This window comes from Bacillota bacterium, assembly GCA_012518215.1.
Classification (GTDB): domain Bacteria; phylum Bacillota; class Dethiobacteria; order DTU022; family PWGO01; genus JAAYSV01.
Genome location: JAAYSV010000054.1, coordinates 1 through 53,765, shown reverse-complemented (window position 1 = coordinate 53,765; position 53,765 = coordinate 1). Strand labels below are relative to the sequence as shown.

50 protein-coding genes, 1 tRNA gene and 1 pseudogene are annotated in these 53,765 nt (G+C 49.5%); 42 read left to right on the top strand and 10 right to left on the bottom strand.

Translation table 11 applies throughout. The features are described 5' to 3' along the window. Positions 1-329 precede the first annotated feature (329 nt). From GX364_09200 to GX364_09145, 12 genes and pseudogenes are all read left to right on the top strand, one after another. Positions 330-866 (top strand): annotated as a pseudogene (locus GX364_09200) (translation initiation factor IF-3). 15 nt (positions 867-881) lie between these two features. After that, positions 882-1,076 (top strand): 50S ribosomal protein L35, encoded by a 195-nt coding sequence (gene rpmI / locus GX364_09195; GenBank protein ID NLI71024.1) that lies wholly within the window; start codon positions 882-884, stop codon positions 1,074-1,076. A gap of 42 nt (positions 1,077-1,118) precedes the next feature. After that, positions 1,119-1,475 (top strand): 50S ribosomal protein L20, encoded by a 357-nt coding sequence (gene rplT, locus GX364_09190; GenBank protein NLI71023.1) that lies wholly within the window; start codon positions 1,119-1,121, stop codon positions 1,473-1,475. 80 nt (positions 1,476-1,555) lie between these two features. After that, positions 1,556-2,359, top strand: coding sequence for an RNA methyltransferase (locus GX364_09185; protein ID NLI71022.1), 804 nt, complete (start codon positions 1,556-1,558; stop codon positions 2,357-2,359). A 160-nt stretch (positions 2,360-2,519) separates the two neighbouring features. Further along, complete coding sequence (locus GX364_09180; protein NLI71021.1) at positions 2,520-2,609, top strand: YqzL family protein; 90 nt, start codon at positions 2,520-2,522, stop codon at positions 2,607-2,609. 171 nt (positions 2,610-2,780) lie between these two features. Then, complete coding sequence (pheS, locus tag GX364_09175) at positions 2,781-3,803, top strand: phenylalanine--tRNA ligase subunit alpha (protein NLI71020.1); 1,023 nt, start codon at positions 2,781-2,783, stop codon at positions 3,801-3,803. A 58-nt stretch (positions 3,804-3,861) separates the two neighbouring features. Beyond that, positions 3,862-6,288: a phenylalanine--tRNA ligase subunit beta gene (locus tag GX364_09170; protein ID NLI71019.1), complete on the top strand. Its 2,427-nt coding sequence runs from the start codon at positions 3,862-3,864 to the stop codon at positions 6,286-6,288. A 96-nt stretch (positions 6,289-6,384) separates the two neighbouring features. Then, on the top strand, positions 6,385-6,696 hold the full coding sequence (locus GX364_09165) for a cell division protein ZapA (GenBank protein ID NLI71018.1): 312 nt from the start codon (positions 6,385-6,387) through the stop codon (positions 6,694-6,696). Further along, positions 6,683-7,270, top strand: a complete 588-nt coding sequence (locus GX364_09160) for a CvpA family protein (protein ID NLI71017.1) — start codon at positions 6,683-6,685, stop codon at positions 7,268-7,270. Before GX364_09165 ends, GX364_09160 begins: the two co-directional genes overlap by 14 nt. 55 nt (positions 7,271-7,325) lie before the next feature. Further along, entirely contained in the window at positions 7,326-9,032 is a 1,707-nt protein-coding gene (gene polX, locus GX364_09155) for a DNA polymerase/3'-5' exonuclease PolX (protein ID NLI71016.1), read from the top strand. Further along, positions 9,033-9,638: a DNA-3-methyladenine glycosylase gene (locus GX364_09150; protein ID NLI71015.1), complete on the top strand. Its 606-nt coding sequence runs from the start codon at positions 9,033-9,035 to the stop codon at positions 9,636-9,638. It abuts the gene before it with no gap. A 2-nt stretch (positions 9,639-9,640) separates the two neighbouring features. Beyond that, entirely contained in the window at positions 9,641-12,031 is a 2,391-nt protein-coding gene (locus GX364_09145) for an endonuclease MutS2 (GenBank protein NLI71014.1), read from the top strand. On the opposite strand, the gene GX364_09140 is transcribed toward GX364_09145, so the two are convergent. Together GX364_09140 and GX364_09135 are read right to left on the bottom strand one after the other, a co-directional pair. Then, on the bottom strand, positions 11,983-15,006 hold the full coding sequence (locus GX364_09140; GenBank protein ID NLI71013.1) for a PBP1A family penicillin-binding protein: 3,024 nt from the start codon (positions 15,004-15,006) through the stop codon (positions 11,983-11,985). The two genes, GX364_09145 and GX364_09140, sit on opposite strands and share 49 nt — an antisense overlap. Positions 15,007-15,105: 99 nt before the next feature. Further along, the gene (locus tag GX364_09135; protein ID NLI71012.1) at positions 15,106-15,378 is read right to left on the bottom strand and encodes a hypothetical protein; all 273 of its coding nucleotides are present in this window, start codon (positions 15,376-15,378) and stop codon (positions 15,106-15,108) included. Positions 15,379-15,612: 234 nt separating this feature from the next. On the opposite strand from GX364_09135, the gene GX364_09130 reads away from it, so the two are divergent. From GX364_09130 to GX364_09120, 3 genes are all read left to right on the top strand, one after another. Next, complete coding sequence (locus GX364_09130) at positions 15,613-17,769, top strand: acetate--CoA ligase family protein (protein NLI71011.1); 2,157 nt, start codon at positions 15,613-15,615, stop codon at positions 17,767-17,769. Positions 17,770-18,076: 307 nt separating this feature from the next. After that, positions 18,077-18,856: an enoyl-CoA hydratase/isomerase family protein gene (locus tag GX364_09125; protein NLI71010.1), complete on the top strand. Its 780-nt coding sequence runs from the start codon at positions 18,077-18,079 to the stop codon at positions 18,854-18,856. Positions 18,857-18,909: 53 nt separating this feature from the next. After that, on the top strand, positions 18,910-20,061 hold the full coding sequence (locus tag GX364_09120) for a 3-hydroxyacyl-CoA dehydrogenase family protein (GenBank protein ID NLI71009.1): 1,152 nt from the start codon (positions 18,910-18,912) through the stop codon (positions 20,059-20,061). Positions 20,062-20,213: 152 nt separating this feature from the next. On the opposite strand, the gene GX364_09115 is transcribed toward GX364_09120, so the two are convergent. From GX364_09115 to GX364_09090, 6 genes are all read right to left on the bottom strand, one after another. Then, the gene (locus tag GX364_09115) at positions 20,214-20,924 is read right to left on the bottom strand and encodes a TVP38/TMEM64 family protein (protein NLI71008.1); all 711 of its coding nucleotides are present in this window, start codon (positions 20,922-20,924) and stop codon (positions 20,214-20,216) included. Positions 20,925-21,003: 79 nt separating this feature from the next. Further along, positions 21,004-21,591 carry an indolepyruvate oxidoreductase subunit beta gene (locus GX364_09110; GenBank protein NLI71007.1) on the bottom strand — a complete coding sequence of 196 codons (588 nt, stop codon included), beginning with the start codon at positions 21,589-21,591 and terminating at the stop codon, positions 21,004-21,006. Then, the gene (gene iorA, locus GX364_09105) at positions 21,578-23,356 is read right to left on the bottom strand and encodes an indolepyruvate ferredoxin oxidoreductase subunit alpha (GenBank protein NLI71006.1); all 1,779 of its coding nucleotides are present in this window, start codon (positions 23,354-23,356) and stop codon (positions 21,578-21,580) included. Before iorA ends, GX364_09110 begins: the two co-directional genes overlap by 14 nt. Continuing rightward, entirely contained in the window at positions 23,353-24,663 is a 1,311-nt protein-coding gene (locus GX364_09100; protein NLI71005.1) for a phenylacetate--CoA ligase, read from the bottom strand. The genes iorA and GX364_09100 overlap by 4 nt, the downstream gene beginning before the upstream one ends. Positions 24,664-24,703: 40 nt before the next feature. Continuing rightward, positions 24,704-25,132, bottom strand: a complete 429-nt coding sequence (locus GX364_09095) for an ACT domain-containing protein (GenBank protein NLI71004.1) — start codon at positions 25,130-25,132, stop codon at positions 24,704-24,706. Positions 25,133-25,174: 42 nt separating this feature from the next. Next, positions 25,175-26,473, bottom strand: coding sequence for a phenylacetate--CoA ligase (locus tag GX364_09090; protein NLI71003.1), 1,299 nt, complete (start codon positions 26,471-26,473; stop codon positions 25,175-25,177). 156 nt (positions 26,474-26,629) lie between these two features. Here GX364_09090 and GX364_09085 point away from each other — a divergent pair, with 156 nt between their 5' ends. Next, entirely contained in the window at positions 26,630-27,043 is a 414-nt protein-coding gene (locus GX364_09085) for a NusG domain II-containing protein (protein ID NLI71002.1), read from the top strand. A 43-nt stretch (positions 27,044-27,086) separates the two neighbouring features. Here the strand turns inward: GX364_09085 and GX364_09080 are convergent, their stop codons facing one another. Then, positions 27,087-30,227: a mannose-1-phosphate guanylyltransferase/mannose-6-phosphate isomerase gene (locus GX364_09080; protein ID NLI71001.1), complete on the bottom strand. Its 3,141-nt coding sequence runs from the start codon at positions 30,225-30,227 to the stop codon at positions 27,087-27,089. Between the two features lie 445 nt (positions 30,228-30,672). Between GX364_09080 and GX364_09075 the strand changes: the two genes are divergently transcribed. The 26 genes from GX364_09075 (at position 30,673) to GX364_08950 (ending at position 53,285) form a co-directional block, all read left to right on the top strand. After that, a complete protein-coding gene (locus GX364_09075; protein NLI71000.1) occupies positions 30,673-31,218 on the top strand; it encodes a DUF177 domain-containing protein in 546 nt (181 codons plus the stop codon). Between the two features lie 10 nt (positions 31,219-31,228). Further along, on the top strand, positions 31,229-31,408 hold the full coding sequence (rpmF, locus tag GX364_09070) for a 50S ribosomal protein L32 (protein ID NLI70999.1): 180 nt from the start codon (positions 31,229-31,231) through the stop codon (positions 31,406-31,408). Between the two features lie 153 nt (positions 31,409-31,561). After that, on the top strand, positions 31,562-32,560 hold the full coding sequence (gene plsX / locus GX364_09065; GenBank protein NLI70998.1) for a phosphate acyltransferase PlsX: 999 nt from the start codon (positions 31,562-31,564) through the stop codon (positions 32,558-32,560). A 2-nt stretch (positions 32,561-32,562) separates the two neighbouring features. After that, entirely contained in the window at positions 32,563-33,552 is a 990-nt protein-coding gene (locus tag GX364_09060; protein ID NLI70997.1) for a ketoacyl-ACP synthase III, read from the top strand. Positions 33,553-33,641: 89 nt separating this feature from the next. Next, the gene (fabD, locus tag GX364_09055; protein NLI70996.1) at positions 33,642-34,598 is read left to right on the top strand and encodes an ACP S-malonyltransferase; all 957 of its coding nucleotides are present in this window, start codon (positions 33,642-33,644) and stop codon (positions 34,596-34,598) included. Continuing rightward, positions 34,591-35,337 (top strand): 3-oxoacyl-[acyl-carrier-protein] reductase, encoded by a 747-nt coding sequence (gene fabG, locus GX364_09050; protein NLI70995.1) that lies wholly within the window; start codon positions 34,591-34,593, stop codon positions 35,335-35,337. Before fabD ends, fabG begins: the two co-directional genes overlap by 8 nt. A gap of 9 nt (positions 35,338-35,346) precedes the next feature. Further along, positions 35,347-35,598 carry an acyl carrier protein gene (gene acpP / locus GX364_09045; GenBank protein ID NLI70994.1) on the top strand — a complete coding sequence of 84 codons (252 nt, stop codon included), beginning with the start codon at positions 35,347-35,349 and terminating at the stop codon, positions 35,596-35,598. A gap of 103 nt (positions 35,599-35,701) precedes the next feature. Continuing rightward, positions 35,702-36,949, top strand: coding sequence for a beta-ketoacyl-ACP synthase II (gene fabF, locus GX364_09040; GenBank protein ID NLI70993.1), 1,248 nt, complete (start codon positions 35,702-35,704; stop codon positions 36,947-36,949). Between the two features lie 23 nt (positions 36,950-36,972). Then, entirely contained in the window at positions 36,973-37,668 is a 696-nt protein-coding gene (gene rnc, locus GX364_09035; protein ID NLI70992.1) for a ribonuclease III, read from the top strand. Positions 37,669-37,841: 173 nt separating this feature from the next. Further along, positions 37,842-41,396 (top strand): chromosome segregation protein SMC, encoded by a 3,555-nt coding sequence (gene smc, locus GX364_09030; protein NLI70991.1) that lies wholly within the window; start codon positions 37,842-37,844, stop codon positions 41,394-41,396. Positions 41,397-41,418: 22 nt separating this feature from the next. Further along, positions 41,419-42,330, top strand: coding sequence for a signal recognition particle-docking protein FtsY (gene ftsY, locus GX364_09025; protein ID NLI70990.1), 912 nt, complete (start codon positions 41,419-41,421; stop codon positions 42,328-42,330). Between the two features lie 198 nt (positions 42,331-42,528). After that, positions 42,529-42,882: an RNA polymerase subunit sigma-70 gene (locus GX364_09020; protein ID NLI70989.1), complete on the top strand. Its 354-nt coding sequence runs from the start codon at positions 42,529-42,531 to the stop codon at positions 42,880-42,882. Positions 42,883-42,916: 34 nt separating this feature from the next. Then, positions 42,917-44,269, top strand: coding sequence for a signal recognition particle protein (gene ffh / locus GX364_09015; GenBank protein ID NLI70988.1), 1,353 nt, complete (start codon positions 42,917-42,919; stop codon positions 44,267-44,269). A 29-nt stretch (positions 44,270-44,298) separates the two neighbouring features. Beyond that, positions 44,299-44,541, top strand: coding sequence for a 30S ribosomal protein S16 (rpsP, locus tag GX364_09010; GenBank protein ID NLI70987.1), 243 nt, complete (start codon positions 44,299-44,301; stop codon positions 44,539-44,541). Positions 44,542-44,557: 16 nt separating this feature from the next. Next, on the top strand, positions 44,558-44,788 hold the full coding sequence (locus tag GX364_09005) for a KH domain-containing protein (GenBank protein ID NLI70986.1): 231 nt from the start codon (positions 44,558-44,560) through the stop codon (positions 44,786-44,788). Between the two features lie 28 nt (positions 44,789-44,816). Further along, positions 44,817-45,332 (top strand): 16S rRNA processing protein RimM, encoded by a 516-nt coding sequence (gene rimM / locus GX364_09000; GenBank protein NLI70985.1) that lies wholly within the window; start codon positions 44,817-44,819, stop codon positions 45,330-45,332. A 17-nt stretch (positions 45,333-45,349) separates the two neighbouring features. Further along, positions 45,350-46,066, top strand: a complete 717-nt coding sequence (gene trmD, locus GX364_08995; protein ID NLI70984.1) for a tRNA (guanosine(37)-N1)-methyltransferase TrmD — start codon at positions 45,350-45,352, stop codon at positions 46,064-46,066. A gap of 115 nt (positions 46,067-46,181) precedes the next feature. Further along, positions 46,182-46,523, top strand: a complete 342-nt coding sequence (rplS, locus tag GX364_08990) for a 50S ribosomal protein L19 (GenBank protein ID NLI70983.1) — start codon at positions 46,182-46,184, stop codon at positions 46,521-46,523. Between the two features lie 82 nt (positions 46,524-46,605). After that, positions 46,606-47,112 carry a signal peptidase I gene (lepB, locus tag GX364_08985; GenBank protein ID NLI70982.1) on the top strand — a complete coding sequence of 169 codons (507 nt, stop codon included), beginning with the start codon at positions 46,606-46,608 and terminating at the stop codon, positions 47,110-47,112. Positions 47,113-47,124: 12 nt separating this feature from the next. After that, positions 47,125-47,961, top strand: coding sequence for a ribosome biogenesis GTPase YlqF (gene ylqF / locus GX364_08980; GenBank protein NLI70981.1), 837 nt, complete (start codon positions 47,125-47,127; stop codon positions 47,959-47,961). A gap of 20 nt (positions 47,962-47,981) precedes the next feature. After that, on the top strand, positions 47,982-48,737 hold the full coding sequence (locus tag GX364_08975) for a ribonuclease HII (protein ID NLI70980.1): 756 nt from the start codon (positions 47,982-47,984) through the stop codon (positions 48,735-48,737). Positions 48,738-48,790: 53 nt separating this feature from the next. Beyond that, positions 48,791-49,150, top strand: a complete 360-nt coding sequence (locus GX364_08970) for a YraN family protein (GenBank protein ID NLI70979.1) — start codon at positions 48,791-48,793, stop codon at positions 49,148-49,150. Between the two features lie 70 nt (positions 49,151-49,220). Beyond that, positions 49,221-49,748 carry a TIGR00725 family protein gene (locus tag GX364_08965; protein ID NLI70978.1) on the top strand — a complete coding sequence of 176 codons (528 nt, stop codon included), beginning with the start codon at positions 49,221-49,223 and terminating at the stop codon, positions 49,746-49,748. Positions 49,749-49,766: 18 nt separating this feature from the next. Then, positions 49,767-51,008, top strand: coding sequence for a cofactor-independent phosphoglycerate mutase (locus GX364_08960; protein NLI70977.1), 1,242 nt, complete (start codon positions 49,767-49,769; stop codon positions 51,006-51,008). A gap of 260 nt (positions 51,009-51,268) precedes the next feature. Continuing rightward, complete coding sequence (locus GX364_08955; GenBank protein NLI70976.1) at positions 51,269-52,087, top strand: DUF3825 domain-containing protein; 819 nt, start codon at positions 51,269-51,271, stop codon at positions 52,085-52,087. A gap of 406 nt (positions 52,088-52,493) precedes the next feature. After that, positions 52,494-53,285, top strand: a complete 792-nt coding sequence (locus GX364_08950) for an alpha/beta fold hydrolase (protein NLI70975.1) — start codon at positions 52,494-52,496, stop codon at positions 53,283-53,285. Between the two features lie 212 nt (positions 53,286-53,497). Here GX364_08950 and GX364_08945 read toward each other — a convergent pair. Beyond that, a tRNA-Trp gene (locus GX364_08945) sits at positions 53,498-53,573 on the bottom strand. Positions 53,574-53,765 lie beyond the last annotated feature (192 nt).

The following is a 53,765-nucleotide window of genomic DNA, read 5'->3' as shown; positions in this document are numbered from 1 at the left end:
TCATATTTAGCTCAACCTTTCTCATCAGATTCACCTCGTTTTAATAAAATCAATACGAGGTAACTTTCTAAAAACCGGGACATTTTCCCTTGTCTTCTAATGGGACATTATCGCATGTGAATCACTCCGGGTTATGAGAGGCAGCGGATAGTGTTGACAACAAAGTCCTTATCTGGTAAGATTACTTTACCAAAAGAGCATATTGAAAAGTAGAAGCCCTGCTTCTCACCTTGGGACGTGCGTCGCGGCACAGTTGCCAGGGTAAAGGATGCCAGATTGTTTGGTAAAATTTGAAGAGCAGAGGTAGACACTGCTCTTATTTATTTTTAATGCCATGGAGGTGAGAGGTAATTAGCAGGAATCTGTTGGTTAATGAACAGATTAGGGCCAAAGAGGTTCGATTGATTGGAGTTGATGGAGAGCAGCTGGGAATAATGGATGTCGGGGAAGCTCTCAGGATCGCCATGCAGAAAAACCTTGATCTGGTGAATGTTTCCCCTCATTCAAAACCACCTGTATGTCGTATCATGGATTTCGGCAAGTACAAATACGAACAGAGCAAGCGTGAGAAGGAAGCGCGCAAGAACACGAAGGTAATTGTCGTCAAAGAAATCAAATTCAGGCCGGGGATCGACAAACATGATTTTGAAGTCAAGACAAGGAATGCCATCCGTTTTTTGAAAAACAACAACAAGGTCAAGGTAACGGTCATGTTTCGTGGTCGGGAGATCACCCACAAGGAATTTGGAAGGGATCTCTGCCGGAAGTTGGCCGCGGAGGTAGCTGAATATGGAACGGTGGAAAAAGAACCGCGCGTGGAAGGCCGAAATATGATCATGATCATTGCACCAAATAAAGCAAAATAAAGGGGGTAAGAAACGGTGCCCAAGATGAAAACTCATCGCGGAGCGGCGAAGAGATTTGCCCGAACAGGAAAAGGGAAAATCAAAAGGTTTCGCGCTTTCACCAGCCATATCATGGAAAAAAAGGGAACGAGGAGGAAACGCCGCCTGCGTCAGTCAACCACATTTGGCAAGGCTGATCGCAAGCGTTTCAACAAGCTTCTTCCCTATTAAAATATTGTCAGACAGTTTTGTGATCAAGGAGGTTTGATGGTTATGTCTCGAGTCAAGAGAGGAAACGTGGCCCGGAAAAGGCGTAAAAAGGTACTGAAGTTGGCCAAGGGGTATTACGGTTCAAAAAGCAAGCTGTACAGGGTGGCCAACCAGCAAGTGATGAAATCCTTGCATTATGCTTATCGTGACCGCCGGCAACGCAAAAGGGATTTCAGGAAATTGTGGATAACCAGGATCAATGCGGCTGCACGTGGCAACGGTTTGTCATATAGCAGATTTATCAATGGATTGAAGAAATCGGGTATAGAGATCAACCGCAAGATGCTGGCTGATCTGGCAGTAAGGGATAAAGATGGTTTTGACCAGTTGGTCAAGTTGGCCAAAGAAAAACTGTCATAACAGGGAAATACATGATGAACCCCTTCTGATGCATTCCGCCCTGTCGATATGGGCGGGAACAGGGAACAGGGAGAATATTTTTGAATCAAATAGCCAGCGCACGAAATCCACTGATCAAAAATTTCATGAAGGTTGTCGAGGGGAAGGGGCCAAAGGAAGCGGCCGAACTTCCCCTTGAGGGTGTTCACCTGATCCGGGAGGCCATCAACAGTGGTGTGTTTGTTGAACAATTCTTTTATGCCCCCGAAATAGTCAACCCCGAAATGTTGACGTCATTACTACACAGTCTTCCCGCGGATACCATGAAGATAGCTGTATCCAAAAAAATTTTCAAAGTGATTGCACAAACAGAGAATCCCCAGGGGGTGGCGGCTCTTGTTTCCTACCCCACGTTTGAACTGGAAAAGATTATCGCCAGGCCCAATCTATTGGGCCTGGTTGCTGATACGGTCCAGGATCCCGGCAATCTCGGGACCATGATCAGGTCGTCTGCAGCGGCGGGTCTCGATGCTGTATTTCTTACGCCGGGAACGGTGAGGTTGAGCAATCCCAAGATGCTGCGTTCGACGGCAGGCGCCTTGTTTCATGTACCGGTTCTTTTTACCGGAGATATCCATGCATTCTGGGTGCAGGTCAGGGCCCGGGATATTGCCGTGATCGGGGCTCATCCCCGCGCGGAACGGTATTATTTCGAGGAAGATTTTTGTCGGCCGTCGCTGATCGTTATCGGTAACGAGAACAGGGGGATTTCCAGGTCGGCACATCCCGTGGACAGCATGGTTAGAATACCTCTGGTTCCGGAAATGGAATCCATCAACGCTTCGGTGGCCGCGGGGATTATAATATATGAAGCATGGAGACAGAGAGCCGGTCAGGGCAGGTAGGACTGGTGTTACATGCTGTTTTGCACGGTTGTTTCCATGATCCTGAAAAAGAGTGGGTGTGATCCCGTCAGGGGAAGGTTGTTTTTCTGTTGCTTTTCTCTGTTCCGATATGATATAATCCAGAAGCAAGTATTAAAAGCCGAAGGGAAGTGGCTTAGCTTTGCTAAGCGCTAACTTGTTCTGGAGATTGTTTGAAAGAACCGGTTCCATCGTTGCCTATCTTATGTACAAAAAGCTTGCTGCTCATTAGGGGATATGGCTGGTCAACAAACCGGTTCGTGTCATCTGTTTCTCCGGTTTAGACAAGCCTCTTGGTATAAAATTGGTTAGCGGTCATATTATTTTCAAGTTTAACTTTCGCCCCGAGAGCGAAGGTTTTTTATTTTAACAGGAATTTTCACAGGAGGGGGTCAAGCTGTCTATACTGGATAAAATCGAAGAACTCAAAAACAATGCGCGTAAAGCGGTAAAGGAAACGGGGGATATCAAATCTCTCGAGGAACTGAAGATAAAATATCTGGGGAAGAAAGGTGAAATCACGGCGATTCTCAGGGCCATGAAGGGCCAACGGGAAGAGGTCAGGCCTTTGATCGGGAAAAAGGCCAATGAATTGCGGCGTGAGCTGGAAAAGCTGTTCGGTGAGAAGATCGAGGAACTCGATAACATAAAACGGGAGCAACGGTGGGAAGCGGAGAAGATCGATGTCACCTTGCCGGGAAATCGCATGAACAACGGCAAGAAACATCCGATAACGGTTATCATGGAAGAGGTAAAGGATATTTTTACATCGATGGGTTTTCAGGTTGCCGAGGGGCCTGAAGTGGAATCGGATTATTACAATTTCGAGGCGTTGAATTTCCCTCCGGGCCACCCGGCACGAGATATGCAAGATTCTTTTTTTATCACCTCCAGTATATTGCTGCGGACCCATACTTCCCCGGTACAGATCAGAGTGATGGAAGAAAGGAAGCCGGATATTCCGGTCAGGATCATTGCACCGGGCAAGGTTTTCCGGCGTGACGATGATATCAGCCATTCGCCGATGTTCCACCAGGTGGAAGGTCTGGCCGTCGACCGCGGCATAACTTTTGCCAATTTGAAAGGTGTCCTCCTTGCTTTTGCCCGGGAGATGTTCGGCCGGGAGCAGCAGATTCGCCTTCGCCCCAGTTTTTTCCCCTTCACGGAGCCGAGTGCGGAGGTGGATATCCTGTGTATTATCTGCGGGGGGGAAGGATGCCGGGTATGTGGCCAATCAGGTTGGCTGGAAGTGCTCGGCGCGGGAATGGTGCATCCCGATGTATTGAAAATATCCGGATACAATCCACGGGAGGTAACAGGTTTTGCATTTGGCATGGGTATCGAACGTATCGCCATGTTGAAATATGGCATCGATGATATCCGTTTATTCTATGTCAATGATCTTCGTATGCTCAAACAGTTGTAGAACAAGATGGTTGCAAGCATTACCGAAACGGTGAGAGAATCTGACGAGGAGGGCCGATATGAGAGTTCCGTATTTGTGGCTGAAAGATTACCTGCATGATCTGAATGTTACCCCCGAGGAGATCGCCAGAAGGCTGACGCTTGCCGGTGTGGAGGCAGAGACCGTTGATGACTTCAATCCGGGGATAAGGGGCGTGGTTGCTGGGGTAATAGAAAATATAAAAGCATTTCCCGGAAAGGATAATTTAACCATACTTTCCGTCAATGCCGGTGAACATAGTTCTCGACAGATTGTCTGCGGCGCGCCAAATGTAAAGATAGGCCAGCGGGTTTTTCTCGCCCTGCCGGGCAGCACCCTGCCCGGTGGCAGGCGTATCGAAGAAATTGAATTCCAGGGAGTCGTCTCCGAGGGGATGCTCTGTTCGGCAGAAGAACTGGGGTTGGATCTGGTTCAGGAAGATGATGGGATTCTGACCATGGACGAATATGTCCCGGCAGGGACCGACATGGTTGAATATCTGGAGATAGATGACCGGATAATCGTGCTGGATCTTACCCCCAACCGGGCGGACTGTCTTGGACTTATCGGCGTTGCCCACGAACTGGCGGCATTGCTTGGGGGTCGTGTCAGGATGCCCTCCGAACGTCCTTCCGAAAGCGATGAAAGAATTGAAGATATTGTTTCGGTGGAAATCAAGGATGAAATTCTCTGCCCGCGATATACGGCCAGGGTGATCCGTGATATAAAGATCAGGCCTTCGCCGTTGTGGTTGCAGGTTAGATTGCTTAAAGCCGGTATCAGGCCGATCAGCAATATTGTGGATGTCACCAATTATGTGATGTGGGAATACGGGCAGCCACTGCACGCATTTGATTATCAACTGGTCGATAACGGTACAATCATCGTGCGCCGGGCAGAAGAGGGCGAATCCCTGATAACGATCGATGGCGTGGAAAGAAAACTGGATACGGACAAACTGGTTATTGCTGACAGCGATAAACCCATAGCCCTGGCCGGGGTCATGGGCGGAGAAAATACGGAGATCTCCTTGCAGACGGAAGATGTATTGCTGGAGGCGGCCTATTTTGACCCCATTACCACACGGAAAACGGCGCGTAACCTTGGTTTGATATCCGAGGCCTCCCTGCGTTTCGAAAAAGGCGTGAACCCGGAAAGGATAGTGGGCGCCCTTGACAGGGCCGCGGGCATGATGTCGGAGTTGGCCGGGGGGAAAGTGACCGGAGGGATTGCCGATTGTTACCCCCGCACATTCGTTCAGGATGTTGTTGAGGTATCGCCTGAACGTGTGGAGCATATATTGGGTATCGGGATTCCCGCGGAACGGATGGCCGGCATACTGGAAGGATTGGGCTTCACGGTAAAGATGCCGGATATCGATAAACGGTGGATGGTCACCGTTCCATTTGGAAGGGCAGATGTAAAAATCGAGGAAGACATTGTCGAGGAGATAGCCAGACATTTCGGTTACGAGAATATCCCTGCCGAAATGCCGGAAGGCAAACTCATGGCCGGGCGGGAGACCCCGGAAAACAGAATTATCCATATCATCCAGGACACCATGCTGGGATGCGGTTTCTATGAAGCGATCACTTATTCATTCATGAGTGCGGATAACCTTGACAAGCTGGGTCTGGAGGCGGAAGATCCATGGAGAAATTGCATCCGGATATCCAACCCCATTACCGAGGAACAGGGAGTGATGAGGACGACATTGATCCCCGGGCTTCTGGAGGTATTGAAATATAATTGTGACCGCAAGGAAAAATCATCAATATTTTTCGAGATAGGATCGATTTTCAATGCCGATGAATTGCCCTTGAAAGACCTGCCGGGGGAAGAGCCCGTTCTTGCCATCATGGGCACGGGAAAGATCTCGGAGAAAAGCTGGAATACGCCCGATGAAGAAATAGATTTCTTTTTTATCAAGGGTGCCATCGAAGCAATATTTGACCGCCTCGGCGTGAAGGAATTTTCTTTTGTGAAGAGCAAGCTTCCGTTTCTGCAACCCGGAAGGGCGGCGGATATATTGATCGGCGATATAAAAGCGGGCATTCTGGGTATACTTCATCCCGATGTCGGTCGGAAGTTCGGCCTGAAACAGGACGTGGCGTTGGCGGAAATACTTCTGGAACCGCTTATCAGCGGGGCCAGATTGTTTAAAACTTTTGAATCACTGCCCAGGTATCCGGCCTCATTGCGCGATCTGGCAGTAGTTGTTCCCGGCGGGGTTGCCGCGCGAGAGGTGGAAGATTGTATAAGGGAAACCGGTGAAGGCATAGTGGAGAGCGTGGTGCTTTTCGATGTTTACGAAGGTGATCCCATACCATCGGGACATCGCAGCCTGGCCTATTCTATTGTTTACCGATCCAGGGAACGCACGTTGACCGATGAAGATGTGTCCACGATCCATACCCGGATCGAGAAAGAGCTGGGGAGGCGACTCCGCGTTTATCCGAGAGAATGAGGGGCAGGTAACGAAATTGCTGTTACTGTAGCTTGCAGGATATATTCATGTTTTAACGAATACTGTAAATATTATCTCAAGGCAGGTGTGCCCACCTTGGCTCAAGAGGAGAAAAAAAGGGTAACCATAAAGATCGTTGGTGACGAGTATACCATAAGAGGCACCGCTTCGGTCGAGCATCTCATGAAGGTTGCGGAATACGTCAACGAAATGATGTTAAAACTGGCTGATAACAATCCTTATATGAGCAAGCATATGTTGGCTACCCTGTGTTCAATCAATCTGGCCGATGAATTGTTAAGGCTGAAAGATGAATTTGATAAAAAAGAATTCATGCAACAACTGCAGATAGAACAAGCGAAATATTACTTTCAGGATGAAGAACTGGAAAGGGATGATCAAGGTTAACACGCTGGATTATATTATTATTCTGGTAATGGGTCTGTATTTGATCAGCGGTCTTCTTGACGGGTTGTTGAAACAGGTGGCCGGGGTTGTCGGATATGCAGTTTCTTTCCTGGGGGCACTGTACGGGAGCAAACCTCTGGGAATTTTGCTTACCGATATGCTCTCCTCCGGGGGTGCCTTTATCGAGGATTCCTCGCTGGGTGTGATTGATGAAGGAATTCCCGGTTTCGATTTCATTCCGGGGATGAGCACCATTGTCAGTGCGGTTTCTTTTGTCCTGCTGTTTATCGTCCTGCAGATCCTGATCGGTATTATCGTCAGGAAAATGAAATCATTCAACCGGGTGCCCCTGATCGGGCCGTTGAACAGGTTGGGCGGCATGGGCATCGGTGCCTTGAAGGGATTGCTTTTCGTCTTCATCGTACTGGCCGTCGTCTCCCTGTTACCCCTTGAATACCTGGGGGATCTTGTTGCCGGTTCGAAATTGGCTACGGCGATCAACCAGGTCATGCCCGGTCTATTCGAGAGAGCAAGGATTTTCTTTCTGGAACATTATCATGTCGTCATCAAATGACGGTGCATGAGTGTTTTCGTTGACCCCCAAATAATTTTCAAGGAGTTTTAAACCCGTGAAGAACAGGGAAGTTGCCGCTTATCTACAGCATATAGCGGAGCTTTTGATTTTAAGAGGAGAAAACCGGTACAAGGTTCAGGCGTTTCTACAGGCAGCCAGAACGATATCCCATCTCGAGGAAAGGGTGGAAGACCTGGTTGCAGAACGCCGCATACTGGAAGTAAAGGGCATCGGAAAAACTCTGTCCGGGATAATCGAGGAAATCGTCATCGATGGTGGGAGCAAATACCTGGCGGAACTGGAGGCGGAGGCGCCGGTCGAACTTCTGCCTCTCTTCAGCATGTCCGGCCTGGGGCCCAGGAACATATCATTGTTGATGGAAAGCCTGGATGTGAAAAACTTTGACGATCTTGAAGCTGCGGCGGAAAGAGGGGATATCGGGAGGATACCCCGTGTGGGAGCTTCTCTGGAAAGAAGTATTTTGAATCACCTGGAAAGGAAAGAGAGATTTGGCAGCAGGATCTTGCTCAACATGGCCACGGACCTGGTTCTGGAATTGCAAGCCAGGATCGGGAGGGTAGATGGAGTTACTTTCTTTTCGGCCACGGGCGAGACGCGGAGGGGGCACGAGGGTGTCAGTGAAGTTGGTATTTTGCTGGGTACCGATGGACAATTTGCCCCGGAAAGGTTGGAAGAGGTATTGAGGCCATATCCCCTGCTCAGGGAGATGGAACGGGTGGGGGGAAAGATAAAGATAAATTCTATTTACAATGTGCCGGTGACCATCAAATATGTTCCGGCAGAGCGGTACTTTGCCCGCCTTGTTCTTGAAACAGGTTCCGGAGAGCACATCCGGTACCTGCAGAAGAGGGCACGTGATCTGGGGTTTGATTGGGATGAAAAGGGGTTTTCACCCGGGAACGGGTATCCGGCTATCAGGTCCGAAGAGGAGATATATCGCATTCTGGATATGCCTTTCATACCTCCGGAGTTACGCGAAGACAATTCCCTGTTCGAGGCAGATGTGCTGGAGTTGCCATCATTGGTTGAAATCGAAGATATCAAGGGCGATCTCCACCTGCACAGTGACTGGAGCGATGGCCGCAACACCATTCCTGAACTGGTCGAGCGTGCCATCAGAAAGGGATATGAATATGTGGCCATCACCGATCATTCCCGATCCTTGAAGATAGCCGGCGGTTTGACAGAGGAAAAGCTCCGGGAGCAGGTGTCTTACATAGAGGAACTTCGTGGCATAGTCAACGGTTTGCATATTTTTACGGGGATCGAGGTTGACATTCTGGGGGACGGGACACTCGACTTTCCGGATCAGGTTCTGAAAGAATTGGATGTGGTAATCGCTTCCATCCATAGCGGATTCAAGCAGAGCAGGGAGGAACTGACCGGGAGGATAATGTCGGCGATGGAAAATCCTTACGTGGATATTATCGGGCATCCTACCGGCCGGCTGATCAACAGGAGGGATCCATACAGGATCGATATTGAACAGGTTCTGGATCATGCCATCAGGACGAATACAGCACTGGAGATAAATAGTTCCCCTGATCGTCTTGACCTCAAGGATGAACACATCAGGGAAGCGGTGTCCAGGGGGGTCCGGCTTGTCATCAACACCGATGCACACGGGATAAACGCCATGGACGACATGGTGTACGGGGTTATCACAGCACGCAGGGGCATGGCCGGCAGGGATGATATTCTCAATACACGCCATGCGAAATTCTGGAGAGGAAGTTTGTAAATGCCGTGGAGTGGAGCGAACCCCCTGAAGATCAATTTTTACGACAGGGATACGGTGGCGGTAGCCAGGGAATTATTGGGCAAGGTCCTGGTACACGACTCCCCGGACGGGGTAACAGCGGGCATTATCGTCGAGACCGAGGCATATCTGCATGATGATCCGGCATCACATACTTACAGGGGCCGTACGAAAAGAAATGCGGTGATGTTCGGCCCTCCGGGACGGGCATATGTTTATTTGATCTACGGAATTCATTATTGTTTCAACGCTGTCTGCCGGGAAGAAGGCTGCGGCGAGGCGGTACTGGTGAGATCCGTTCTGCCGTTTGAAGGACTGCTCCTGATGCAAAAAAGAAGGGGAAAGCAAGATCGGCTTTCAATAGCAAACGGCCCCGGAAACCTTTGCAAGGCGATGGGTATTGAAGGTATGCACAACGGAATTTCACTGGTGGAGCCCCCGTTGTATATTGTGGATGGGGACATGAATATTCCCGGGGAGGAAATTGTTGCCACCGGGCGGGTAGGCATTACCAGGGGTACAGAAAAGAAATTGCGTTTCCTTTACGTGGGCGATGAAGATCGTTTCCGGAAAGGAAGGGTCCTGTAAAAATGACAGTGCTGACAGAAAGAGAAATAAGATTGCTCGAATTTGATCAGATCAGGATGATGCTGGCTTCATTGACTGTCACCGCCATGGGAAATGAAGTGGCACGAACTCTCCTGCCGGAATCAGACCTGTACAGGATAAATAAAAAATACAGGGAGACAACGGAAGCTTGCGCCCTCCTGGTAAAAGATTTTTTGAAGATAAAGCCTGCGCCCGATATCCGGCTTGCCACAAGGAAAGCCGAAAAAAACGGTATGTTGACCGCTCCCGAGTTGTTGAAAGTAAAAATTTTCTTACGATCATGCCGTCATCTGCAAAACCGTTTGAAAAGGGAAGAAATCATGGAAATGGCTCCCACCATCGCTTCATTTTCTTTCCGCATTGACGGCTGTCCCGCCCTGTACCGGAAATTGGAATCCTGTGTCGATGATGGCGGTGAAATCCGTGATTCAGCCTCGCCCCTGTTGAGTGAAATAAGACATGTTCGGCTAGATTTGAGCCGCAGAATACAGGACAAATTGGAGGAATGTACAAGAAATCCCGGCTTGCGTCGATATCTGCAGGAACCGTTGATCACGATCCGCAATGACCGTTATGTTCTTCCTGTCAAACAGGAGTACAGGGCGCAGTTTCAGGGAATTTTCCATGACCAATCTTCCAGTGGGGCGACCCTTTACATTGAACCGATTTCCACCATGGAATTGCAGAACAAGTTTCAACAATATAAAAATATGGAGAAGAAGGAGATAGAAAAGATCCTGAAGGAATCGAGTATGCTGGTAGGCAGCAATGCCGGTTCACTTCGCAATGATCTGGCGTTGTATGGCTACCTCGACTTCGCAATGGCCAAGGGGAAATTGAGTTTTTCCATGGAAGGAATCGAGCCAAGGCTTGCAAGGGAACGACTTGTAGATCTGAGAGGTTCCAGACATCCACTTCTGAAAGAAAAAGCAGTGCCCATTGATTTCAAACTTGGGGGGGAAAATCGTATCATGGTCGTTACCGGCCCGAACACAGGCGGGAAGACAGTCACGCTGAAGACCGTCGGGCTGTTCGTGGCCATGGCTCAATCAGGACTGCATCTGCCTGTACGTGCTGGAACCGAAATAGGGGTGTTCGAGAAGATAAGGGTCGATATCGGCGATGAACAAAGCCTTGAACAGTCACTGAGCACTTTTTCGGCACATCTCAAAAATATCATCTCCATACTGGAGGAAGCAGGTCCACGATCACTGATCTTGCTCGATGAACTGGGGGCGGGCACGGATCCCTCGGAGGGGGCGGCGCTGGCCAGGGCAATACTGGCCAACCTCTATCGTAAGGGTTCCCTGGTGGTTACCACCACGCATATCAATGACCTGAAGATGTTTGCTCATCTCCAGGAAGGTATCCAGAATGCTTCCCTGGAATTTGATGTGGAAACACTGTCGCCAACTTTCCGCCTGCTGATGGGGGTACCCGGGAGCAGCAATGCCTTGATTGTTGCGGGCAAACTGGGATTGCCCCCGGCCATTATTGATGAGGCCAGAGGTTATCTGTCCCGTGAACATGAAGAGATAGAGGCGATTATCAACGACCTCAACATCGAGCAGAAGCGTTCCAGGCAGGAAGCAGAACAGGCGGAAGGTGAACGCAGGCAGGCGGAAACAATACGCCAACAGCTGGAAGAAGAAATGGAAAAGACAAGGGCCATGCAGGAAGAAGTTTTCGGAGAAGCCAGGAATGAAGCTGCAAGGATAGTAAAAGAAGCCAGGCAGAAGGCCAATGAATTGATCGGTGATCTTCAGCGGATTGTCTCCGATTCAAGGGCAGAAAAAGAAACAGGATCATTGAAAGATGCCGAAAAAATAAGAAGGTCGTTGCACGCTGCCATGGAGGATGTATTCGACACCGAAAGCGATCTTTCGGATATCGGTACAATATCAGGGGACGGGATCCGCTGTGGAGATAAAATTTACATCAAGAGCTTGAAACGGGAGGGGATAGTGGAATATTTGGACCTGCAGAAAGAGAGTTTGCAGGTACGGGTAGAAGACAAGATGATCGAAACTGTTTTCGGGGACATCAGACCAATGGAGCCTGGCAAGCATGAAACGGGGCAAAAAAGTTCGAATTTGCCGGGCTACATGCTTGACAGGGGATACGAAACGGTAGGCGACAGTATCGATTTGCACGGGTTTACCCTCGAGGAAGCCAGGGAGAAACTTGAAAAATATCTGGACAACGCTATTCTCAACAATTACAGGCAGGTGTTTGTAGTCCACGGGCGGGGTACAGGCCGACTCAGAAAGGGGCTGCAAGCTTTTCTAAAGGAACATCACCTGGTGCGGGGTTTCCGCGATGGCTACCCGGAAGAGGGCGATATCGGTGTTACCGTGGTAACACTCAAATGATGGGGCCGGGTATAGGGCGGATAAATTTTCCAGGGCATTGCCAGAAAATGAGTTTTGATAACAAAACGATTGTAAAGGCTCAACTCGGAAGGTGAGATCTGTTTGGTTTTGAAAGATCTGACAGATGACCATTGACTCGATCCGTTTTCGTCGTTTGATTTTACTCTCCAGCAATATATTTTGCCTTCTTCCAGCGGCGGGGTAACGGTTATCATCGTTATTTTAACTGTACCGTTGAAGACAATATTGCTGAAGTTCTCATCGCTGGCCACCTCCACGGTGTAAGATGTTGCTCCAGGCGATCCTCGCCACAACAACACGGGTGACAAGGCAACTTCCTTTTCTTTGCTGTTTTCAGGAAGAGAGAGGGTGGGAGGTGAAAGGGAGAGTTCCGCCGAAGGAACCTTGGCCCTGGCCGTGGCAGGTTCGGATTGGTTGTTCTGTTTATCCACCATGTACAGGAAATAAGTATATTCCGTATCATTTTTCAAATCACGCGCATCGGTGTAATGCAGGGTCCGGGCATCGACGGTGGCCAGCAAGGTGGATTTCTCGCTACTTGACCCCCTGTAAATTTTGAATTCTTTGATGTTCGTGGAAGAAGAAACCGACCAGGAAAGCGTTACCGATCTGGAAACGGGATTCCATATGGCCGCAAACGATGTTACTTTTTCGGATGGCCCGGTGTGGACGTTGCATTTTTCCTTGGGAGGTTTGTCTTCCGAATGTTTTCCAATATAAAAATATTCCTTTGTTACATCTTCATCCGGGCAGTAGGGTCCTTTAAGGAGGCCCGAGGCCTGGCATATTTCCACCTCGACGTGGTCACTGCATGTTTCCTTGGGAGCGGTCTGCGGTGTGAAAATTTCCTTGACCACGGTGTTTGCATCACGGCATACCTGTGTTGGTTTCAATCCGGACAATTTGCATATTTCCATGGTAACCAGGCCCGATGGGCGCCTGCTTTCGAAACTGATTTTTTCCAAACCCTCGAATGCTTTCCTGAAGACATCCCTGGTGATCGAGGTGGTAAGCCCATGTCCACCCCTGATCCGTCCCATGTCCTTGAAGTCATACCCCATCCATAGATATGAAATAAGATTGGGCGTAAAGGCAGCCAGCAGGGTATCGCGGTCATCATTCGTGGTGCCCGTTTTGGCGGCCACGGGGCGGTCAATGTACAGACGGTTACCGGTGAAAGTGGTGCGGTGGGTTTCCTCCAGTATGTTTGTTATCATGTAAGCTGTTTGCGGGCTCAACACTGCTTCTCCGGCAGCATTCTGTTCAAAGATAATTTCCCCGTTTCGGTCCTCGATACGGGAGACGGTGTGCAGTGGCTTTTTAACCCCCTCGTTGGCTATGGTTGCAAAAGCCTGGCACATATCCATGACGGAAATCCCGCTTACCCCACCCAGGGCCACGGATAGAGCACCGCGATCATCTTCCGAAAAGGAAGAGATGCCCATTCTTTCGGCATATTCCGTGCCTTTGCCCGGAGAAACCATGTGTAGAACGGAGACGGCGGGGATATTGCGCGACCACTTGATGGCCTCTCTTACGGTGATGGGCCCCCAGTACCTGCCATCCCAGCTCCGCGGTGCATAGTTCCCGATCTTTATTGGTACGTCGTATACGATACTTCCCGGTGCCAGAATCTTTTCTTCGAAAGCCGGGGCATAGGAAACTACCGGCTTGATGGATGACCCGGGTTGCCGCTTGCTGACAAAACGGAGAACTTCATCCTTGTTTTTACGATATTCACGCCCTCCTCCGAGGGCCCTGATAGCACCTGTTTGCGGGTTGGCGATGACCATTGCCGCCTGGGGCTGTGGAACGCCATTCTCTTCATCGATATAAGCCTTGGGGTAATCTTTGGGCAGTTTGTTGCCCGCTTCCTTGTAGGCGGCCTTGAACTTGTCCATATCGATGTATATCGTGGTCGGATATTTGTCCTTGCGTCTCAGGGTTTCTTCGACATGGGCTTGCAACTCTGTATCGAGAGTAGTGTAGATCTTGAGCCCCTGGGTGTAAATTGCATGATACGCTGCCTCCTTGTCGCCCAGGAGCGCAGTTTCGGAGAGGATCTTGATCAATTCATGATGGACAACATAATCGATAAAATAGGGATATGGGTATTCCCGGGTCTTCAATTCCCCGTACTTCAATTCTTCTTCGCGGGCAGACTTGGCTTCATCGGCGCCGATGTAACCCAAAGAACTCATCTTGCGCAGAACGGTTTTTTTGCGGTTTTGCGCTTTTTCTTCATTGATGAAAGGATTGAATGAGTTGGGAGCGCAAACAAAACCTGCCAGCATGGATCCTTCGGCAAGAGAAAGATCGGAAGAACTTTTGTTGAAATAGGTTTCTGCTGCTGCTTCTATGCCATATGCCCCGTTGCCGAAATAAATGGTGTTCAAATACATTTCAAGTATTTCCGGTTTTGAAAACTCCCGTTCCAGCTGGATGGAGAGCCATGCTTCCTGAATTTTTCGTTTCAATGTTTTTTCGGGAGTCAAAAAAGCGTTGCGGATGAGTTGTTGGGTTATGGTGCTTGCCCCCTGGGAGACCAGGTCTTTTTTGGTAATATTGACAACCAGGGCACGCGTTATCCCGATGACATCGACACCAAAATGTTTTTCGAAGCGTTCATCCTCGATGGCGACAAAGGCTTTGGGTACATACTCGGGAAGACTGCTGATGGGAACCACTGTACGGTTCTGTTCCTGATAAAGACGGGTTATTTCATTCCCTTTATTATCATAGAGATAGGATGTTTCCGCCGGTTTGAGCATCCGGGGATCAAAAGTAGGGGCATCCTTGACATAGGCGACCAACATGGCAGTGCCTGTACCAAAACCAAGAATAATCAAGAATGCAAGAACGGTAAAAATGACCTTCAGCGTTTTGTTGAATGATTTTTTCTGGGGAGATTTTTCTGCAGAAGTTGCATTTGATGCGCCTTTTTTCATTTTCAACTGCATCCTCCTTTTACAGAAAAAATGGTTGTCCTCCTCGTATGGCCATCACGATAAAAATTATAACACAATTGTTGGGAAGCACAACCTGAAAATATGTCAAGACAATATATCCATCTCGTGCCGTTCCAGGGTCCAGGCGTCTCCGCGACAGGCGGTTCTCTTGTCCCGGACAAAGAGAGGATAGATCTCGTTTTCGGAGAGGCGGAAACGTACGGAAGCCCCGATCCCTTGTTGTGTGTGTATCTCCTGTACCGCAAGTGTTTCCTTGCCCACGGAATCAAGGGCCAGCCGTGAATAAGCATCCATGGAAGGAATATATATTTCCAATCCATTCTTTTTTTGCAAAAGATGAGAAACCATATCAACCATATCACAAATGAACTCCTGAATGTTCGTAGTTTGAAACTTTATCCGGCATTTCTTTGCCATCAGGTCAATATCCTTTTTTAAAAAGCAAAATCTTGATGGGAGTTAATTATTATTAATAAATCCGATATAAGATACCAAAAATATGATTTATCAGTTAAAATATTATAGGGCGAGGCAACAATATCTCCTGCATGCGACACAGATAATTTCGAAGCCCGATCAAGGAGGGATATCATGGCTACCGATAAGAACAATGATCTCGCTACACTGGATCCCTTTTTTAACCCGCGTTCAATAGCTGTGGTCGGAGCTGGGAGGAATCCCAAGAAACCGAATGGTTTGACCATGGTCATGCTGGGTGTTTTCAATTATGAAGGGAAAATCTATCCGGTAAACCCGAAGTACGACGAGGTTTACGGGAAAAAATGTTATGCCAGTCTTGTGGAAATCGAAGAAGATGTTGATCTGGCCATCATTGCCGTTCGTGCAGAACTGGTGATGGGAGTGCTTGAGGATTGCGCCCGGAAAAAGGTCAAGGCGGTTGTAATCTTTACTTCCGGTTTTGCGGAGATAGGTAGCAGGGGGAAAGAAGAGCAGGAAAAAATAAGTGCATTCGCCCGGGAAAACGGTATCCGTATCCTGGGGCCGAATTGTCTCGGTATCAACAATTATTACAACGGGAGCATGGCCAGTTTTTTCTACAACATGCCCCAGGATTTTGTTTTTCCCCATTTGTTTTCTTTTATTTCCCAGAGTGGTGGGGTGGGTTGGATCGTTTACCAGGCCATCATTCAACTGGGGGTGGGATTCAATTATTTCATCAGCAGCGGAAATGAAGCTGACATCTCTTTTGCAGAGTTATTGAATTATCTGGTCAACAGGGATGAGGTGTCCATTGTTGGCGGATATCTGGAGGGGCTTTATCGCGAGGGGCCGTTGTTTATTGAAGCTTGCGAGCGAGCCATGCTTGATAAAAAATTGATTGCCATGTTGAAAGTGGGAAGAACACCGGAAGGGGCCCAGGCTGCTTCCTCTCACACCGGCGCGTTGGCCGGTGAAGACCGGGTTTATGATGCAGTTTTCAAGCAGAAGGGGGTAGTACGCACCGATACGTTCGAGGAGATGAGTGCGCTGCTGTCAATCTATGCTGCGGGAAGAATACCCCGGGGGAACAGGATCGGCATCATCACCGTTTCCGGAGGAGGGGGGGTCATACTGGCCGACAAATGCCCGGCATACGGATTGGACGTCGTTTCTCTCAGCGAGGAAACCCAGCAGGGGCTGCGCGAATATTTTCCCACTTACGGGTCATTCCGGAATCCGGTCGATCTGACCTCTCATATAACGATGATACCGGACCTTTTCCAGAAAACGATAAAACAGGTCCTGGAAGATCCTCTGGTGGATGTGGGTGTCTTCTTTTACAACATCGATATCCCCAATCCGGAGTCAAATAAAAAAATAATAGATGTTTACAGGCAGACGCGGAAACCTCTGGTAATAATGACTTTCCCCACACAGGATGATTATGGGCTGGCGATGATAGACGAACTGATCAAAGCGGGTATTCCGGTACTGCAACATATCCCCAGCGGCCTTCAAGCGATTGCCGATCTTGGCAAATGGTATGCACGCACCAATGAATTTGCTTCAACCCACAAGGAATTGCAATCTTACCGCCAGGCCTGCAAGTTGAAAGAAAAAAAGGAAATTTTCCCGCCGGGAAGGAAGGTTCTGACCGAGTCATTGGCCAAGCGCATCCTGGCCGGGTACGGCATTCCGGTTACAAGGGAGGTCCTGGTTGCAACGCCCGAAGAAGCGGTAAAAGCCGCTGAAAACATCGGATATCCCGTCGCTTTGAAGATTGAATCTCCCGACATTCTCCATAAATCGGATGCCGGGGGGGTATTGCTGAACATGAATGATGCGGAAGAAATTGAAAAAGGCTTTGCGAAGATAATGGAGCGGGCACGTCGCTACAGGGAGGATGCCTCGATCGACGGGGTCCTTGTTCAGGAAATGCTGAACCCCGGAATGGAAGTGATCGTTGGTTTAAAAAAGGATCCGGTTTTCGGGCCGATGATTTTATTTGGCCTTGGCGGGGTTTTTGTGGAGATCCTGGAGGATGTGTCCATGAAAGTTGCACCCCTTTCCATGAAAGACGCGCAGGAGATGATCGAGGAAATCAGGGGTTTTCGTTTGCTGAAGGGGGCCAGGGGGCAGCCCCCGCGTGATCTCGAAGCATTGACGGAGATATTGATGGGGTTGTCCGCATTGGCTCTCGATCATGCGGATGATCTGGAAGAACTGGATATAAACCCCCTGATCGTTTATGAAGAAGGACAGGGAGCTGTGGCTGCGGACGCGCTTATCGTTTTGAAAAAAGGGTGAGTCTGGCCCTGACCAATTTCATCTTCCAGAATGATTTCGTTCTCCATTCTGAAAAATGGCGAGCCAGAATGCCCCGTATCGGCAAGTAATCCGTTTGACAGGAAAAGGGGTGTCTCGAATTTCAACATCGAGGCATCCCCTTTCTGTTTTATCTGCGTCTCTCCGATCCCGGCCGGGTTATCTCCATTATAATGGCAAATCCTGAACATCTGCACCATTTCCCAGCTTTTGTTTTCAAATGGAAGGATATCAGTGATAATTGTAGAATATATTAAATAATCAAATAATAAAAGCAGGTGATATGTGTATGGGTTTTGAAACAATTATTGTCGAGAAGTCGGGTTATGTTGCCAAAATCATCTTGAACCGTCCTCATAGATTCAATGCTATCAACTCTACATTGGGTCTGGAAGTGAAGCAGGTTCTTGAAGAGATTGCCGAGGATGATGAGATAAGGGTATTGGTTATAACCGGCAACCCACGCATCAGGGAGAAAGATGGCAAGGAGGAAATCAGGTACTGTTTCTCTGCAGGATGGGATCTCTCGGAAACCTCCCCCGTCGAACCCATCGTGGAAATGCTGGCCAGTTATGAGAAGCCCGTCATTGCCATGGTAAACGGGGTTGCCCTGGGTGGTGGTTGCGAGGTCACGCTGGCCTGTGATTTTATTTTCGCTTCCGAGAACTCCGAGCTTGGCCTGCCCGAAATCAACCGGGGCCTGCTCCCCGGGTGGGGTGGCACCCAGCGACTCCCACGGAGGATCGGCCTGCCTCTGGCCAAGAAGATGATCTTGACAGGGGATACGGTGAATGGCAAGGAGGCCAAGGAAATCGGCCTGGCTGATGAGGTTTTGCCCATGGAAGAACTTGATGGCGCGGTAATGGCGTTTGCCGAAAAATTGGCTTCAAAGGCTCCACTGGGGCTGCGCAAGATCAAGTCAGTTGTGAACAAAGGGATGGATACAGATCTGGAATCCGGCCTGAAGCTGGAACAGGAAGCACTGGGTTTCTTGATGCAGACCGAGGATTTCCAGGAAGGGATAGCCGCTTTCATGGAAAAACGGGAACCCCAATGGAAAGGGCGCTAGCGGGGAGGATACAGTAATCCTGTTTAAAAAAATAAAAAGGAAAGGGATGTACAATGAAAGCTGAGGATGTAAAGAAAATTGCTGTAATTGGTGCCGGCGCGATGGGGCATGGTATCACGGCTGCCTTTTTAAGGGGTGGCTATGCGGTAACCATGCGTGATATAGAGCAGGAATTCGTGGATAAAGGTGTGGCCGGGATCAAGGACAGTTTCAACAGATTCAAGGATAGGGGTAGAATGTCAGAGGAGGAATACGAAAAGGCACTATCATCTCTGTCAACTACCGTCAGTATTGAAGAAGCAGTGAAGGATGCGGATTTCGTGATCGAGGCTGTTCCGGAAAAACTGGATCTCAAGCAAAGTGTTTTTACGGATCTTGACAAGTTTGCTCCCGAACAGGCTATCCTGGCTTCCAACACTTCCTATATCAAAATCACGGATATTGCCAAAGCGACCAACAGGCCGGAGAAGGTGATCGGATATCACTTTTTCAACCCGGCAGTGCTGATGAGACTGGTAGAAGTCGTCCGCGGCGAAAAATCATCCGATGAATCTATCCAGGTCGCCTATGATCTGGCAGAAAGCATCAAGAAGGTTCCCGTGATCGTGAAGAAGGATTCACCCGGCTTTATTTTCAACCGTGTCAATGAGCCGACCCTTCTGCTGCTTTCCAAGATTCTGGAAAAAGGTTCGCCTTCACCGGAAGAATTTGACGCAGCCTTCAAGGCCATGATGCCCATGGCTCCGTTCGAATTGATGGACTTTGCGGGTATCGATATCGCTGTGAACGGCATGATCTATTTTGCCAAGGAAATTTCCAAGGACTACGAGCCTTCCGAGGCGCTCATGGCCTATGTGAAAGCCGGTAACCTTGGAAAGAAAACCGGTAAAGGAATCTACGACTGGTCTACCGGTCGGCCTGAAATAGATCTTGACAAGGCCACATCACAGTACGATGCCAACCACCTGGTGGCCCTTCAGGTCAATGAAGCTACCAAACTCCTGGAGGAGGGTGTGGCTGACACCCCGCAGGAAATCGACCTGGCCATGGCCAACGGTGGGGGGACACCCATAGGGCCTTTCGCCATCGCTTCGGGGGTAGGTTACCCGGCACTTCTGGAGAAGCTTGAAGAGCTTTACAAGGAGTTCCCCATAGATGTTTTCAAGCCTACCGAGACGATGAAAAAGGGAGATATCCAGGTATAGCCTGTGTAACAGCAAGGGATGTTATTGCCCGGCATCATGCGGTGTCTGTGACCGATGATGCCGGGTTTTTGTATTCATGCGGAAGTGCATTTTCCGGGATGGTTGTTGAAAAAGCAGTGAATTGAACAGGGTATGAACGGATCTTGCAATCCTCAATTCTTGAAATCTGTCCCGGCGGTTTCTCCGCCAGCTTTCCTGGCGGCCACTTTCCTGTAAATAATGGTGGAACCGACGATCACGATGATGATTCCGGCGATGGCCAGATAGAATTGGGGAGAACTCAGGTCGAGTGAATCCCCCAGGAAAGTCCAGGCCACGATATGCGGCAGGTGACCGAGAATGGCACCGATCATGAATTTTCTGTAATTGATGTTCATGGTGCCGAGCAGGAGGCTGCTCAGATCACATGGAAATACGCCCGACAGTTTCAGGATGAAGCTCAATAGAACCTCGTTGCCTGTTTTTATTTCATCGATTTTCTTGACTTTGGGATACTTGGTTGTAAGCCTTTCCAGGAGCAAGCTGCCCGAGAATTTACCAATATAGTATGGAAGTGAAAGGCTGAGGACGACCCCGGCAAGGTTGATCATGAAGGCCGGTACGGGGTCATAGATTATTGCTACAGCAAGGAAAAATATTGGCAGGGGAATAAAGAGTGAGAATGATTTGATAACATAGATGGCGATGATCACGAAGGCTCCAAGCCATGGGTTCTTGGGTGTAAAATCTACAAGCTGCTGGTAGGTGGGGCGATATTTGAAAAACAAAAAAACTCCCGCGGCCACCATGAGTATCATCAGGACGATCGATACTTTCTGCAAGATTTCGGCTAGACTGGTTCTGTTTTCTTTGTTTTTTACCATTCGGGCATCACTCCTTCAAACATATGATATATTAATTCGATCCAATATAGAAGGGCATGGGAAAAATATTGCCGTAATTTCATTTTGTTTTCAAGCCCCAGCGGTATCCTGCATCAAAAGCATCCGTATTCATGGGCAGAAAATTTGCCGGGACAGTGTCCCCAAGAGCATTTTTCCAACTTTCTGCAGAAAAGGGGAGCATGCTGGCAAGGATGCCAACCAGGAAGACGTTCAAGACCCTCTTGTTTTCCTTGACCGATTCTTCCTGTAGCCCGTTGACAAAGCAAGCCTGGGGAAAACGGTCTTCAATTTTTTCCGGAATGTTTTCCGGATAGAGTTCCCGCCCGGCAAGAACGGATGGCGGAGCCAACGCCTGGGTGTTTATGATCAACGTGGTGTCGGGGCGCAGGAGATGAAGATAGCGCAGGGCCTCCAGTTGTTCAAAGGCTAGCAGGTAGTCCACACTTCCGGCGGGAATCAGCGGTGAATAGACCCTGCTGGCGATCCGCACATGGGTGACGACACTGCCTCCCCGTTGTGCCATACCATATGTTTCAGCAGTTTTTACGTCCATACCCTCATGGAGGGCCACTTGTGAGATAATCTTTCCGGTGAGGATGGTTCCCTGGCCCCCGACACCGACGACCAGAATATCAATCTTTTTCATGTCCCCGGTTCCCACCTTTCTTCCGTATTCCGATAGCATCTCTCTTGCAAAGTTGTCGGCAGAGGCCGCAACCTGTGCATGTGCCAGGATCGATAAGGGCTTTCCCGTCCAGAAAACGTATAGAAGGGCAGCCTGGCTGCAAGCAGGCTTTGCAACCATTGCATTTTTCGGGATCTATGTGCAAAGGGTCGGAGGAAGTTCTGCTTTTCAGAATGCATGGCCGCCGATAGACTATCACGGAAAGTTCCCTGCTTGCTACTTCTTTTTCAATTATCCGGCGCAGTGTGTCCAGATCGGAGGTATCCGTCTCCACAACCCTTTCTATTCCCAGGCCGCGGCAGAGGGCGGCAATATTCACGGCTTTGTTTTTTTTCCCCTGCAAGGTTGTCCCTGTACCCGGATGTTCCTGATGGCCGGTCATTCCGGTGGTGCTATTGTCAAGGATGATCACGGTTATCGAAGAGTCATTGTAAACGGCATCTATGAGGGGGGTAATTCCCGAGTGCAGGAATGTTGAATCGCCTATAACAGCCACTGTCTGCATGGATGTTCGGGGGTTGGCTTTTTCCATCCCGAGGGCCATCCCGATGCTGGCTCCCATGCATACGCAGGTATCCATGGCTTGAAGGGGATAGAGGGCGGCAAGGGTATAACAACCTATGTCGCCGACAATACGCAATTTCAACTTTTTTAAAGTATAGAAGATTCCACGATGCGAACAACCCGGGCAGAGTATCGGTGGACGCTGGGGGATTGTTTTTTCCGGGGGGGCTTCGGCGGAAGCAGGATTGACATTTTTTTGAAAACGGGAAATTCTATCATGGATGATTTCCGGGCTCAGTTCGCCGATCGGCGCAAAAAGGGAATATCCCGATATACGGATGCCATGTGCTTTGATCTGTTCCGCCATGAAAGGATCAAGTTCCTCGATCACCAGTATTTTTTCCACCTCGCTGCAAAATTTCTCGATCAACTTTACAGGAAGGGGGAAGGTAAACCCCAGTTTCAGTACCGGAAAGGAAGGAAAGGCTTCCTTGACGTACTGATAGACTATTCCAGAACAGATGATGCCTATTTCATTGCTGGTGCCTGTTTCTATACGGTTGAAAGGTGATTTTTCTGCCTCGTTCGCCAGGGCAAGAAGCCGTTTTTCAACGAAAGGATGCCTCTGGCGTGCAAAACCGGGAAGCATCACGTGCTTGGCCGGCTTTTTTTGATATTTCCTATTTCCCGTTGTTGTCCGTTCACCAAGTTTCACCACGGTGCGGGAATGGGAGATGCGCGTGGTTGTTCTGAGCATCACCGGGGTGTCATATTCCTCACTTATGTCCATGGCAGCGATCACGAAATTTTTTGCTTCCTGACTGTCGGAGGGTTCCAGCAGCGGTATTTTGGCAAAACGGGCATAGTGTCGGTTATCCTGTTCATTTTGTGAACTGTGCATTCCGGGGTCATCCGCGCTAACCAGGACCAGGCCGCCACCGACACCGATATAGGAAAGGGTCAGAAGAGGATCCGCGGCGACGTTGACACCTACATGTTTCATGGCAGCGAGGACCCTTGCTCCTTCAAGGGAAGCACCGATGGCCACTTCCAGCGCCACTTTTTCGTTCGCGGACCAGTTACATTCAATCCCTGGATAGCGGGCCAGGCTTTCCAGTATTTCCGTGCTGGGGGTTCCGGGGTATGCAGTGCCCACGGTGACACCGGCTTCAAAGGCACCTCTGGCAATAGCTTCATTTCCCGTCATGATCTCTCCGGTCATGGAAGTGTTTCATCTCCTTCAACTACAAAGACACGTTGGCTCTTGCCGGTTGTACGCTGCAATGTTTTTGGATCCATCAACTTGACTCGGGGGGAGACGGATAGAGAGGAACGGAGGCTGGAGCGGATATTGTTTTCCAGAAGCTCCATCACGCGGAAACTATCTGAAAACCCTTCCGGCGCCAGTTCCACCTGAACTTCCAGATCCCTGTTGATATCTTTGTCCCTGTATACTATCAGGCGATAATGTGACGACACCTCGTTGAACGTGGCCAGTACCTCCTCGATCTGCGAGGGGAAGATATTTACTCCCTTGAAGATAATCATATCATCTGTGCGGCCGGTGATGTGACCCATCCTTTTCAAGGAACGGCCGCATTTGCACGGTTCGGTGATAAAGCGGGTTATATCCCCGGTGCGGTAACGTATTACGGGGAATCCTTTTTTGAAAAGAGGGGTGAGTACCAGTTCCCCTGCCTCCCCGTCGGGAAGTGAAAGTCCCGTCTCGGGGTCTATGATTTCGGCCAAGAAACAATCTTCAAGAATATGCATCCCATCGAGCTCTTCACATTCACCGGAAACTCCGGGGCCACCCACCTCGGTAAGGCCGTAGTTGGAAGTGGCTCTGATTTTCCATTTTCGTTGAATTTCTTCCCTGATCAGGTCGGAACAGAGTTCACCGCCGAAGAGTCCCAGGCGCAGGCCAAGACTGGACGGTTCTATCCCTTTTTCCAGGGCCACCTCGGCCATGTAGAGGGCAAAAGAGGGTGTGCTGACAAGAGCAGTGGTGCGGAAGTCTTTCATCAGCATGAGCTGTCTTTCGGTATTGCCACTGGAAAAAGGGACCACCATGGCTCCCAGTTTTTCCAGGCCATAATGAAGCCCGAAGCCCCCGGTAAACAGTCCGTAACCAAAAGAAATCTGGACTGTATCTGCGGGTGTGACGCCGGCCATCACGCATATGCGGGCCACCGTTTCTGCCCAGGAGGCGACATCGCCCTTCGTATATCCCATCACGATGGGCTTGCCCGTGGTACCGGAGGAGGCATGAATGCGCACTATCCTGTCCATGGGGACGGCGGCCATTCCATAGGGATAGCTTTTGCGCAGGTCAGCCTTGGTGGTAAAAGGCAGTGATTTCAGGTCATCGATCTTCTTTATCTTCTTTGGATCGATACCTTCTTTTTTGAAATATTCTTTGTAAAACGGGCTTCGGGAAGCGTGTTTTACGATGGCAGAGAGTTTATGTTCCTGCAGTGCCAGAAGGTCGGCCGCTGAAATATAATCGTTTTCTTGCCACTTCTGCATGTGTGTTCAACTCCCATCTGCATGAATTGTTTGGTCTGCCTCAAAGGGAATAGATTCGCTTGCCGTCCAGAACGTTGACGTTCTTTTCCCTGAGGATCTTTACCGCTTTCTGCGCATCCTCGAGACGCATCAGGATCAGCGCATCCTGGGCAGGTTTTTCCACAAAGGAATAAAGGTATTCGATGTTTATCTTTTCTCCCTCAAGATATTCGAGAATCCGGGCCAGGCCGCCGGGATGATCGGGAACTTCGATGGCGACCACTTCTGTAACGGTAACGATAAAACCTTCTTTTTTCAACACTTCGAGTGCTCTGTCCGGATCATCGACGATGATACGCAATATACCGAAGTCCGAGGTGTCGGCGATTGTAAGGGCACGGATGTTGATCTTGTGTTCTCCCAGGACCTGCGTTACTTTTACCAGCCGCCCACATTTGTTCTCCAGAAAAATTGATATCTGCTTGATCATTTGAATTCCTCCTGTAATTTGGTTTGGTGAAACGCACGTCAATCACTTGAAAACCCTGCGGTCTATCACGCGCTGCGCTTTTCCTTCACTGCGGTGAATGGTCTTTGGTTCGACAAGCTTGATCTTTGCCGTGATGCCGAGCAGGTTGTTTATTTCCCCGCTGATCACGGCTTCCAGTTCCTCCAGGCCCCTGACCTTGTCGGAAAAAAGCTGTTGGGAAACTTCCACCTGGACTTCAAGGGTATCCAGAGCACCGACCCGATCAACGATGAGCTGATAATGGGGTTCCGTCTGGCCGATATCCAACAAAATGCTTTCTACTTGCGAGGGAAAGACATTCACACCCCTTACGATGATCATATCATCGGTTCTTCCGGCGATCTTGGACATCCGCGCATGGGTACGCCCGCAGACACAGACCCGCCGATTTATCGAGGTGATATCACCGGTTCGGTATCTGATCATGGGCAGGGCTTCCTTCGTGATGGTGGTGAGAACAAGTTCGCCCGTGGTACCATCGGGAAGGACTTCACCGGTGAGAGGATCTATTATTTCAGGAATAAAATGGTCTTCATGGATGTGCAGGCCATCCTGGACATAACATTCACTGGATACGCCCGGTCCGATAATTTCGCTCAAACCATAGATATCATAGGCATCAATATGCAATTTTTGTTCCAGCAATTCCCTCATACTGTTGGACCATGGCTCGGCACCGAAAAGACCGGATTCAAGATTCAATTCTTCGGGTTCTATATTCATCTCGGTAATGGTTTCAGCGATGTTGAGGGCGTAAGAGGGGGTACAGGCCAGCAATGTTGTTCCCAGATCCTTCATCATGCGCACCTGACGCTTTGTCTGTCCGCCGGAGATAGGGACGACCGTGGCCCCGATTTTCTCGGCCCCGTAATGTACTCCCAGACCGCCGGTGAAAAGGCCATATCCATACGCAATATGGATGACGGAATTTTTGTTGCCACCGGCACTGACCAGCGTGCGTGCCATCAGCTCTGTCCAGATATCGAGATCATGCCTGGTATAACCGGCCACGACGGGAATTCCTGTCGTGCCGGACGAGGAATGAATGCGCACCACTTCGTTGAAATCCGTGGCAAACAGCCCGAAAGGGTAATGCTCCCGCAGGTCATCCTTGTGTGTAAAGGGGAGGATGGCGATGTCTTCCAGCTGACGAACATCACCCGGTTCCAGGCCCTTGCTGTCGAAAGATTTCCTGTAATGGGGAACCAGCCGGTAGACTCTTTCAAGGGTATTTTTGAGGCGAATGTACTGCAACAAATCGAGTTTTTCTCTATCCATCATTTCATGTTCCGGGTTCCACATATTTTTTTTCTCCTCTTCCAGATAATTTACGGCGATCCGTTCCATACAGCATCCCGAAATAATTACACATCTTATTTTAACAGATTTCAAAAACAATTTCGGGTTTTATTGTATTTTGATGATTTATGTTATAATTTTGGAGGTAAAGGAGGGGTCATGAAGCGTTTACGGCTGGTCTGGGGGGACTTTTTCACGATCATACTTTTCCTTCTTGTCGGTCTGGGGGGCCTCTATTTCAATCTTTCCGGCAGGAACAACGCGGATCTGAAATATCTGAGGATTTATGTTGAAAACAATATGGTGGAAGAAAGATCATTGACAAGGGATTATGAGGATCTGGTCACCATAAATTTCGGGCCCGGGAACGAACATGAAGCGATGATAGAGATCCGCAAGGGCAAGGCAAGGATGCTTCCCCTGGACAGGGATCTTTGCCCGCGAGGTATCTGTTCGCATACGGGCTGGATCGAACATCATGGCGAAAGTATCGTCTGCTTGCCAAATCGAATCATGATTGTTATTCATATCCCCGCAGGGCCAGACCCCGATTATGACATTATTGCCCGTTGAAGAAGGTCTGCGAACCTGTCTGGAGCCCGGAACGGATTGATATCTATTTTTTGCTTTCAAGGATTACCTGAACTTCTTCCGTCAGGCGGTCCATCCGCTGTCTGGCTTCGCCGTAGTTTTTGCCGTTGGTAGAATAGTAGATCTTGAACTTGGGTTCGGTTCCGGATGGCCGGACGCAGAACCAGGAACCGTCTTCCAGATCAAAAAGGATTGCTTCCGTTCGGGGAAAAGGAAGATCCCTGGTGGCCATGGTCCGTGGCTCGATGGCTTTGCCTTTCATGAAATCTTTCTTTTCCGCGACTGCTATACCGGCAATCCTGTCCAGGTTCACCTCGGACAGAACACGGATCATCTTTTCGGCCTCGGCAGGATTCTCCAGTTCGATGGATTGAAGTTCCTCGATAAAATAACCGTATTTTTGATTGAGCTCTTCCAGTACATCCAGGAGAGATTTGCCTCGAGACCGATAATAAGCGGCCATCTCGGTGATCAGGGCGGCAGATATCACGCCATCCTTGTCTCTTACAAAAGTACCGGCCAGGTAGCCATAACTTTCTTCATAACCGGCGATGAATTCCCTGGTTCCGCTTTCTTCAAATTCTTTGATCTTCTCACCGATGAATTTGAAGCCGGTAAGGGTTTCAATAGTTTCGATACCGTAGTCAGTGGCAATCACTTTTCCAAGGTTTCCGGTAACAATTGTTTTTATAATGACACCGTTGGAAGGCAGGGAATGATCCTCTTTCATCCCTTGCAGGAGATAATTGACCAGCAGAGCCCCGATCTGGTTGCCGTTGAGGAGGGTATATTCCCCGTGCTTGTCTTTCACCGCGCACCCGACCCGGTCACAGTCGGGGTCGGTGGCCAGGATTATTTCGGCATTTTCCTTTCTGGCCAGGGATAGCGCCATGGTAAAAACTTCCCTGTCTTCGGGATTGGGCGTTTTTACCGTGGGGAAATCGGGATCAGGCGATACTTGCTCCGGAACCATGAATAGATGCCTGTATTCGAGTTCTTCCAGTAGCCTGGGGATAAGGGGATAACCTGTTCCATGCAAGGGAGTGTAAACAATGCGAAGATCCTTGTTGCCTTCGTGGCGGCATAGCGTTTTTACATTTGCCAGATAGAGGTCATCGATCTCCTTACCCACGGCGATGAGAAGTTCTTTCCGCTCCGCTTCATCACGGGAGATATGTTTGACATCATCAAAAACATCCACCCTGGCGATGTATTCGGTCAACTTTGCAGTCAGGGAGGGAACTGCCTGTCCCCCGTCACGGCCATAAACCTTGTAGCCATTGTAGCGGGAAGGGTTATGGCTGGCGGTAATGACGATACCGGCCAGGCAACCAAGTTCCCTGATGGCAAAGGAGAGCAGCGGGGTGGGCCTCAGCTCCTCGAAGAGGCAGGCTTTGATCCCGTTGGCACAGAGGACAAGGGCCGCGTCCTGGGCGAATTCCCTGGAAAAATGGCGTGAATCGTAGGCGATGGCCACTTTTTTATCCGGCTCTTCCGGATAGGTGTCATTGATGTAGTTGGCCAGTCCCTGCGTGGCCCGGCGGACAACAAAACTGTTGATGCGGTTGGGCCCGGCACCGATGATGCCCCTGAAACCCCCTGTCCCGAACTGGAGTTCCGAGGCAAAACGGTTTTCTATTTCTTCCGGGTCATCACCGATGTCCAGAAGCTCCTTTTTTGTCCGTTCATCAAGCCCGGGATGGTTGAGCCATTTTTCATACATGGTTTGAAAGTTGTTCCTTGCAGGGGAATCATTTACCGTGCCGGGATTGTTGACACGGTCATAATCATCCGAAATGCGTTCAATATCATCTTCACCCAGGTAACTTCCGTTCTGGACCTCGACGATCTGGACCATCTCCCCGGTGGTATTTTCCAGCCGGTGCAGGCTGCCGATCGGGATAAAAATGCTTTCGCCCGGCGAGAGGTCATGCACGCTCTCGTCAAGGGTTACACGGGCAGTCCCGTTGACCACCACCCAGTTCTCGGAACGGTAACGATGTCGTTGCAGGCTGAGCCGATGCCCGGGGTTGACGATGATGGTCTTCACCTGGAAGCCCTCACCGTCGGCAATGACCGTGTAGCTGCCCCACGGGCGGTATACGGTTCTATGTATGGAAGCTTCCTCTGCATCTTCTTCCTTGAGTTTTTCCACAACCGTTCTAACATCCTGTGTTTTATCTCGATCACAGATCAACAGGGCATCGGGGGTGTCAATGACGATCATGTTCTTCAATCCGATGGTTCCGACAACCCTGTCGGGGGATATAACCAGCGAACCGGTGGTATCGACATCATGCACCCGGCCCTGAAGTGCATTCTTGTTTTCATCATGGGTGAGCATATGGTAATATGATTCCCAGCTTCCAACATCGCTCCAGTTGATATCAGCAGGGATAACTGCAATCCGTTCTGCTTTCTCCATGATTCCATAGTCGATCGATATCGAGGGCATCTGTTCGTATATTTCGGGCAGATTGCTGAATTGCTCGAGATCCAGCCGGTCCAGCAGATCGGCAATTTCGGGGAGATGACGGCGGAATTCATCCATCAGTGATGGAACATGAAAGACGAACATTCCGCTGTTCCACAGGTAACGTTCGTCTTGAATGAATTTGCGCGCGTTCTCCAGGTCAGGTTTTTCTACAAATCTGTCAACCAGACAGGTGGAAGAATCGAGAGGGTCACCGCAGCAGATGTAACCGTAGCCGGTTTCAGGTGCATCCGGACGGATACCGAAGGTTACCAGGCCATATCTGGCTGCGGCATGGCTTGCTTTTTCAAGCAACTCCACGAATCGTTCATCCGGTTTCACATAGTGATCCGAGGGGAGGACGGCCATCACAGCTTGCGGATCCCTTGCATTCAGGAACCATGCGGCAAGCCCCACCGCGGGGGCGGTATTGCGGGCTTGCGGTTCACCTATAACGGTAACGGCCTGTTTGTCATTGCGGCCAAGGACCGTGGCAAGGTCACTTTTCTGGTTCTCGTGGGTCACGACGATGATCTTCTCTTCGGGCACCAGGGTGTTGACCCTGGCGACTGTCTGCTCAAAAAGACTTCCGGTTCCTTCCGAAGCTACTTGCAAATGGTATTTGGGATACTGTTCCCTGCTTAACGGCCAGAGGCGTGTTCCACTGCCGCCAGCCAGTATGACAGCATACATTTTATGTAACTCCCTCCCCAGATTTAGTTTTTCCATCCTATCGCTTTTAAATTCAAACTATATCCACCTGACGATCCCTGGTAGTAATGGTAAGCTATTCTGGGCATTAATTCAACAGGAGTGTATCGCCTCGTGTGCAATTGGCATGTGGTCAGGTACAATTATTGCTTCGCAGGCCAGGCCGGATTGTCGTTCGTTCCGGAAACCTGGCCAGGGAATGGACCGTTGCAGGATTTTCGAATTGCTTGAGTCCGGAAAAGTTTGCAAGATACAGGGATCGGATTTTGGAAACGGTTTCAATCATGAGTTCTTCAATTTGACTGATAAATCCTCCTTCCTGAACATACAATATTTTTAAAACGGCCTGCCATGCCCGTTTTCTATTTCTTGACAAAGAAAATAAAGGTTTATATAATTGCATTAGTTTTTTTCAGGAGGGACAACTTTGTTTCTTGATCTTGGCTTGCTCGAGAATGAACCCCTGAAAGTGTTCAATATTTCTTTTGAAAAAGATCCTGTTGAATTGGGGTGGGTCGGAAGAATCAATGGTGACACAGACAGCAGACTGACGATAAACATGGAAGCATACTACAACCGTGGGGCTGTCTATATCTCGGGGACGATGGAGGCGATCTATCAGGCGGAATGTTCGTGCTGTCTGGAGCCGTTTGAAAAAAGAATGAAATCCTCGTTCCAGGAGGAGTTGAGCCTGCATTTGTCCGGTGGTGAAAGGGAGGCATCCATGGAAGACCTGGAAGAAAGCCTTCCGGTCAAGGGTGGTCTGATTGATCTTGGGGAATATTTCAGGCAGTTGTTCGAGTTGTCCAGGGGATTGAATGACCTCTGCCGTGAAGATTGCCTGGGGATCTGCCCCGTCTGTGGGGAAAATCGAAACAAAATCAGATGCAAATGCGAGAAGGAGAATGTCGATCCGCGTTTTTCCATCTTGCAGGATTTGAAAGATAAATTGGATAAAGAAGAAAACAGTTAGGAGGAGTAAGATGGCTGTTCCAAAGAGGAGAACTTCCAAGGCCCGGCGGGACCACAGGCGTGCCCAGAAGAAGTTGAAGGCAGTACAGCTGGTGGAATGTCCCCGTTGTTTCGAATTGAAACTGCCCCACCGCGTCTGCATGAAATGTGGTTTTTACAAGGACAGAAACGTCGTAGAGATCGAAGGTTGATAACCTCGCATAACCATTCCGCCTGAAATGCGCTTGCTTCCTGAAAGGGCAGTTTATGGCGGTATTGTTTTTTCTTTGACTCGATTGTTACTTGATTGTTAATGAAATGGATGGAGGTAGCAATATCTTTTGGTCAGGATAGCCATTGATGCCATGGGGGGCGATAACGCTCCGGGGGAAATTGTCAGGGGCGCCGTGGAGGCTTTGTCACGGGATCAGGGCCTGAAAATAATATTGGTCGGGCTGGAAAAAATGATAAAGCCACTCCTCCCGGGTGAGGGGATCCCAGGAAACAGGATCGAGGTGGTCCATGCACCGGAAGTTATTACCGGCGATGATACCCCCGGTATTTCCATCCGCCGCAAAAAAGGGGCCTCGATGGTTATGGCTCTTGAAATGGTTCGTGGCGGTGATGCCGATGCGATTCTAAGCGCGGGAAATACAGGGGCGTTGATGGCCGGGGGCCTTATTTTTCTGGGAAGGATTCCAGGGGTGTCCCGTCCGGCCCTGTTGACCACTTTCCCCGTTTTTGACGGTGAACCGGCGGTTATCCTGGACGTTGGTGCCAACATGGATGCCCGTCCTGAACAGATGCTTCAATATGCATTTATGGGCAGTGCATACGCCCGGCAGGTTCTAAAAAGGAAAAATCCGAAAATATCCTTGCTCAACGTGGGTGTCGAAAACAACAAGGGTAACGAGCAGGTCAAAAAAACATACGAACTGTTTGCCTCCCATGTGGAAAATTTTGCCGGTAATATTGAACCCTATGGTATCTTTGAGGGAAACACGGATGTGGTCGTCTGCGATGGCTTCGTGGGAAACATCTTTTTAAAAACAGCCGAAGGAATATCCAGAGGAATCTTTGAAGGGTTGAAAGAGCAATTCATGCAGAATATGGCCAGCGAAAACGAGGCGCGCGCTTTATTTTCATCCTTCAATGCTTTTCGCCTTAAAATGGATGATGTGGAGTACGGCGGAGCACCTCTTATCGGTGTGAAGGGAATCTGCATAAAGTGCCATGGTTCATCGGGGCGGAGGGCAATAATGATGGCCATCAAAAACCAGGTTATTCCTTCGGTCAAAAACAGGGTTAACGATGTGATAGAGGAATCCATAGCCGGGTTGAAAATTGACTGGAAAGGGTTCTGATCATGCCAGGTTTATTAAAAACGGCGATAACATCGGTTGGCGTATCTCTGCCGGAGAAACGTCTAACCAACTCGGATCTTGAAAAGATGGTGGAGACAAGTGATAACTGGATCGTTTCCCGCACCGGAATCAGGGAACGGCGTATTCTGGGAAAGGAACGGGCTGCATCGGATCTGTCCGTGGATGCAGGTATGCAGGCTTTGAAAGGGACGGCATTGAATGCGGAGGAAATTGACCTGATCATTGTCTGTACAAGCACCCCCGATTTTCCCGTTCCTTCAACAGCATGCGTGGTGCAGGATGCGATGGGTGCGACCAGGGCGGCGGCCTTTGATCTGAATGCCGGGTGTACCGGATTTGTATATGGCCTTGCTGTTGGCAGGCAGTTTGTTGAAAGTGGCACTTGCGAAAATGTCATGGTCATCGGGGTTGATATTATCAGCCGGATCGTCGATTGGGAAGATCGGGCTACCTGTGTCTTGTTCGGGGATGGCGCCGGTGCGGCCATCCTGCAACCCACGAATGCCGGGAGGGGCTTTCTCGCAACGGATTTGCGTTCGGATGGGAGCGGGGCGGAGATGCTCATTGTGCCGGCCGGGGGATCCAGATTGCCGGCTTCCGAGACGACGGTGAAGGGGAAGGAACATTTCGTGAGGATGAATGGAAATGAAATTTTCAAATTTGCGGTTCGCGTCATTGAAGACATAACCGTCAACCTGCTGAAGAAGGCCGATGAAGAGGTGGAAAGTCTCGATCTGTTGTTTCTGCACCAGGCCAATTCCCGCATTATCGAAGCGGCGCGGAGAAGGTTGGGGTTGCCCGCGGAAAAAGTGCCGATCAATATAGATCGGTATGGCAACACTTCGGCGGCTTCCATTCCCATATCGCTGCATGAAAGTGTTGAAGATGGAACATTGAAGAAAGGTGATCTCGTGGCCATGGTTGCTTTTGGCGCAGGGTTGACTAGCGGTGGTGTCCTTCTTGAATGGTAATAATTTTGCAATCGGTGGTGGCATAATATTTTATACTGCGGATAACATTAAATCTAACGCCATGGTTTCAAAAAAGGAGCGTTGATGAAGTGGGAAAAGTGGCTTTTCTTTTTCCGGGGCAGGGTGCCCAGTACATAGGGATGGGTAAGGATTTCTACGATGAATACGATGTTGCCCGTGGGATATTCAAGCGTGCCGATGATATTTTAAATTTTCCCATATCTGAATTGATATTCAACGGAGGAGAGGACCTCTCCAGAACGGCCATAACTCAGCCAGCCATATTACTTACAAGCGTTGCCATTCACGAGGTTCTGAGGGAAGAGGGCCTGGTTCCGGATGCTGTAGCTGGCCTGAGCCTGGGTGAATACAGTGCCCTTGTTGCTGCAGGAGCTTTTTCTCTGGAGGATGCATTGCCCCTGGTGCAGAAAAGGGGTATTTACATGCAGGAGGCGGTTCCGCCGGGGCAGGGGATGATGGTGGCCGTTATCGGGGCCGGGAGGGCGGATGTCGAAAATATGTGCAAGCGGGCTTCTTCCCTGGGTATCGTTCAGCCAGCCAATTTCAATTATCCCGGCCAGATAGTTATTTCGGGGGAAAGCAAGGCGGTAAAGAGGGCGATGGAGATTGCCGGGGAGGAGAAGCTGGCCAGAAGGATGGTCATCCTCAAAGTCAGCGCTCCATTTCACAGCAAGCTCATGCTTCCGGTTCAGAAAAAACTTTCTGCGGAACTGGACAGAATCAAGATTGAAAAACCGGCCGTGCCCCTGGTAAGCAATGTATCGGGCAGTTTTGTAACGGATCCGCAACTGATCAAAGAAGCTTTGGTAAAACAGGTCAGCAATACGGTAAGATGGGAGGATTCCATCGTCAATCTGATTGACGGTGGATTCGATACTTTCGTGGAGGTTGGCCCGGGAAAGGTTCTGACCGGGTTCATGAACAAGATATCGCCGGATGTGAACTCTTCAAGCATCGATGACGTGGAATCGTGGTTGCAGGCGAAAGAGAGGATCATGGAAAGGGGAAACATGAAATATGCCTAAACTTGAGGGAAAAGTGGCCCTGGTTACCGGTGGATCACGGGGGATAGGCAGGGCTATCGTGAAGGCGCTTGCCGGTGAAGGGGCATCGATGGCCATCAACTATCGGCAGAATGAGAAGGCGGCACGGGAAGTGCTGGAGATGGTTGAAGCTGAAGGTGGCCGGGGGATAATTGTAAGGGCTGATGTGGCCGATCGGCAATCATGCGATCGGATGATACTGGAGACTATTGATTATTATGGAAGGATTGATATACTTATCAATAATGCAGGTATCACCAGGGACAATATCATGGTGATGATGAAACAGGAAGAATGGGAAGATGTTATCAATATCAACCTGACCGGGGTGTTCAATTGCTGTCAGGCGATCATCCGCCCTCTGTTGAAACAGAAGAGCGGTGGGCGGATTGTCAACATATCTTCGATAGCCGGGATATACGGAAATAGCGGGCAGGCCAATTATGCCGCCTCCAAAGCCGGGGTCATAGCTCTTACCAGGTCGCTGTCCAGGGAACTTGGTTCAAGGGGTATCACCGTCAATGCCGTTGCTCCCGGTTTTATTGAAACGGAGATGACGGCACAATTGACCGACAGGATACAGAAGGAATCCTTGAGAAGGATCCCCCTGGGAAGGATCGGCAAGCCCGAGGATGTGGCAGCTGCTGTATTGTTTCTTGTGGCCGATGCCGACTATATAACCGGACAAGTATTGCCTGTTGACGGAGGACTGGTTCTGTAATACATAAAAATGTGGGAAGGGGGTGCAAATGAAGTGGTTGTCTTTGATAAGGTAAAAGAGATAATTTCAGAGCAACTGGATATTGACATTGACAATATTATTTTGGACTCCACGTTCGAGGAAATGGATGCCGATTCATTGGATCTGGTAGAACTGGTGATGGCTCTGGAGGAGGAATTTGATATCGAAATAACCGATGAGGAAATAGAGGGTATCAAGACCGTGGGTGATGTGGTCAATCATATCAGCTCGAAAATATAGTTCCTTTTCGCTTCAGATACAGCGTATTTTTATTTTCAATATACAGCCGGCCTTTTGATCGGAACATAAAAAGGCCGGTAGTGGTATTCAAAGAGGTGTTATCGTGAGAGAAAGAAGAGTTGTGGTTACCGGGGTGGGTGTTGTTTCACCGATCGGCAACAACAGGGAGACATTCTGGGAAGGCCTTATCAGCGGGAGAAATGGTATTGACCTGATTTCCCGTTTCGACCCTTCAGATTATTCCTCAAGGATTGCTGGCGAGGTCAAAGATTTTGACCCGTTGAGGTACATCGAGAAAAAAGAAGCCAAAAAGATGGATAGGTTCACGCAATATGCGGTGGATGCAGCCATGCAAGCATGGGAAGACGCCGGTCTGAACGGCCATGATGATCTGGATAAAGAACGGCTGGGGGTTTCGGTCGGGTCCGGAATTGGCGGTATCGGTACTTTCGAGGAACAGATGAAAATACTCATGGAAAAAGGGCCGCGCAGAATCAGCCCGTTCATGGTGCCCATGCTCATTGCCAACATGGCTGCAGGTTATATTTCCATCTACCTGCAGGCAAGGGGCCCGCTCAACACGACGGTCACCGCCTGTGCAACTTCAACACATTCCATTGGCGATTCTTTCCGGATCATCCAGAGAGGGGATGCCGATTGCATGGTGGCCGGGGGTGCAGAGGCAGCGATTACCCCTCTGGCTTACGGGGGGTTCTGTTCAGCACGGGCCCTCTCCACACGCAATGATTCTCCCGGGGAGGCCTCCAGGCCTTTCGATGAACGCCGCGATGGGTTCGTAATGGGGGAAGGCGCCGGGGTCGTGATCATGGAGGAGCTGGACAGTGCGCTAAAAAGAGGCGCAGATATCTACGGGGAGATTGTAGGTTATGGCATGTCCGGGGATGCCTATCACATCACTGCCCCTGATCCCGAGGGTAGGGGGGCTTTTCTGTGCATGAAAAGGGCTCTGGACGACGCCGGCCTGGAACCCGGGCAGATCGATTATATCAATGCACACGGCACTTCGACGCCACATAACGACAGGATCGAGACCATTTCCATAAAAAAATTATTTGGCGAGCATGCTTGCAGGCTGGCTGTAAGTTCCAACAAATCGATGTTCGGCCACCTTCTGGGTGCCGCAGGTGCCGTTGAACTTATCTCCACCCTTATGACCCTGAAGCACCATGTCATACCGCCTACGATCAACTATGAATACCCGGACCCCGAATGTGACCTTGACTATGTACCCGGGAAGATGCGTGAAGCCACAGTTGATCGTGCCCTGTCAAATTCCTTTGGTTTCGGCGGTACCAATTCCTGTCTGGCACTGAAAAGATTTGAATTTTAATACGGATATACCGGGTGAGCGCCTTGGCTGTTGAAAGTGTCCACAAATTGTTGAAGAAGCTGGGATGGAATTTTCATGACCTGAATTTGTACAGGGAAGCATTGATTCATTCTTCCTACGCACACGAAACCGATGATAGATTGAACCACAATGAACGCCTTGAATTTCTTGGAGATTCCGTGCTTGAATTGGTGGTCAGCGATTATCTGTTCAAAACCTATCCCCTTGCAACTGAAGGCGATCTGACCAGGTTGAGGGCAAAAATCGTCTGCGAAAAATCACTGGTGCGGATCGCCCTGCGCCTGGAGCTGGGGCAATACCTGTGCCTGGGGAAAGGTGAGGCTGCCAGCGGCGGCGATTCACGCCCGTCGATACTGGCTGATGCGGTGGAAGCGCTTATCGGCGCTCTTTTTTTGGATCAAGGTTACCGGGTAGCTCATGACCATGTCCTGTCCTTGATGGGGCCCATTTTTGAAATGTGGGACCGGGGGGGACTGAACGAGGATTTCAAAACATTGATCCAGGAATACATGCAGTCGCGTTATTCCATTACTCCCCGTTACAGGATCATCAGCGCAAGGGGGCCGGACCACGATAAGGTGTTTATCGCTCAGGTACGACTGGGCCGCAAAGTGATCGGTACCGGATCCGGTAAAACCAAGAAAGCGGCCGAACAGGCGGCGGCAAAATTTGCCTGGGAGGCACTGGAGCATGATTGATGGTGCCCCGGTAAAATGCCGGGAATGGCATATGTGGAGATGGCCTTGAAGGAAGTTGCATCCTTGAATTAGAATATAATAGATGGTGAATTGGCACGGGGAAGAACCCGTGTGGGTTTGCGATGAAAAAAAAGCAGCGGACATGGATCTAAGATTGTAAAGGGGTAATGTAGTTGTACTTGAAAAAAATCGAGATATTCGGTTTCAAGTCTTTTGCCGACAAGGCTACAATCGAGTTTTCCAGGGGGAGCTCGGCGATAATTGGCCCCAATGGATGCGGGAAAAGTAATATCGTTGATGCCGTCAGATGGGCTCTGGGCGAACAGAGTGTCAAGGATCTGCGCGGGGGGCGGATGGAAGACCTTATTTTTTGTGGAAGCAAGGAACGAAAACCCCTCAATTTTGCGGAAGTAAGCCTATGCTTTGAAAATGTAGATTCCCACCTCGAGCTTGATTTTGCCGAGATGGAAATCACCCGCAGGCTGTACCGCTCCGGTGAAAGCGAATATTTTATAAACAAAACCCCCTGCCGCCTGAAGGATATTGCAGAATTATTCATGGATACAGGGGTCGGCAAAGAATTCTATTCCATAGTGGGACAGAACCGGGTCGAGAAAATCATCTCTGCAAGGCCCGAGGATTGCAGGGAACTGATAGAAGAGGCTGCAGGGACGTTGAAATACAGGCATCGCAAGAGGGAGGCCCGCCTGAGGCTCGATGATATGCGCGTCAACTTGCAGCGGATCAGGGATCTGATCCACGAGTTGGACAATCAGATCGAGCCGTTGAAAGGGCAGGCAGAGCTGGCACGAACTTACATGGAGCTCAGAGATACTTTGAAGGCCAGGGAAAGTCTTGTTCTGAATCACAGGATATGTGAATACAAATTGCTCGTGGAAAAGGTAAGCGAAAAGCTGGAAAAAAATAAAAATGAAACGGTCAGGGTGATAAGTGATTTAACAACGACAGTCGCATCATTGCAGGAGACGGAAAGGCGGCTGGAAGAGGTCGAAGATCGCAAGAGTGCCCTTGAAAAGGAATTGAATGCTGCCTGGCAGGAAAAAGAACAGATCGAGGGAAGGTTGCGCCTGCTGGAAGAAAAAAAACAGAACCAGGTTCGGCGTCTGGAGGAGAACAGGGAAAGCCGGGACAATCACGGGAGAAAAGCCCGGGAATTGGGCTATGCATGTGTACAACACGAAGAACAACTTGCAGAAAAAAAGAAAGAAATAGAGATGATCCGGGAAGAAGTGGATAAATTACAGCAAGAAAATGAACGTTACCGGACCGAGGAGTCTTTGCTGCAGATGGAACAGCTCAAGCAGGAACTTGTTTCCACCGCGACACGCATCGAGGCGCTGGAAGCGACATTGGCTGAAATAGTCCATCGGCAGGAAAGGATAGAGTCGGAGCGTGCAGATATCGAAGAGCAGATTGAAAATGAGCGAGAGAAGGTTGGATCGATCGGCCGGAAAGCCTCGGAGGTGGAGGGGGAGAGGCAGGCAAAAAAAACGCTTTTGAGTGAAACGCTGCAGAAAATTGATGCAATCGAATCTGTACTGGAAAAAACCAGAGAAAAAGAGTCATCGATCGAGCAGCAGCTTGCAATGATCAGGGAGCGCCTTTCCGCGGGCGAAAATAAACGGTGGCTGTTGAAAAAACTTGAAGAAGATGGCAGGACTTCATTTCAGATTGGATCGGAGGAATTGCTCGGCAACTCTTCCTTGCAAAAGATACTTCCGGGAGCCATCTTCTCCAAAATAGCTGTTGTTCCGGAGTTCAGGGGCGCACTTGAAGCGGTGCTGGGTGAGAAGGTTTTCGGGGTTGTGGCCACGGATGAGAAAGCGGCGGTACGGGCTGTAAATTATCTCAAGAATGGACGGAGGGGTTGGGCCACCGTTTTTCCGTTGAGCACTGCTCGCAAAATTGAAGCCGGGGTTGCTTCCATGTCCGAAAAGATCAAGGGGGTCCCCGGTAACAAAGGATCCTTCCTCGAGATTTGTCATGTGGATCCGGAATACAAAGAGATCGGCAGGTGGCTGTTGGGGAATATCTACCTGACCGAGGATCTGGAAGCTGCGCTTGACGTGGCCCGTGAATCGGGGTATTCGGTATATGCGGTTACCCTGGATGGTGAAGTTGTATATCCCGGTGGTGCCATACGCGGGGGTGGGGGGAAAGAGGAAGAAACCCGAAGATGGAATCGGGAGGAAGAAATCAAAAAAATTGAAAGCAAAATAGCCAGAGATCGAAAAGAAATGGAGGGGCTGTCAGGGAAACTGCGGCATCTTGAGAAACAAACCGGAGCTTACGAAGAAAAACAGGCGCATTCACGAGAATTTGTGGAAAAGCTGAAGGCGGAAATGGAGGCCCTGGAGAGGAAAAGGGCACTCCTTGACCAGGAGAAGGATCATCGGGAAGCAAATATACGGATGCACTTCAGTTTGGCCGAATCCCTGGTCACGGAGGAGGGTGAACTGTGTGAACGGGGGGATTCACTGCGTGAAGAGTTGCTTCAACTGAATAAAAGAAGCGCCACCCTCGAATCAGCGCACGATGAGATGAAGGAAAGACATCGCCACATCATCGAAGGCCGGGATGCCGTTGCTGACGCCCTCACCCGGAAAAAAATAGAATATAACAAGGTTGCCGAACAGCGCAATTATCTCGCTGAACGTCTGGTGCTGACCAGAAACGATTTGCAGAAAGTTGAAAATGAAATAGCCGAACTGGATCGGAATATCGTGCATATCGAGGAACTTCTTGTGGAGATGGGCGAGGAGAAAACGGAAGAGGTCAGGAAAATGGATCGACTGGCAGCCGGAAGCAGGGAAAAAACGATAGAATATGAAGATATTCGACGGGAATATGACACGGGAATGGCCGAAAAGAAGGAACTTGAGAAAGAGGAGCAGGTCCGAAAAAACAAGCGCCATAGGCTGGAACGCGCAGAACACAGGCTGGAAATCGAGAAAACCCGCCTGCAGTCAGAATATGAGCACCTGCAAAATCTTTTCAGGGAAAAGTTCGATGCATACCCGGCAAGGGAGATAGACGAACCTGATTATAACGAGGCCGAGGTCATGGAAGAGATCAATCGGCTGAAGGAAGAAATCGAGTTGATGGGACAGGTGCGTATCGGGGCCATAGACGAGCTGGAACGGATCACGGAAAGGGTCTCTTTTTTGCAGGAACAGGAGAAAGATCTGATTGAAGGGGAGGAGTCTGTAAAAGATATCCTGGCAGAGATAGATGAACGCATAATGAACAAACTTGTCGAGGCGCTGGAAGAGATCGCGGGCCATTTCAGGGATACCTTTGTGGAGCTGTTCGGTGGCGGGCAGGCGATCTTGAAATTTACCGATCCGGAAGCCATTCTCGACTCCGGTATCGAGATAGTTGCCCAGCCTCCGGGGAAAAATTTGAGAAATATATCCTTGCTCTCTTCAGGGGAGAAAGCGCTTACGGCCATAGCGCTTATCTTTGCGCTTTTCAGATACAAACCGGCTCCATTTTATTTCCTGGACGAGATCGAATCCTCCCTTGATGATAGCAATCTTTCCAGATTCATTGATTTCATGGATGATGCCGTCGCCGGTTCTCAGTTCATCTTTATTACCCACCGGAGAAGCACGATGGAGAAAGCCGATGTGGTTTACGGCGTTACCATGCCGGAACCGGGTATTTCACAGATCATATCCATGAAAGTCAACGAGATAGCCAGTTGAAATTTGATGAAGGAGATGTACCATGAGCCTGTTTGACAAATTCAAAAGCGGTCTGGAAAGGAGTCGTAAAAATTTTGGCCAACGCCTGGAACATCTTTTCCGGGGCCGGGAAATCACGGACGCTTTTTTTGAAGAACTGGAAGAGGGGCTGATTCTTGGCGACGTGGGGGCTGAAACCTCGGAGAATATTATCGAGAGTCTCAGGGAAGAACTGCAGGACAAAAGGATAACCGATGCGGCCAGGGTTAAAGAAATACTGGCCCGGCAACTGATTGGTTTGTTGAGCCATTATCCGGTCCTTCCCGAAAGGGACATTTTTGATACCCCCCTGGTCATCCTGGTGGTGGGTGTCAACGGTTCGGGAAAGACCACCACCATTGGCAAACTTGCTCATCGCTGGATCAGAAACCGGAAGAAAGTGATGCTGGTAGCCGGAGATACTTTCCGGGCAGCGGCCATAGAGCAGCTTGAAATCTGGGCCGAACGTACCGGTGCAGAGATTGTCAAACAGCAGGCAGGATCCGACCCTTCCTCTGTTTATTATGATGCTTTGCAGGCCGCCAGGGCCCGTGATGTGGATGTCGTGATCGGTGACACCGCCGGCAGGCTGCATACCAAGGTGAACCTGATGGAGGAACTGAAAAAGATACACCGGGTCTGCGGTAAAGTGATCGCCGGTGCACCCCAAAAAGTAATGTTGGTCATCGATGCCACCACCGGGCAGAATGGGTTGGCACAGGCGGAAAAGTTCAACCATGCTGTTCCGGTTTCCGGGGTGATTCTGACGAAACTTGATGGGACCGCCAGGGGTGGTATTGCCATTGCCATCAAGGAACGGCTCGGAGTTCCGATCAGTCATGTGGGCCTGGGGGAGAAGATAAATGATCTGGAGTATTTTGATCCCGGCCTTTTCGTGGAGGCTCTTCTGGGTTGAAAGCAGCCGCAAGCCCTCTTTTTCTGCCATTTATTTTATTTACACAAAAATGGAAGGCATATATCATCATCAGCAACATGGCCTGATGATGGCATGCATTCTTCACTATTCAGTCCTGAATACAATTGCAGGGATTGCTTGTTGATACATTTTTGTGTAAAATGTGGTGTAAAGTAAAAACACTTGACAGGCGGAAAAATGCTTGAGAAACTTGAACGAGTAAGTTATCTGTATGACATATACGGGCTTTTTCTGACACCCAAGCAGCAACATGCGTTGCGGCTGTATTATTTTGACAACCTTTCCCTGGGTGAGATTGCCGAGGTTCAACGGATCAGCAGGCAAGGTGTCCATGATATCGTAAAACGAGCTTTGCAATCACTGGAAACCCTGGAAGGGGCAATGAAGCTGTACGAACGTTATGTCTATCGCAAGAAGAAATTGAGCAAGATGCTGGAGATAATATCAGCATTGGAGCTGGAGATGCAGGGGAAGGAAATTGACAGGTTAAGAAAGATTGTCAAGGATCTGTTTGCGGAAAATGAAAATTAACGATGTTTTTATTTGAATAATATAAAAGAGGTATATGACGATGTTTGCTTCTCTTTCGGAAAAAATGCAGGATGTATTCAAGCGCTTGAAGGGAAAAGGCAAGTTGAATGAAAAAGATGTGGAGGCCGCGCTGCGCGAAATAAGGGTTGCTCTTCTTGAGGCTGATGTAAATTTCAAGGTCGTAAGAAGTCTCGTGTCGGCGGTGAAGGAAAGGGCCGTGGGGCACGAAGTTTTGAAAAGTCTTTCACCGGCGCAGCAGGTTGTCAAAATCGTCAGGGAAGAATTGACGGCATTGCTTGAACAGGACAGCAGCCGGATAAAGATGGCTTCAACTCCGCCAACGGTCATTTTGCTGGCCGGGATCCAGGGAGCGGGAAAGACGACCACCGCGGTCAAACTGGCCTTTCACCTGCGGAGCAAGGGGCAACGGCCACTTCTGGTTGCAGCGGATTTGCAGCGCCCGGGGGCGGTTGACCAGTTGAAGATCTTTGCTGCCGAAGTTTCTTTGCCCGTGTATGCAGGTGGAAATACTCCCCTTGATGTATGCCAGAAGGCGATAGAACATGCTGAAAGTGAAGGCCTGGATGTGGTCATCGTGGACACGACCGGCCGTCTTCATGTGGCCGAGGAATTGATGGAGGAGCTTTCCGTTTTGCAGGGAGCTTTGAATCCCCAGGAGGTACTTCTTGTTGTCGATGCGATGACGGGGCAGGATGCGGTCAACATTGCCGAGGAATTCAACACAAGAGTGGATCTGTCGGGTGTAATCCTGACCAAGCTGGACGGGGATACGAGGGGTGGGGCCGCTCTCTCCATAAGGTCGGTTACGGGTTGCCCCATAAAGTTCATCGGAACCGGGGAGAAGGTTGAGGGGCTTGAACCATTTTACCCCGAGCGGATGGTTAAAAGGATACTGGGAATGGGCGACATCCTTTCTCTGATCGAGAAGGCAGAATCCACGATGGACAGGGAGAAGGCAGCCGAGCTGGAAAAGAAACTTCTGAGCCAACAGTTCACATTGGAAGATTTTCAGGAACAATTGGTACAGATCAAGAAGATGGGTTCGCTGAATGAGATCATAGACCTTATTCCCGGTGGAGCCGGAATTCCCAAAGAGGTAAAAAATCTTGCTTTCGGTGACAAACAGCTGGCGGTGACCGAGGCTGTCATCAATTCCATGACCAGGCAGGAACGAGCCAATCCCCACATCATAAACAGCAGCAGGCGCAGAAGGATTGCCATGGGCAGTGGTACCAGCGTGCAAGACGTGAACAGGCTTCTTAAACAATTTGAACAGATGAGAAAGATGATGAAAAAATTGGGGGCCATGGACAGGAGGAAAGGGTTCAAGAAAACCAAAAAGAACAGAAGGTTCCCTTTTATGTGATTGATCATGGATAGAAAGGGGGTGTTGTATTGGCTGTAAGGATACGTTTGAAGAGAATGGGGGCAAAAAAACAGCCTTTTTACCGTATCGTTGTTGCAGATTCACGTTCTCCCCGGGATGGCAGGTTTATCGAGGAAGTGGGTTATTATAACCCCACCACCGATCCGATTACTTTGTTTATCAATCAGGAAAAGGTTGATTACTGGGTCTCAAAAGGGGCGAAGCCTTCTGATAGGGTAAGAAAACTGCTTGAAAAAGCAGTTGCCAATTAAGTTAAGGAGGTTTGCTATGAAGGAATTGGTAGAATACATTGCAAGATCATTGGTAGATTATCCCGAACAGGTGGACGTGCAACAGGTTGAGGGGGAACGCTCCATTATTCTGGAACTGAGAGTTGCACCGGAAGATATGGGCAAGGTCATTGGCAAACAGGGGCGGATTGCCAAGGCAATCCGTATTGTAGTGGGGGCAGCGGCCATCAAAGAAAACAAAAGAGTGATGGTCGAGATCATAGAATGAGAAATACAACGCGGACTGAGGTTATGATATGGGGGCCAATCTGGTCGTAATCGGCACCGTTATTTCCAGCCACGGTTTGAAGGGCGAGATCAAGGTCTTTCCCCAATCTGATTTTCTGGAGCGTTGCCATGGTTTGAAAAGCGTAAGAATAAAAGAATCAGGCGGATTCAGGATTGCGGAAGTCGAAAAAGCCCGGATTCAGGGAAAATTGTGGGTCATCAAACTGGTGGGTGTAGATAGTCGTGAAGAAGCGGATGCAATGAAAGGCGATAATTTGTATATCTTGCCGGAAGAAAGGGTGCCGTTGCCTCCGGGTCATTACTACCACAGCGAGATTGTGGGGATGCAGGTTTGTTCGGAAGAAGGGAATTTTCTCGGTACCGTCAAAGAGATTGTTCCCTCGGCGGCGCAGGATATTTACGTGGTCGAAAAGGCCGGGGGCGGGGAATTCCTCATGCCGGCGGCCAAACAAATTGTAAAAGAGATTGACACCAGGCGCGGCAGGATGAGGGTGGATTTACCGGAAGGCCTTTTTGATCTGTAATCTGTCTGGAGGTCACCATGCATATCGATATTGTTACCATATTTCCCGGGATGTTCAACGGTCCTTTCCAGGAAAGCATGATCAAGCGGGCGCTGGATAGAAACCTGGTCAGTATCAATATTGTTGACCTGAGGGATTATGCCGGGGGAAAACATCGCCAGGTAGACGATTACCCTTATGGCGGGGGGGGCGGGATGGTTCTGAAGCCGGAACCGCTATTCATGGCCGTAAGGGAACTGGGCACCCGAGGCAAGGGGGCCCCGTATGTGATCTTGATGTCCCCGAGGGGCAAGGTTTTTGACCAGAGGATTGCAGCCGGGCTCGCTGTCAGGGAACACCTCATTTTGCTGTGTGGTCATTATGAGGGGGTGGATGAACGGGTGCGCCAGTACCTGGTTCATGAGGAAATATCGATTGGCGATTACATCCTGACCGGCGGGGAAATTCCGGCTATGGCGGTAACTGACGCAGTGGTAAGGCTTCTGCCGGGAGTCCTGTCCAGTGACGCTGTGAAAGACGAATCATTTACCTTTGCCGGGGGATTGCTTGAATATCCCCAGTACACCAGGCCACCGATGTTCGAGGGATATCCTGTTCCCGATGTATTGTTGTCGGGCAACCATGGGTTGATAGAAAAATGGCGACACCGGCGGGCGATGGAGGCTACCCGGGAACGAAGGCCGGATCTGCTGGATGGAAACGGCAATGATTCCGGGGAGGAAGGGGAAGGTTGAAGTGATTGCCGGGTTTTTCCGGAGGCCCGTTATTGTTGTCAAAGAAAATTCTGTATGCTATAATATGCCTCGTAAAATGGGGACTTTACGGGTATTAACTTGAGGAGGCAGTCCAATGGATATGATACGTGATGTTGAAAAACAGTACCTGAAAAAAGATATTCCGGATTTTTCACCCGGTGATCAGGTCAAAGTTCACGTAAAAGTAGTTGAGGGAACTCGTGAAAGAACACAGATATTTGAAGGGGTCGTGATCCGGAGGCGCGGGGGAGGTTCCAGAGAAACCTTTACCGTGCGCAGGGTGTCATTTGGAATCGGGGCCGAGAGGGTTTTTCCTTTGCATTCCCCCATGATATCACACATCGAGGTGGTCAAAAAAGGGGCAGTCAGGCGTGCCCGCCTCTACTATTTGCGGAAACTTACCGGGAAGAAATCCCGCATCAAGGAAAAGCGTTAAAGGTGAAAGAATACGGCCATCTTGGTTGTTTGCTTCGGTTGTCCGCTGTTTTATCGCCATTGTTTGATGGGAGGCCGGTTTCTTGTTGAAAGAGGTCTGGGAATGGGTACGTGCGATTATTATAGCTGTGGTTGTGGCTTTGCTATTCAGAATGTTCGTGATGGAACATTTTCTGGTTGAAGGGGAATCGATGATTCCAACGCTGAATAACAGCGAAAGAATAATCGTCAACAAGATGGTCTACCATTTTTCCAATCCGGAACAGGGAGATATCGTTGTATTCAATTATCAGGGCCGCCGTGATTTTATCAAAAGAGCGGTGGGGGTGGAGGGGGATACGATCCAGATAATCGACAACAAACTGTACCGCAATGGATTGCCGGTGAATGAATCCTATCTGAAGAATGGTGCAATGCAAGATTATGGCCCCGTAACGGTACCCCCGGAACACATATTTGTTCTTGGCGACAATCGCCCCAACAGCAGGGATAGCCGTTATCCCGATGTGGGATTTGTCTCTCTGGAAAAAGTCAAGGGGCGCGCCAGCATCGTTTTCTGGCCCCTGGATAGTCTCCGACGTATAAACTAATGGGGAATGAAATTGGGCAATAGAAAGATCAACCATGGATCTGCACGTCATTTACGGGAGATCAGGGAACAGATCAAGGCCGTGAATCATGTTATTGAAGTTCTCGACGCTCGTGCTCCATGCAGCAGCAGTAACCCCATCCTTGGAAATATAGCCGGAAAATCTCATCGGATCATCGTTCTCAACAAATCGGATCTGGCTGACCCCGAGGTCACTCACCGCTGGTTGAACTTTTACAAAAAAGAGAATGCGAGGGCTCTTTCTTTCAGTATTCGGCATTCCCCCTCCACGATATTTTCGGTTTTGGACAGAACAGGCATGATGTCAGCGAGGCCAAGGTTCAGACGGCCCGGCAGGGTCCTGGTAGTCGGTATTCCCAATGTGGGTAAATCGACGATTATCAATTCGTTGCTGGGGAGAAAATCTGCAAAAACCGGGGATCAGCCGGGAATTACACGTGGAAAACAATGGATAAGAATCAAGGAAGGATGGGAACTGCTCGATACGGTAGGGATCATTCATCCACATGTCAATGCCGAAACCTTCAATGTCCTGGCGGTTCTGGGGATGCTGGAAGACTCCCGATTCGATTCCCCGAAGGTGGCGGAATGGTTGTTGAACGAATCGGGAATCCGGGGGCTGAAAGAAGGAATAGCCGGACGGTATGGCGACAGGGCGATTATCGATGCCTTGCATACGGAGGAAGTATTGAAATTGATAGGCTCAAGAAGAGGTTGCCTCCGGGCCGGGGGGGAAATTGATTCGAATGCGGCGGCGCAGATATTGCTGAAGGAATTCAGGAGCGGCTTGTTGGGGCGGTATTCCCTGGAGGTGCCGACAGGCGGCTGATGGCCGGGGGGGGACATGAAATGCGGGGATTGACCCTGGGCGAGATTGCACGGATGCTGGACAACAACCTTCTCGATGAGAAACAAATCGTTTTGCTCGGGAAGGATCCGCGCAAGGGGGCCCGAAAACTTGTGGAAAGGTACCTGAAAAAAGAAGAAGAGAAGAAGAAGGAATTGAAACGGCTCCGCGAGCTGAAAAAATATGAACTGGCGGCAAGGCAGGCCGGATACATGGTCATTGCCGGCGTGGACGAGGCCGGCAGGGGCCCTCTGGCCGGTCCGGTCGTGGCTGCAGCTGTTGTCCTGCCCCTGGACGTAGATTTTGCAGGACTTGATGATTCAAAAAAACTGACCCCCAAACAAAGAGATTCTCTTTATACCCGTCTCCAGGAGGAATTGATCGACATGGGGGTGGGCATCGTTGACGTGGAGCAGATTGATGCCCTGAATATTTACCGGGCTACATTGTTGGCCATGGCCGACGCCGTGAAAGGACTTCTGGTGCCGCCCGATTTTGTGCTGGTGGATGGTTTTCCTGTCCCCGATATTCCTTGCCCGCAAAGAGCCATTTCAGGTGGGGACGGGCTTTCTGTTTCCATAGCGGCTGCATCCATAATTGCCAAGGTAACCAGGGATCGGATCATGGAGGAACTTGATGTCAAGTATCCGCAATATGGTTTTGCACGTCACAAGGGCTATGGCACTGCCGAGCATCGAAAAGCATTGCAAACTTACGGGCCATCACCGGTACATAGGCGTTCCTTCTGCCTGGGATAGAAATCCTGGTTTTCAACAGGTTAAAAATGAGTGGAAGATAGAGGGAAACAAGCATGGGGAACAAACGGGCCAGGGGCATGAAAGGTGAAAAGCTGGCTGCAGACTATCTCCAATCGAAAGGTTACGAGATAGTCACGCGCAATTATCGTTGTTCACTGGGTGAGATAGACCTCATCGCCAGGCGGGAGGGCATGCTCGTTTTCGTGGAGGTCAGAAGCAGGTGGTCGGGTAGTTTCGGACCGCCGGAACAGTCAATTTCTGACCGCAAGATGAACAGGCTGATAGATCTGGCCAACTACTATCTCTCCACCGAGTTGCGAAGGGAAGTGCCTTGCCGGTTTGATTTTATCGGTATAAAATTTAACCGTGAGGACGGGACGGAGAGCATCAACCATATTGCCGGGATAACATGACATGATCCATGTGTTCTCCCGGGGGCAAAAACGTATCAATATAAGGCAGGCCGATCATCTGCTTTCCGCCATGTGTGTTGATGGTCTTGCCGGACCACGAATTCAGGAGTGTGATGCCTTGTATTACATTGGAGTCATAGGATCCGGGGAATGTGACACTTCTTCGTTGCGGATGGCGGAAGAAGTGGGAGCAGAGATTGCCCGTCGCGGGGCCATCCTGGTCTGCGGGGGTGGTGGCGGGGTGATGGAAGCCGCTTCGCGCGGGGCAGGCAATGCCGGGGGAACAGCAATCGGAATCCTGTCCGGTGATGACCATCAAGAAGGAAATGATTGTCTAACATATGCGGTGGCGACGGGAATGGGAGAGGCAAGAAACGCAATCATCGCCAGAACTATTGACGGGGCCATTGCCATAGACGGAGAATACGGTACTCTTTCCGAAATAGCGCTGACCATGAAAATGGGGAAACCGGTCGTGGGAATTCATACATGGAATCTGGATAGCCCCGGGGGAGAAGAACGGAAGATCATTCATTGCGACACTCCAGCAGAGGCCATCGAAACATTGTACAGATTGCTTGGAGAATGCAATCGATAAAAAGCGAGGAAAAAATAAATGAAATATATTGTGATACTTGGTGATGGTATGGGGGATTATCCCCTGGAACGCTTTGAAGGCAAGACCCCTCTTCAGATTGCGCGGAAGCCGGCCATTGATTTCATGGCCGAACGGGGTCTCATGGGGACGGCCCGGACCGTTCCTGCGGGTATGCCTCCGGGCAGTGATACGGCCAATCTTTCGGTGATGGGATATGACCCTGCCAGATATTATAGCGGCCGTTCTCCCTATGAGGCTGCCAGCATGGGTATCAAAATGGGGAAGAAGGATATTTCATTCAGGTGTAACCTGGTTACTCTTTCAGATGACGAACCGTATGAAAATAAAAAGATGGTTGATTACAGCGCCGATGAAGTAACTACCGATGAGGCGAGGATACTCATCAAAGAACTGGAGAAGAATTTCACTGCGGAGGGGATCAGGTTTTACAGCGGAAAAAGTTACCGCCACCTGATGATCTGGGAAGGGGGTCCTTTTGAATGGGATCTTACACCGCCGCATGACATAATCGGCCGGAACATTTCCGGCCATCTCCCCCGGGGGAAGGGCAAGGAAATAATTATCGATATGATGGTCAGAAGTTTCGATTTGCTCTCGGATCATGAAATAAACAGGAAGAGAGCCGGGAGCGGGCTTGAACCGGCAAATTCAATCTGGATCTGGGGGGAAGGACGCAGTCCGTTACTGCCCGATTTCAAAAATAAATATGGTCTATCGGGGGCGGTTATCTCCGCCGTGGATCTGATCAAGGGGCTGGGGATCTGTGCAGGAATGGAATCGATCGATGTCCGGGGTGCTACGGGAAACTTGCATACGGACTATGCCGGCAAGGTGAAAGCCGCCCTGGAAGCACTCGAGAGGGGGAAGGATTTTGTTTATCTGCATATCGAAGCCCCTGATGAATGCAGCCATCGCAACGAACATGAAAACAAAGTCAAAGCGATAGAATTTATCGATAGATTTGTGGTGAAAGAAATGAAGGAGAACATGGACCGGAAAAATATCGACTACAAGATTCTTTTCCTTCCCGATCATTTCACTCCACTGTCATTGCGAACCCACACTGACGACCCGGTTCCCTTCTTGATTTATTCACGGGGCGACAAGATTATCAGTGCCGGGGAAAGGTACTGTGAGGAAAGCGCCGCCAGAACTGGCCTGCATATTCCCGAAGGTCACAGGCTGATGGATTTTTTCCTGGGCTTGCCGGGGAACGATGATTTTGCTGCCAGAAGGTGATGCCAGTGCAAACTTTACAACTGCCAATGCCAGGACGCATTATTTTTTCTTCAACCTGAACCGTTATCATGCAGGTGACATATTTCCATCCGTCATGGTGAAGGGGCGGCAATGCCGCTATTGCCAACCTCGTTTGAAACTCTCCTTGACCGTTCATTCGTGTATGCGGAACACCGACAGTCCTGATTGTTCTAAAAATCACTTCAAAAATATACTTATATAAAGAATAAGAATCAAAAAATGTAAATGGAGGGATCAAATTGAACGAACCAAATGCTTATATGGAATTTTATGAATTTACGGTTGTCCCCAAGGGGTGGCAAAGCCAGCTTGATTATCTGGAGAGCCTCTGCCTGAAAGAAGACTGGAAATTCAGGGACCCGGTGTTGAGTGAAAAAAGTAAAAACAAGAATAACCCCATTCTGGAAAATTACATAGTTCATACCTTTCAGAGATTGAAATTCGAAGAGGAAAATATGAAGGATGAAGAAAAAAACAGCAAATTATTTACCTCTGACCAGGAAGCTTGTTTCAACACAGGGTTGTTCACCAGGAACTATCAGTACATCTATGCCTATTTTGAAAAAAACACCAACCCTTATTTCGAGGTCCCCTGGTATTTCAAGGGATTTTATGAAGAAAGCAATGCCTATCTTGAAAGGATATTTCCCCTTCCCAGGAGAGCCAATTATTTTGAAGATATCAGCGATCTATTGTACGATACCAATCTTAGTTTGAGGGTCAATATCGATCACATCATGGGCAATGAACTCAATAAAGAAAGAATACCCCCAAGCGTGAGGGAGAATCCCAATTTGACCCCACTCTTTACCGGAGCGATAGATATAGCCAAGAAAAAAATCGAGGCAAATTACAAAGAAGCGGTGCCCCAATATTATAAAAACGAAATCCAGTTGCTGATACCGATTTGCTTGCAAGATCCAGATGTGGTGGATGTGGCTCTGGCTATTTCCAAACAAGACAATTATTATGCGGGTATGACATGCTTGACGCTGGACATGGCTTACAACAACGCCCGCCTGATTGCGAGGCCCGATATCTACTGGCTGAAACCCTGAAGCAAGAGGGTTTGAAAGGCAGAAACATGATGGCAGTTGCATGGATGGATTATCGGGGGAATCTGCGTGGTTGTGGCATCGAGATGCAGCCAGGCGGGAAGGAACTCCCTGTTTGTATCCCCCTTCCGGGGTGTGCGGTTTTTCATGGTGAGTGTGGGCAGATGGGAGCCGGTGTCGCCACAAAATGGAATCCGGCCATGACCTTTTCTGTCCCCCGCGGGCACCCGTTCTATCAAAAGAATTTCAGTTTCAACAACACGGTATGACTGTGCAATACCCCCTTCTTGCATGGGATCATGGAAAATATCCTTCCAAATAATCGGGGATGTTCTATAATAGAAAGTGATATTGGGCGATGAGTTAACTTTCTGAAGGGACACCATGAAGGGAAAGGAAGGGGAGAGAGATGAAAAAAAATTACCGATCGGTCATGCCGGGGGCGGAACCGTTTTTTTACCGAGCAGCCGGAAGCGAGATAGGATGTTTGCTGATTCACGGCTTTGGCGGGTCGCCCCATGAGCTGAAACCCATGGGAAAGTACCTGTGGGAACAGGGGATAAATGCCATGGGTGTAAGGTTGAAGGGGCATGGCACCACACCTGCCGATATGCGCGGATCCACCTATCTGGAATGGATCGATTCTGCACGTGAAGGACTGAAAGAAATCAAAAAGGTATGTTCCAGTGTCTTTGTTGCGGGACTATCCATGGGTGGGGCACTGACACTTCATCTGGCTGCAACACATCCCGAAGACATAGCGGGGATAATACCGATCTGTGCACCATCGATACTGGGTGGATGGCGTGCCAGATTGATTCCACTGGCTCCTTTTGTCAACCGCGTGATTCCCTATCTGCCGGGGATCGGAAAAACTGTCCGTGACAGTTCTGTAAAATTGGTCAATTACTTCTGGTTGCCCCCTGCATCAATAATCGAGTTGTTGAAATTTATCGGTGAAACAAATTCCATCTTGCCCCGTATAAAAATACCGGCATTGGTGATTGCTTCCCGCCATGATCCGGTGGTGCCGCTGGACAATGCCGAATACATAATGGAACATATTTCATCGGCGGATAAAAGTATGTTCGTGGTGGATAATTCCCTGCATGTGGTTACCGTTGATTATGACAAGGACAGCGTTTTCAGGGAAACAGAGAAATTTATCAGAAAACAGACGTCGGCCTCGAACGTGGAATAACCGCCCTGATGCCATCAAAGAATCGGATTCATTGATTGAAGGGGCTTTGCATGATAATTCCAGTTTGGGGAGAAACGCTGTGCCGGTTGGTTGTCTCCTTTTTGTGTTAGAGAACAAATTTCACCCCGCACGGGCCTCAAGAGTAGAAAGTATTATGAATGGATTCCTTGAAATAACAACCGCTGGATCATGCACTTTTCCAGCGGTTGTAGTGGCAGGGGAGACAGGACTCGAACCCGCAGCCTACGGTTTTGGAGACCGTTGCTCTTCCCGTTGAGCTACTCCCCTTTCCGCTAGTAATTTTAAAGGAAGGCCGCCTGTTTGTCAAACTTTTCGCTTTTCGGAGGATATGTTAGAGTGATTCACATGCGATAATGTCCCATTAGAAGACAAGGGAAAATGTCCCGGTTTTTAGAAAGTTACCTCGTATTGATTTTATTAAAACGAGGTGAATCTGATGAGAAAGGTTGAGCTAAATAT

Bases quoted from the DNA above. Each gene is read 5' to 3' on its own strand.
- rplT (NLI71023.1), top strand. From the start codon at position 1,119: ATGTCTCGAGTCAAGAGAGGAAACGTGGCCCGGAAAAGGCGTAAAAAG.
- GX364_09170 (NLI71019.1), top strand. From the start codon at position 3,862: ATGAGAGTTCCGTATTTGTGGCTGAAAGATTACCTGCATGATCTGAAT.
- GX364_09160 (NLI71017.1), top strand. From the start codon at position 6,683: ATGATCAAGGTTAACACGCTGGATTATATTATTATTCTGGTAATGGGT.
- GX364_09150 (NLI71015.1), top strand. From the start codon at position 9,033: ATGCCGTGGAGTGGAGCGAACCCCCTGAAGATCAATTTTTACGACAGG.
- GX364_09145 (NLI71014.1), top strand. From the start codon at position 9,641: ATGACAGTGCTGACAGAAAGAGAAATAAGATTGCTCGAATTTGATCAG.
- GX364_09135 (NLI71012.1), bottom strand. From the start codon at position 15,378: ATGGTTGATATGGTTTCTCATCTTTTGCAAAAAAAGAATGGATTGGAA.
- GX364_09130 (NLI71011.1), top strand. From the start codon at position 15,613: ATGGCTACCGATAAGAACAATGATCTCGCTACACTGGATCCCTTTTTT.
- GX364_09125 (NLI71010.1), top strand. From the start codon at position 18,077: ATGGGTTTTGAAACAATTATTGTCGAGAAGTCGGGTTATGTTGCCAAA.
- GX364_09120 (NLI71009.1), top strand. From the start codon at position 18,910: ATGAAAGCTGAGGATGTAAAGAAAATTGCTGTAATTGGTGCCGGCGCG.
- GX364_09115 (NLI71008.1), bottom strand. From the start codon at position 20,924: ATGGTAAAAAACAAAGAAAACAGAACCAGTCTAGCCGAAATCTTGCAG.
- GX364_09110 (NLI71007.1), bottom strand. From the start codon at position 21,591: ATGAAAAAGATTGATATTCTGGTCGTCGGTGTCGGGGGCCAGGGAACC.
- iorA (NLI71006.1), bottom strand. From the start codon at position 23,356: ATGACCGGAGAGATCATGACGGGAAATGAAGCTATTGCCAGAGGTGCC.
- GX364_09100 (NLI71005.1), bottom strand. From the start codon at position 24,663: ATGCAGAAGTGGCAAGAAAACGATTATATTTCAGCGGCCGACCTTCTG.
- GX364_09095 (NLI71004.1), bottom strand. From the start codon at position 25,132: ATGATCAAGCAGATATCAATTTTTCTGGAGAACAAATGTGGGCGGCTG.
- GX364_09090 (NLI71003.1), bottom strand. From the start codon at position 26,473: ATGTGGAACCCGGAACATGAAATGATGGATAGAGAAAAACTCGATTTG.
- GX364_09085 (NLI71002.1), top strand. From the start codon at position 26,630: ATGAAGCGTTTACGGCTGGTCTGGGGGGACTTTTTCACGATCATACTT.
- GX364_09080 (NLI71001.1), bottom strand. From the start codon at position 30,227: ATGTATGCTGTCATACTGGCTGGCGGCAGTGGAACACGCCTCTGGCCG.
- rpmF (NLI70999.1), top strand. From the start codon at position 31,229: ATGGCTGTTCCAAAGAGGAGAACTTCCAAGGCCCGGCGGGACCACAGG.
- plsX (NLI70998.1), top strand. From the start codon at position 31,562: ATGGGGGGCGATAACGCTCCGGGGGAAATTGTCAGGGGCGCCGTGGAG.
- GX364_09060 (NLI70997.1), top strand. From the start codon at position 32,563: ATGCCAGGTTTATTAAAAACGGCGATAACATCGGTTGGCGTATCTCTG.
- fabG (NLI70995.1), top strand. From the start codon at position 34,591: ATGCCTAAACTTGAGGGAAAAGTGGCCCTGGTTACCGGTGGATCACGG.
- acpP (NLI70994.1), top strand. From the start codon at position 35,347: ATGTGGGAAGGGGGTGCAAATGAAGTGGTTGTCTTTGATAAGGTAAAA.
- ftsY (NLI70990.1), top strand. From the start codon at position 41,419: ATGAGCCTGTTTGACAAATTCAAAAGCGGTCTGGAAAGGAGTCGTAAA.
- GX364_09020 (NLI70989.1), top strand. From the start codon at position 42,529: ATGCTTGAGAAACTTGAACGAGTAAGTTATCTGTATGACATATACGGG.
- ffh (NLI70988.1), top strand. From the start codon at position 42,917: ATGACGATGTTTGCTTCTCTTTCGGAAAAAATGCAGGATGTATTCAAG.
- GX364_09005 (NLI70986.1), top strand. From the start codon at position 44,558: ATGAAGGAATTGGTAGAATACATTGCAAGATCATTGGTAGATTATCCC.
- rimM (NLI70985.1), top strand. From the start codon at position 44,817: ATGGGGGCCAATCTGGTCGTAATCGGCACCGTTATTTCCAGCCACGGT.
- trmD (NLI70984.1), top strand. From the start codon at position 45,350: ATGCATATCGATATTGTTACCATATTTCCCGGGATGTTCAACGGTCCT.
- rplS (NLI70983.1), top strand. From the start codon at position 46,182: ATGGATATGATACGTGATGTTGAAAAACAGTACCTGAAAAAAGATATT.
- GX364_08975 (NLI70980.1), top strand. From the start codon at position 47,982: ATGCGGGGATTGACCCTGGGCGAGATTGCACGGATGCTGGACAACAAC.
- GX364_08970 (NLI70979.1), top strand. From the start codon at position 48,791: ATGGGGAACAAACGGGCCAGGGGCATGAAAGGTGAAAAGCTGGCTGCA.
- GX364_08965 (NLI70978.1), top strand. From the start codon at position 49,221: ATGTGTGTTGATGGTCTTGCCGGACCACGAATTCAGGAGTGTGATGCC.
- GX364_08960 (NLI70977.1), top strand. From the start codon at position 49,767: ATGAAATATATTGTGATACTTGGTGATGGTATGGGGGATTATCCCCTG.
- GX364_08950 (NLI70975.1), top strand. From the start codon at position 52,494: ATGAAAAAAAATTACCGATCGGTCATGCCGGGGGCGGAACCGTTTTTT.